The organism is Cohnella sp. (assembly GCF_041640265.1).
Classification (GTDB): Bacteria; Bacillota; Bacilli; order Paenibacillales; family Paenibacillaceae; genus Cohnella.
Genome location: NZ_JBEQAP010000005.1, coordinates 115,029 through 171,712, shown reverse-complemented (window position 1 = coordinate 171,712; position 56,684 = coordinate 115,029). Strand labels below are relative to the sequence as shown.

General features: G+C 49.6%; 58 protein-coding genes and 2 pseudogenes (2 of these 60 cut by a window edge). 15 read left to right on the top strand and 45 right to left on the bottom strand.

Annotation, left to right across the window (positions count from 1 at the left end):
* Nucleotides 1-406, top strand: partial view of a GNAT family N-acetyltransferase gene (locus ACESLK_RS06395; RefSeq protein ID WP_372663637.1) — the 3' portion only. 56 nt of this gene lie to the left of the window's left edge; the window shows 406 of its 462 coding nt (coding positions 57-462); its start codon lies off the left edge, out of view; the stop codon is at nt 404-406.
* Nucleotides 407-453: 47 nt separating this feature from the next.
* On the opposite strand, the gene ACESLK_RS06390 is transcribed toward ACESLK_RS06395, so the two are convergent.
* Entirely contained in the window at nt 454-2,709 is a 2,256-nt protein-coding gene (locus ACESLK_RS06390; RefSeq protein WP_372663635.1) for an alpha/beta hydrolase, read from the bottom strand.
* Nucleotides 2,710-2,726: 17 nt separating this feature from the next.
* Complete coding sequence (locus ACESLK_RS06385) at nt 2,727-3,851, bottom strand: DUF3900 domain-containing protein (protein ID WP_372663633.1); 1,125 nt, start codon at nt 3,849-3,851, stop codon at nt 2,727-2,729.
* 141 nt (nt 3,852-3,992) lie between these two features.
* Here ACESLK_RS06385 and ACESLK_RS06380 point away from each other — a divergent pair, with 141 nt between their 5' ends.
* Both ACESLK_RS06380 and ACESLK_RS06375 read left to right on the top strand, forming a co-directional pair.
* Nucleotides 3,993-4,565, top strand: coding sequence for a CBO0543 family protein (locus ACESLK_RS06380; RefSeq protein ID WP_372663631.1), 573 nt, complete (start codon nt 3,993-3,995; stop codon nt 4,563-4,565).
* A gap of 69 nt (nt 4,566-4,634) precedes the next feature.
* Complete coding sequence (locus ACESLK_RS06375) at nt 4,635-4,775, top strand: DUF4023 family protein (RefSeq protein WP_372663629.1); 141 nt, start codon at nt 4,635-4,637, stop codon at nt 4,773-4,775.
* Nucleotides 4,776-5,066: 291 nt separating this feature from the next.
* On the opposite strand, the gene ACESLK_RS06370 is transcribed toward ACESLK_RS06375, so the two are convergent.
* A complete protein-coding gene (locus ACESLK_RS06370; protein WP_372663627.1) occupies nt 5,067-5,222 on the bottom strand; it encodes a hypothetical protein in 156 nt (51 codons plus the stop codon).
* 260 nt (nt 5,223-5,482) lie between these two features.
* On the opposite strand from ACESLK_RS06370, the gene ACESLK_RS06365 reads away from it, so the two are divergent.
* Nucleotides 5,483-5,644: a hypothetical protein gene (locus ACESLK_RS06365; RefSeq protein ID WP_372663625.1), complete on the top strand. Its 162-nt coding sequence runs from the start codon at nt 5,483-5,485 to the stop codon at nt 5,642-5,644.
* Between the two features lie 39 nt (nt 5,645-5,683).
* The gene (locus tag ACESLK_RS06360) at nt 5,684-5,836 is read left to right on the top strand and encodes a hypothetical protein (protein WP_372663623.1); all 153 of its coding nucleotides are present in this window, start codon (nt 5,684-5,686) and stop codon (nt 5,834-5,836) included.
* Nucleotides 5,837-5,963: 127 nt separating this feature from the next.
* Here ACESLK_RS06360 and ACESLK_RS06355 read toward each other — a convergent pair whose 3' ends face one another.
* Nucleotides 5,964-6,308, bottom strand: coding sequence for a DUF3243 domain-containing protein (locus tag ACESLK_RS06355; RefSeq protein ID WP_372663621.1), 345 nt, complete (start codon nt 6,306-6,308; stop codon nt 5,964-5,966).
* A 360-nt stretch (nt 6,309-6,668) separates the two neighbouring features.
* Here ACESLK_RS06355 and ACESLK_RS06350 point away from each other — a divergent pair, with 360 nt between their 5' ends.
* Nucleotides 6,669-6,866, top strand: a complete 198-nt coding sequence (locus ACESLK_RS06350; RefSeq protein WP_372663619.1) for a hypothetical protein — start codon at nt 6,669-6,671, stop codon at nt 6,864-6,866.
* A 56-nt stretch (nt 6,867-6,922) separates the two neighbouring features.
* On the opposite strand, the gene ACESLK_RS06345 is transcribed toward ACESLK_RS06350, so the two are convergent.
* The 7 genes from ACESLK_RS06345 to ACESLK_RS06315 all read right to left on the bottom strand — a co-directional run bounded on the left by ACESLK_RS06345 (nt 6,923) and on the right by ACESLK_RS06315 (nt 15,219).
* Complete coding sequence (locus ACESLK_RS06345) at nt 6,923-9,208, bottom strand: ATP-dependent DNA helicase (protein WP_372663617.1); 2,286 nt, start codon at nt 9,206-9,208, stop codon at nt 6,923-6,925.
* Nucleotides 9,209-9,276: 68 nt separating this feature from the next.
* Complete coding sequence (locus tag ACESLK_RS06340; protein WP_372663615.1) at nt 9,277-10,578, bottom strand: 6-phospho-beta-glucosidase; 1,302 nt, start codon at nt 10,576-10,578, stop codon at nt 9,277-9,279.
* A 43-nt stretch (nt 10,579-10,621) separates the two neighbouring features.
* Nucleotides 10,622-11,596: an N-acetylglucosamine kinase gene (locus ACESLK_RS06335; RefSeq protein ID WP_372663613.1), complete on the bottom strand. Its 975-nt coding sequence runs from the start codon at nt 11,594-11,596 to the stop codon at nt 10,622-10,624.
* Between the two features lie 22 nt (nt 11,597-11,618).
* A complete protein-coding gene (locus tag ACESLK_RS06330; RefSeq protein WP_372663611.1) occupies nt 11,619-12,611 on the bottom strand; it encodes a LacI family DNA-binding transcriptional regulator in 993 nt (330 codons plus the stop codon).
* 551 nt (nt 12,612-13,162) lie between these two features.
* Nucleotides 13,163-14,038: a protease HtpX gene (htpX, locus tag ACESLK_RS06325; protein WP_372663609.1), complete on the bottom strand. Its 876-nt coding sequence runs from the start codon at nt 14,036-14,038 to the stop codon at nt 13,163-13,165.
* Nucleotides 14,039-14,072: 34 nt separating this feature from the next.
* A complete protein-coding gene (locus ACESLK_RS06320; RefSeq protein ID WP_372663606.1) occupies nt 14,073-14,531 on the bottom strand; it encodes a hypothetical protein in 459 nt (152 codons plus the stop codon).
* 70 nt (nt 14,532-14,601) lie between these two features.
* A complete protein-coding gene (locus tag ACESLK_RS06315) occupies nt 14,602-15,219 on the bottom strand; it encodes a TVP38/TMEM64 family protein (RefSeq protein ID WP_372663604.1) in 618 nt (205 codons plus the stop codon).
* Nucleotides 15,220-15,275: 56 nt separating this feature from the next.
* On the opposite strand from ACESLK_RS06315, the gene ACESLK_RS06310 reads away from it, so the two are divergent.
* Nucleotides 15,276-16,193 carry a hypothetical protein gene (locus ACESLK_RS06310; RefSeq protein WP_372663602.1) on the top strand — a complete coding sequence of 306 codons (918 nt, stop codon included), beginning with the start codon at nt 15,276-15,278 and terminating at the stop codon, nt 16,191-16,193.
* Nucleotides 16,194-16,243: 50 nt separating this feature from the next.
* Here the strand turns inward: ACESLK_RS06310 and ACESLK_RS06305 are convergent, their stop codons facing one another.
* From ACESLK_RS06305 to ACESLK_RS06285, 5 genes are read right to left on the bottom strand one after another with little or no spacing between them, the layout of a single operon-like run.
* Nucleotides 16,244-16,465: a hypothetical protein gene (locus tag ACESLK_RS06305; RefSeq protein WP_372663600.1), complete on the bottom strand. Its 222-nt coding sequence runs from the start codon at nt 16,463-16,465 to the stop codon at nt 16,244-16,246.
* Nucleotides 16,465-17,892 carry a dihydropyrimidinase gene (gene hydA, locus ACESLK_RS06300; RefSeq protein ID WP_372663598.1) on the bottom strand — a complete coding sequence of 476 codons (1,428 nt, stop codon included), beginning with the start codon at nt 17,890-17,892 and terminating at the stop codon, nt 16,465-16,467. Before hydA ends, ACESLK_RS06305 begins: the two co-directional genes overlap by 1 nt.
* A gap of 3 nt (nt 17,893-17,895) precedes the next feature.
* Nucleotides 17,896-19,185, bottom strand: coding sequence for an NAD-dependent dihydropyrimidine dehydrogenase subunit PreA (preA, locus tag ACESLK_RS06295; RefSeq protein ID WP_372663596.1), 1,290 nt, complete (start codon nt 19,183-19,185; stop codon nt 17,896-17,898).
* Between the two features lie 24 nt (nt 19,186-19,209).
* Nucleotides 19,210-20,592 (bottom strand): NAD(P)-dependent oxidoreductase, encoded by a 1,383-nt coding sequence (locus ACESLK_RS06290; RefSeq protein ID WP_372663594.1) that lies wholly within the window; start codon nt 20,590-20,592, stop codon nt 19,210-19,212.
* On the bottom strand, nt 20,579-21,865 hold the full coding sequence (locus ACESLK_RS06285) for a M20 family metallo-hydrolase (protein ID WP_372663592.1): 1,287 nt from the start codon (nt 21,863-21,865) through the stop codon (nt 20,579-20,581). Before ACESLK_RS06285 ends, ACESLK_RS06290 begins: the two co-directional genes overlap by 14 nt.
* Before the next feature lie 176 nt (nt 21,866-22,041).
* Here ACESLK_RS06285 and ACESLK_RS06280 point away from each other — a divergent pair, with 176 nt between their 5' ends.
* Together ACESLK_RS06280 and ACESLK_RS06275 are read left to right on the top strand one after the other, a co-directional pair.
* Entirely contained in the window at nt 22,042-22,335 is a 294-nt protein-coding gene (locus tag ACESLK_RS06280) for a PucR family transcriptional regulator ligand-binding domain-containing protein (protein WP_372663590.1), read from the top strand.
* Between the two features lie 81 nt (nt 22,336-22,416).
* Nucleotides 22,417-23,757 carry a PucR family transcriptional regulator gene (locus ACESLK_RS06275; protein WP_372663588.1) on the top strand — a complete coding sequence of 447 codons (1,341 nt, stop codon included), beginning with the start codon at nt 22,417-22,419 and terminating at the stop codon, nt 23,755-23,757.
* On the opposite strand, the gene ald is transcribed toward ACESLK_RS06275, so the two are convergent.
* From ald to ACESLK_RS06210, 13 genes are all read right to left on the bottom strand, one after another.
* On the bottom strand, nt 23,693-24,805 hold the full coding sequence (gene ald / locus ACESLK_RS06270) for an alanine dehydrogenase (RefSeq protein WP_372663586.1): 1,113 nt from the start codon (nt 24,803-24,805) through the stop codon (nt 23,693-23,695). The two genes, ACESLK_RS06275 and ald, sit on opposite strands and share 65 nt — an antisense overlap.
* Nucleotides 24,802-26,283 carry an aspartate aminotransferase family protein gene (locus ACESLK_RS06265; RefSeq protein WP_372663584.1) on the bottom strand — a complete coding sequence of 494 codons (1,482 nt, stop codon included), beginning with the start codon at nt 26,281-26,283 and terminating at the stop codon, nt 24,802-24,804. Before ACESLK_RS06265 ends, ald begins: the two co-directional genes overlap by 4 nt.
* Entirely contained in the window at nt 26,207-27,667 is a 1,461-nt protein-coding gene (locus ACESLK_RS06260) for a CoA-acylating methylmalonate-semialdehyde dehydrogenase (RefSeq protein WP_372663582.1), read from the bottom strand. The genes ACESLK_RS06265 and ACESLK_RS06260 overlap by 77 nt, the downstream gene beginning before the upstream one ends.
* Before the next feature lie 35 nt (nt 27,668-27,702).
* Nucleotides 27,703-28,584, bottom strand: coding sequence for a nitrilase-related carbon-nitrogen hydrolase (locus ACESLK_RS06255; RefSeq protein ID WP_372663580.1), 882 nt, complete (start codon nt 28,582-28,584; stop codon nt 27,703-27,705).
* A 77-nt stretch (nt 28,585-28,661) separates the two neighbouring features.
* On the bottom strand, nt 28,662-29,777 hold the full coding sequence (locus ACESLK_RS06250; RefSeq protein WP_372663578.1) for an ABC transporter substrate-binding protein: 1,116 nt from the start codon (nt 29,775-29,777) through the stop codon (nt 28,662-28,664).
* Nucleotides 29,778-29,817: 40 nt separating this feature from the next.
* Complete coding sequence (gene codA, locus ACESLK_RS06245) at nt 29,818-31,116, bottom strand: cytosine deaminase (protein ID WP_372663703.1); 1,299 nt, start codon at nt 31,114-31,116, stop codon at nt 29,818-29,820.
* A gap of 8 nt (nt 31,117-31,124) precedes the next feature.
* Nucleotides 31,125-32,219 carry an ABC transporter substrate-binding protein gene (locus ACESLK_RS06240; RefSeq protein ID WP_372663576.1) on the bottom strand — a complete coding sequence of 365 codons (1,095 nt, stop codon included), beginning with the start codon at nt 32,217-32,219 and terminating at the stop codon, nt 31,125-31,127.
* Nucleotides 32,220-32,236: 17 nt separating this feature from the next.
* Entirely contained in the window at nt 32,237-33,085 is an 849-nt protein-coding gene (locus ACESLK_RS06235) for an ABC transporter permease (RefSeq protein ID WP_372663574.1), read from the bottom strand.
* Nucleotides 33,085-33,897 carry an ABC transporter permease gene (locus ACESLK_RS06230; protein WP_372663572.1) on the bottom strand — a complete coding sequence of 271 codons (813 nt, stop codon included), beginning with the start codon at nt 33,895-33,897 and terminating at the stop codon, nt 33,085-33,087. Before ACESLK_RS06230 ends, ACESLK_RS06235 begins: the two co-directional genes overlap by 1 nt.
* A gap of 3 nt (nt 33,898-33,900) precedes the next feature.
* On the bottom strand, nt 33,901-34,680 hold the full coding sequence (locus ACESLK_RS06225; protein WP_372663570.1) for an ABC transporter ATP-binding protein: 780 nt from the start codon (nt 34,678-34,680) through the stop codon (nt 33,901-33,903).
* A 316-nt stretch (nt 34,681-34,996) separates the two neighbouring features.
* Nucleotides 34,997-35,812, bottom strand: a complete 816-nt coding sequence (locus ACESLK_RS06220) for a sugar phosphate isomerase/epimerase family protein (protein ID WP_372663568.1) — start codon at nt 35,810-35,812, stop codon at nt 34,997-34,999.
* A 38-nt stretch (nt 35,813-35,850) separates the two neighbouring features.
* Nucleotides 35,851-35,955, bottom strand: coding sequence for a MetS family NSS transporter small subunit (locus tag ACESLK_RS06215; RefSeq protein WP_372663566.1), 105 nt, complete (start codon nt 35,953-35,955; stop codon nt 35,851-35,853).
* Between the two features lie 2 nt (nt 35,956-35,957).
* Entirely contained in the window at nt 35,958-37,496 is a 1,539-nt protein-coding gene (locus ACESLK_RS06210) for a sodium-dependent transporter (protein WP_372663564.1), read from the bottom strand.
* A 262-nt stretch (nt 37,497-37,758) separates the two neighbouring features.
* Between ACESLK_RS06210 and ACESLK_RS06205 the strand changes: the two are divergent.
* The 3 genes and pseudogenes from ACESLK_RS06205 to ACESLK_RS06195 all read left to right on the top strand — a co-directional run bounded on the left by ACESLK_RS06205 (nt 37,759) and on the right by ACESLK_RS06195 (nt 39,458).
* Nucleotides 37,759-38,089, top strand: a pseudogene (locus ACESLK_RS06205) (winged helix-turn-helix transcriptional regulator).
* 202 nt (nt 38,090-38,291) lie between these two features.
* On the top strand, nt 38,292-38,909 hold the full coding sequence (locus tag ACESLK_RS06200; protein WP_372663562.1) for an MFS transporter: 618 nt from the start codon (nt 38,292-38,294) through the stop codon (nt 38,907-38,909).
* A complete protein-coding gene (locus ACESLK_RS06195) occupies nt 38,910-39,458 on the top strand; it encodes an MFS transporter (protein WP_372663701.1) in 549 nt (182 codons plus the stop codon).
* 10 nt (nt 39,459-39,468) lie between these two features.
* On the opposite strand, the gene ACESLK_RS06190 is transcribed toward ACESLK_RS06195, so the two are convergent.
* The 4 genes from ACESLK_RS06190 to ACESLK_RS06175 all read right to left on the bottom strand — a co-directional run bounded on the left by ACESLK_RS06190 (nt 39,469) and on the right by ACESLK_RS06175 (nt 42,378).
* Entirely contained in the window at nt 39,469-39,840 is a 372-nt protein-coding gene (locus ACESLK_RS06190) for an ArsR/SmtB family transcription factor (protein ID WP_372663560.1), read from the bottom strand.
* 365 nt (nt 39,841-40,205) lie between these two features.
* A complete protein-coding gene (locus ACESLK_RS06185) occupies nt 40,206-40,817 on the bottom strand; it encodes a flavin reductase family protein (protein WP_372663699.1) in 612 nt (203 codons plus the stop codon).
* A complete protein-coding gene (locus tag ACESLK_RS06180; RefSeq protein WP_372663558.1) occupies nt 40,814-41,431 on the bottom strand; it encodes an alpha/beta hydrolase in 618 nt (205 codons plus the stop codon). The genes ACESLK_RS06185 and ACESLK_RS06180 overlap by 4 nt, the downstream gene beginning before the upstream one ends.
* On the bottom strand, nt 41,428-42,378 hold the full coding sequence (locus ACESLK_RS06175; protein WP_372663556.1) for a ring-cleaving dioxygenase: 951 nt from the start codon (nt 42,376-42,378) through the stop codon (nt 41,428-41,430). The genes ACESLK_RS06180 and ACESLK_RS06175 overlap by 4 nt, the downstream gene beginning before the upstream one ends.
* Before the next feature lie 194 nt (nt 42,379-42,572).
* Here ACESLK_RS06175 and ACESLK_RS06170 point away from each other — a divergent pair, with 194 nt between their 5' ends.
* The 3 genes and pseudogenes from ACESLK_RS06170 to ACESLK_RS06160 form a co-directional block, all read left to right on the top strand.
* Nucleotides 42,573-42,878, top strand: coding sequence for a ferritin family protein (locus ACESLK_RS06170; protein ID WP_372663554.1), 306 nt, complete (start codon nt 42,573-42,575; stop codon nt 42,876-42,878).
* Nucleotides 42,879-42,892: 14 nt separating this feature from the next.
* On the top strand, nt 42,893-43,225 hold the full coding sequence (locus ACESLK_RS06165) for a spore coat protein (protein ID WP_372663552.1): 333 nt from the start codon (nt 42,893-42,895) through the stop codon (nt 43,223-43,225).
* A gap of 54 nt (nt 43,226-43,279) precedes the next feature.
* A pseudogene (locus ACESLK_RS06160) lies at nt 43,280-43,456 on the top strand (small acid-soluble spore protein H); the annotation flags it as partial.
* Nucleotides 43,457-43,657: 201 nt separating this feature from the next.
* Here the strand turns inward: ACESLK_RS06160 and abc-f are convergent.
* The 12 genes from abc-f to ACESLK_RS06100 all read right to left on the bottom strand — a co-directional run.
* Entirely contained in the window at nt 43,658-45,577 is a 1,920-nt protein-coding gene (gene abc-f, locus ACESLK_RS06155) for a ribosomal protection-like ABC-F family protein (RefSeq protein ID WP_372663550.1), read from the bottom strand.
* Nucleotides 45,578-45,671: 94 nt separating this feature from the next.
* Nucleotides 45,672-45,815 (bottom strand): hypothetical protein, encoded by a 144-nt coding sequence (locus ACESLK_RS06150; protein ID WP_372663548.1) that lies wholly within the window; start codon nt 45,813-45,815, stop codon nt 45,672-45,674.
* 64 nt (nt 45,816-45,879) lie between these two features.
* Complete coding sequence (locus tag ACESLK_RS06145; protein WP_372663546.1) at nt 45,880-46,776, bottom strand: DMT family transporter; 897 nt, start codon at nt 46,774-46,776, stop codon at nt 45,880-45,882.
* Nucleotides 46,777-46,782: 6 nt separating this feature from the next.
* A complete protein-coding gene (locus ACESLK_RS06140; RefSeq protein WP_372663544.1) occupies nt 46,783-47,379 on the bottom strand; it encodes an MSMEG_1061 family FMN-dependent PPOX-type flavoprotein in 597 nt (198 codons plus the stop codon).
* A gap of 1 nt (nt 47,380) precedes the next feature.
* Entirely contained in the window at nt 47,381-48,841 is a 1,461-nt protein-coding gene (locus ACESLK_RS06135) for a M14 family zinc carboxypeptidase (RefSeq protein WP_372663542.1), read from the bottom strand.
* An 83-nt stretch (nt 48,842-48,924) separates the two neighbouring features.
* Nucleotides 48,925-50,571, bottom strand: coding sequence for an ABC transporter substrate-binding protein (locus tag ACESLK_RS06130; protein ID WP_372663540.1), 1,647 nt, complete (start codon nt 50,569-50,571; stop codon nt 48,925-48,927).
* A gap of 91 nt (nt 50,572-50,662) precedes the next feature.
* On the bottom strand, nt 50,663-51,667 hold the full coding sequence (locus ACESLK_RS06125; protein WP_372663538.1) for an oligopeptide/dipeptide ABC transporter ATP-binding protein: 1,005 nt from the start codon (nt 51,665-51,667) through the stop codon (nt 50,663-50,665).
* Nucleotides 51,657-52,631: an ABC transporter ATP-binding protein gene (locus tag ACESLK_RS06120; RefSeq protein ID WP_372663536.1), complete on the bottom strand. Its 975-nt coding sequence runs from the start codon at nt 52,629-52,631 to the stop codon at nt 51,657-51,659. The genes ACESLK_RS06125 and ACESLK_RS06120 overlap by 11 nt, the downstream gene beginning before the upstream one ends.
* Before the next feature lie 12 nt (nt 52,632-52,643).
* Entirely contained in the window at nt 52,644-53,504 is an 861-nt protein-coding gene (locus tag ACESLK_RS06115; protein WP_372663534.1) for an ABC transporter permease, read from the bottom strand.
* 12 nt (nt 53,505-53,516) lie between these two features.
* Complete coding sequence (locus ACESLK_RS06110) at nt 53,517-54,521, bottom strand: ABC transporter permease (RefSeq protein WP_372663532.1); 1,005 nt, start codon at nt 54,519-54,521, stop codon at nt 53,517-53,519.
* 232 nt (nt 54,522-54,753) lie between these two features.
* Entirely contained in the window at nt 54,754-56,379 is a 1,626-nt protein-coding gene (locus ACESLK_RS06105; protein ID WP_372663530.1) for a M20/M25/M40 family metallo-hydrolase, read from the bottom strand.
* A 12-nt stretch (nt 56,380-56,391) separates the two neighbouring features.
* Nucleotides 56,392-56,684: the 3' end of a leucyl aminopeptidase family protein gene (locus ACESLK_RS06100; RefSeq protein WP_372663528.1), read on the bottom strand. Its footprint extends 1,153 nt past the window's final position; 293 of the gene's 1,446 nt are visible here — the last part of the coding sequence; its start codon lies beyond the right edge, outside the window; it ends in the stop codon at nt 56,392-56,394.

Below are 56,684 nucleotides of genomic sequence, written 5' to 3'. Positions count from 1 at the left end.
CTTATTATGTATCTCGGAAGCTGGCGTGGAGCCAACGCATAAGCATTATAATGATATCTTCCATATAGAGGAGCAATACATGCAAGATGGCGGAGAATTTCTAGTGGGAACTAATTACAAGGGAAATATCCTCGCCATGGGCGGACTGAAGAGGCTAGATCAGCATACCGCTGAGATCAAGCGACTCCGCGTTCACCCAAGCCACCAGAAGAAAGGCTATGGACAGTTACTCCTTGGCTTGCTTGAGAAACGCGCCGCGGAAATCGGCTTTAAACAAATTTACCTAGATGCATTATCCAACCAGCATGGAGCTCACAAGCTATTCATGAAAAACGGATATGCGGAAAAAGGCCCCACGGTCGTTGATGGATTTAATGTTATCGTATTCGAGAAGACTATAGATTGAGAAAAACGGTAGTCGTTGCATCTTCAGCAGCGATCTGCCGTTTTCATTCATTCCGGCATTATTCCCGCATCACCTATCATGATTTTCCCCGGACCGCCGGCAAAGTAGAACGTGAGCTTAGACCATTGCGATGGATTGAATCTGGAATTCTCGGCATGGAAGCTGCCCAAGGGCAGCTCATAGGTTTGAAATACAGTCTCGTCAGAATCCTTGTACTTCCCTTCGGACAAAACGGACTCCATCCCTGGCAGCCAAGTAAAGTCGGTTGCGGCTGGAGGCCCCTCCTCCATAAATGGTTTTAGCGGCAATCTTATAGCTGTCCCCGAGCGATCTTCTACCTCAATATCAATCCATAGCCCCGCATCTGCTTGCTCCTCCGTCTGTTCATGCTCTAAGTTCGCCATCGAGAAAACCATAATATCTTCTTGGCCAATGCCGGTAACGAGCGAGGGAGATAGATTAATCGTATAAGATCCGTTGTCGGCCCATTCTAAAACAACACCTTTATTACCTTTCCCCTTGCCCTCCCGGTCAAAGGCCTCGACATGTCTCCAGTCCGTTAAATCCACCGCTTCGGCTATAACGCCAGGAGAGAGATCAGCTCGATTCCCCCCCTCGAAATCAGCAATTCGACGATAGCTCCCGTTCTCATATTGGCTGAAATAACGTGTCGCCGGAAGAAAGTCTAGACCGGTTCGATAGTCGCGAAATAAACGGCCATATGACTCATAATCGTGAAATATAGTTTCCAGAAAAGCGGTTACGTACACTTTGGCTATCTGCCGTTGCTGTTTGGATTCAAGGACGGCCTTGGGACGAATGAACAATCCGGCCGGAAACGCCTGATCCGATTGTCCCCATTCCGTATTAAATTGGCTATGGTTGGCATCCTCTATATAGAGGGAAGCCTTAAACGCATTAGCATCCCCAGAAACCGCAGTTCTCCAATACTGCCGGTCACCATAGAAGTTGACTAAATCGGAATCCTTGGCTCCCTGCAGTGTAAGATAGGAAATACCCTTAAGCTGCGTTTGCTTTTTATCAACAGTTGTATCTGTAGGCGCTAGCGCGATAATGGCTTGGACGGCATAACTAACCGTCTCAGGTAACCCGTCATCTCCCTTGAAACAACGATCTCTATCCGCCGCCATCACCGCAGCTTGACCTCCTCGGGAATGCCCGAGTAAAGCAAGCTGCTGAAAATTAATTTTATCGTAAAAAAGCGATCCCTCTTGCTGCGCGAAATCCTGAATTTGCTGTATATGCTTCAGCAGGAGCCATGCGCGGACCTTCATATCCTCATCCGGAATGCCCGTCCATACCGAGTAATTAAGAAAGTTTTCGTCAATTGAAATCGCCGCAATTCCACGACTAGCCAGCAGCTCGCCCAAATAACCATAGCCCTCGTCCGAGAACTTCTCCATCAGATGATTGCCGTGCACCATCAGCACAAGTGGAAATGGACCTTCGCCCTCCGGCATCCATACCCTTCCATTAAGCGGAAGCTCGGTTTCATCGAAACCCCAGAACTTGCTGCGGAGCCATGGCCAATCGTTAATATACGTTGAGGCATCGACCGATTGGGATACGAAATCCGTCTGAGCGCCGTATTCATGGCGATGCCGATCCTGACCGCTTCCATAGGTGTAAGAGTTGAAGAGATACGATCCTGCAACGGACGGATCGGAAAGATTCGCCGCTAAGACGGCAACGTCTCCTTGATCGGATTGATTCACGCTAACAGTATCCGAATTCGATAGTCCGGAGATGGATAAGGAGGCCCCAGACCATGTATAAATAATGCTCAGGACAACCCCTCCAGCTAACACAACCGACATGATCTTCACGTATCTTCTTCCCCAATTACCCGCGATCAAACCTATCACAAGGCCGATAGCCAAAGCGAATAGGACCAATAGGACACAGAAAATAACCGAGCCGATCATGCCAAACTCGGAGAAATAAAAGATAAAATAAGCAAGCACGCCCACATAGAGTAAGCTGCCCGCTGTGAATCGAGGAATTCTTAACCCAACGATAGTTAATAGAGCAGCTGCGCCCCCAGAGAATAATGCCATGGCGATCGTATTCAGCGCTAGACCGGTTACAATGTCGAACAAGGTTCCGAACCCCGTAGGCATCCCCATCGCAGAGATGGCAACCGCCGAGCAACTCACCAACCACAGCGTAATAACAGCATATCTCCAAAGCCAAGTATCCAGAGCAAACGTGCCAGACAAACGTTGCCTGAGCCATATGGATAACCTTTCACTTTTGCTTAATTTAATATATTCAAGGTTCATAGATTTCGCCTCAGTATTCAGTTTTCCGGGTACTCATCGATTTCCGATCTGCGGCTGCCTTGCCCTACGCGACGCAATACATCCTCGAGCTCCTCCGGATGAAGAAGCTCAATCGGCGAAACACCCTTATCGAACTGGAAGGAATCGCCTTCGATTATCACAACATACCGCCCATTCAGGCGGGCAATATGAATGTTCTGTCCGTAGTCGGCCATCTGGCCCTTCACCGACACATCGTCCAGCTTAAATTTCAGTTCCAGCTCCGGCTGTACCTCCACAATCCGGGTCGCTGCCTCCATGACATGCTCATGGGTCCACTTCTCCTGAAGCTCCCGTTTCTCGCCAGCCGCCCATACATCGAACTGCTGCTTCTCCTGCAGCTTTGCTTCATGATGAACCGTCTCGGGCTCAGGAGCATCTGGAGGCGCCTGCCACTTCGTCTCCATGTACTCGTGCACCATCTCCATCACTTGGTCCGTTACGATCTCCGGCTTCGACTTCTCATAGGTAACATACTTAAGGAAGTCTTCGAAATAACGGGCATGGGAAGCCTGATGAATCTTAAGCTCCCACTCCTCAAGCATCCCCTCCTCCGGCATATGCGGATATTGAATGGACTTGATGTTTCGGGCGTTAATCGCCATATCCACATGAGAGATCAGGCTTTTCTCATCAGAAACCCGGGCGATCTTCGATTCGAAGTCACATTTGAGCAAGAACAGAAACGGCTCATCGTAAAGCTCATTCAGCTTGGCTAAAGCTAAGATGAAGGCTCCGCCTCTGACTCCATTGGTATCCATATAAATGCGCAGCAGATCATCGCTGAAGTTGTGGAATTCCTCCGGATTAGCCGCTGTTCTTAGACGCTGGAATAAGTTGTAGTTCGGATTGCTTGTCAGCTCGTGGCCTGGCTCTACGATAAACCGTCCGATTTTCGTAGGCACTTGCTCATAAGCCGGATTGATTTCCGCTTTACGCTTGGCTATCCGCTTAAATTCGGAGTCAAGAAACGACTTGAGCTCGCTGTCTTGGTATTCTTCGTGCGTTAGCGTTTGGTAATGCTTGTACTTCTTAGGCGAATCCGGATCTGTTCCTTCAGACTGTATGACGAAAAAGGATAAACATTGAATGGCGAATTTCATGTGCGGCTCCCCGTTGGCTTATATCAATTCTTTAGCCTAATCGAATATTATCAGGTATGTTATCGATCGACAACCTTTCGAATAATTGCTCGTTGTTTTACAAATTATAATCAAAAATTCATTTAAGGAGATATTAAAATTTTGAAAAACAATGCAACAATTGATAGGAAAATGGACGACGCATATAACCTTGTTGAAAAAGCAAATGAACACATGACTCGCATTTATATGGAGCACGTGCTTTTCACTTGGCAATGGTGGGTTGCATTATTTTTATGTATAGCACCATGGGTTCTTTGGATTATTTATAGAAAAAAGGAAAGCACATGGCGTTTAATGACATCGGGAATGTTTGTAATGCTCATTTCTTCATGGTTGGATTCCGTAGGATCTTCATTTGATTTCTGGCATTATCATTACGATGTTCTCCCAACAATACCTTCATATGAACCTTGGGATTTTACGCTAATGCCCGTAACTATAATGTTTCTTCTACAATTTAAGCCTAATGTTAGTCCATTCCTAAAGGCGGTTATTTTCGGAATCCTTTCTGCTTTTGTAGCGGAACCGTTCTTTACTTGGATTGGTTTATACCATACAGAGAACTGGAAATTCATTTATTCGTTACCCATTTATATCGTTATTTATTTAAGTGCACACTTTATTTGTACAAGAAAAGATTTTGACGACCTCAAGAAGGGTTGCCATTATTAAAAACCATCTATCTGGGAATAGTATGTACGCTATCACTCCATTAACAATAAAGGAGGCTGCTTTTCTAAGATGGACAGTACAGAAAACACGCATGAATTCGTAGAAAAAGTTCATGATACGCAGAAAAAGGCTAAGAGGAACAAGAAATTGCAGAACGAAGAACAACCTGGCACCAAGCTGCCTGGCAAGCAGCATAGCACCAACAAGTAAAGATACAGGTAACATGAGAAAGCAGGCCTCCTCATTCTATAAGGTGAGCAGCCTGCTTCTTTTTTCATGGACTTGAGTGAAATCCTATCGCCTTTCGTCGTATGCGGGGCGAGGTGACTGATAGATCTATTTATTTCTTAATTCGAATAGTGGCTGTAAGTGTGGGATTGGCGTTTCCAATAAAAGTTATAGCTGTTACTTTTTGTATGATAAAAGTGGTTTTTTTGGTTTTTTTCTTACTCATTGTCCTCACCTCCCTCGTAGAGTAATTCTGCGACGGATGATGCGCTTTTATCGACGGCCGGAAGGCAGGAAAATCGTAAGTCTAATTTTCGCCTTGGCTTTGCCTTTTGCAGCTCTTGCTATCACCGTTTGAATAATATTAAGGACATGGTAGCGTTTATTGCTGATTCGGCGCTGATAGACTTTCGTTCGGGTCCGTGTCACCATTAAAGCCCCCTTCCTATTCATTCCTACTAAAGGATATGCCAATCTATTGGACATGGTATCGGCTGAAGTTGATATTGCTAGAAAAAGGTAATTGCCTGACACTGTTGCAGCCTGCTTCTTTTTTCATGGACTCGATACTGCGCGCTAACTTAATTGGGAAGACCCGCCTTACCTTCCTCATAAGGTACGAACACCGCGACAACGAGATTAAGATGATCATATGATGCAGAAGAAATTAGGACAAGGAGGGTTCGAACGTGAATCGTACTCGAGTAAAATCCTATCGCCACCGCGTTGGCAAAAACCATTATCTTGTCATTAAAATCTTCCAACTTGCTAGCGCCCGCTCCAAACTTGGCAATTCACTTGCAAGCAACGCACTCAACATCAAAATTACGAAACAGCGCAAACGCCGCTAACCAGACACGCTCTTCGCCATAGGAAGGGGGTGACAAAACATGAAACGCAATAATTCCAATAACGTGAAGGAATGGAAAAAAGGTAAAATTAAAATCAAAGTCAAACAAAAAGCAACTGCATTCGTCTTCCAAGGAGGCAACGCGATCGCCATTAACGCATCCGATATCGGTGTCGTCCGCAATCGTCGCTAGTTACAATTCAATTAGAGGCTTTACAGCAGAAAGACCGCCCACCGGGCGGTCTTTCTGCTATTCCCGTGCTTCCCGTGCATAGGGGTCACACCATTCTAGATTGTTCGGGATTGGCAAGAAGCAAGCGCTAATGTCTAGTTTGTGCCATGCGGACAAGCATGTGCGCCAGCATGTGGCGCTCTTCTTCCGTACCGACCTTCCATATCTCCTGAAGCAGCTTCTCCTCGCTATTGCGGGGATCCTCATTGCTCGCCAAATAATCAGCTACCTTCTGAGCAATGACAGCCATCTGCTCTTCGCCCATGCCGATGCTTTGTGCGAGCTTAATCCTTCTTCTGAGGTACTCTTTGAACACCTCGAAATCGCCCAGTATTCGGTCCTTTTCTCCGGAATCTATACTCGATATTGCACGATCCACTTTGCTTGGATCAATATCACCGTCTTTGTCGACGACATGATTGTACTCGGACATATGAATTCCTCCTAGGCTGCGATTTGACATTTCACTCTCATTTTAACCATATCGCAGCCGATTGAACCCCACACCTTGACCACACACTCACTCTTTACACCTCTTTAGGACGGTATCCCCTTCGTTCAGGAGCATGACAATTCACTTGGAATCCAGCCCTTCTGAGTCAAAGGGATATCGTCGTTAAGGAGCACCAACCCACCCTTTCTGAGCCAAGGGGATATCGCCCGCGGAGAATGCCCAGCCCTTTTTAATCTGCGGCTCTTTTCAGAATTCTAATGTTTAACTCTTTGTCGATATGGGGTATTTAACTTTCAGCAACACAAAAATCTTAGGAATACACAGAGAGGGGACTTCCATATGGAATCCACAAAATCAAAAAAGAAATGGATTACACTTCTTCTAACAGCCACGATGAGTGTAGTTCTACTATTCGGTGCTACTGCATGCAGCAGCAAAGCTGAAGGAGATGGAGATGTTGTTGTAGGAGATGAGGCTCCGGATGCTACCGTTCCTGCAGCGGAGAGCGAAGCTCCAGCAAGTCCATCCGCTTCTTAATCAGGCAATAAACCCGCGAGCTTAGTGCCTCGGCACGGTTCGCGGGTTTTGCACATTCATGAGTCCAGCCATTCCTCTGGAAGCAGTCGTCGATACCTAAGTTCTGTATACCGATCGTCGACAAGTAAGAGTATCCCTCGATCTTGTTCCGATCTTATCAGCCTGCCGCCCGCCTGAAGTACTTTGTTTATTCCCGGATACACATATGCGTAATCAAACCCCTTGCGGCCGTCCTCGTCGAAGTAGCTTTTTATGAGATTGCGCTCCAGTCCGATCTGAGGCATTCCAACTCCCACAACGACAACCCCTTGCAGCCGATTCCCTGCTAGATCAATACTCTCCGAGAAGATTCCGCCCATTACTGCAAACCCAACCAAAGCGCGATCATTGTCCTTTGCGAAGGCGGCTAAGAAGCTCTCGCGGTCCTCTTCCGGCATATCGGGCGTTTGGATTAGCGTAAGGATTCCTTCATTTTCTGCTATAAACGCTTCGTATACGCTATTCATATATTCGTAAGAAGGGAAAAAGAAGAGATAATTTACCGGATTTTTCCTTACCGTTTCATGGAGCAGCTTCACAAGAGAATACTTGGTACGTTCACGGTCAACATATTTCGTAGAAATCGGCACAACGGACACCTCCCATTGCTCGTTGGCAAAAGGAGAGGGGAGAGTAACCGAATAATCCTCCTCACCGGCGCCCAGCATATCCATGTAATAGCTAAGCGGGGAAAGAGTTGCCGAGAAGAACACATGCGCCAGATAACCTTTGCCCATCTGTCTAAGCAGAGTAGAAGGATTCAAGCAGAATAGCTTCAGCCGGACTTCGCCCCTGGCAACCTCAGCGTAACTTACATAGCTCTCATTGTATAGCTTGCTGATCCTCAGAAAACTTATAGCAGCGAAGTAGGTTTCCAACAATGGCGTGTTACCCGAGTCCGAGCCTCCTCCTGCTGCAAGCTCCCTCTCCGCTTGGATAACGAAACCCTCCACCAAATCTACAAGCTCGATCGGTAATTCTTTTGTGACGATAGTCGGTTGTTCATCCGCCTGTTTCCTAAAGGCAATAAACCATTTGTTAATCGCTTTGGCTGCTCCATGCAGCTCTGGACGTTTCCCCTTGAACTCTCGCTCCAGCTCCATGAAGCTCCTCTTCTCCAGCTCGGCGGAGAACATCTCCCTTGCCCGATCGATAAGATTGTGCGCCTCGTCCACCAGCAGTACGGTTTGATTCCTATGTTCCCCTGATAACCGTTTCAAGGAAACACGCGGATCGAATACATAGTTATAATCGCAGATGACCGCATCAGCCGCATATGCCGCATCCAAGGAAAACTCGAACGGACAAACCGTGTGCTTGCGCGCATACAGCTCAATAACGGAGCGATTGATCAAGGTTTCATTCGTAAGCATATCTAGCAGCGCTTCATTGATGCGGTCGTAATATCCATCGGCATATATGCATTGTTCCTTGCGGCAATCGACTTGCTCTTGGAAGCAGATTTTGTCCTTTGCCGTTATCGTCACCGAGCGCAGCTGCAGTCCTTGAGACCTCATGAGAGCGAGCGCTTCTTCAGCCGCCGTTCTTGTAATCGTTCTGGCGGTCAAATAAAAGAAATGCTGGGCTTTCTCCTCTCCGATTGCCTTGATGGCCGGATAGAGTGTTGATATCGTTTTGCCAATCCCTGTGGGCGCCTTCGCAAACAGCTTCCGTCCCTCATCGATTGCCTTGAATACCGAACCCGCCAACCTCCTCTGTCCTTCGCGAAAAGCAGGAAATGGAAAGATCAGCCCTTCAATGCTCTCATCTCTTAAACGTTTATTGCGATGCAGCATCTGAGCATAAGGCGCATAGCTCTCTACAATCCCCCGTACGAAAAGCTCCAATTCCGCCAGGGTGACCTCTCGTTCAAATTTCTTCTGCTGCTCCGTATCCACATGAACATAGGTCAATCTGACCCGTAGTTGAGATATCTTATTCTCAATTGCATACATATACGCATAGAATTCGGCCTGCGCCCAATGTACGGGATGCATTTCCTCCGTTAGGCTTTCTATGTCCTTCGTGGTGGATTTGATCTCATCGACGAGGATCCCGCCGTCCTCGGTGACTAATAACCCATCGCATCTTCCGTCTATGACAAATAGGAGATCTCCGTAAGGGATCTCCGCGCTTAAATAAATTTCCTTCTGATCCTGCTCGCCGTACTGCTTCTGTATTTTCTGATGGGCCTTCGTGCCTTCCACTAGCGTGCTCATCGTCCGAAATCCGGAATCCAAGCTTCCGCTGCGGAACACGTGCTCTACAAGGCTTCTTACGGAAAGAATAACCAAATTCGGCATGGAACGTGATCTCCTAATAAAAGAACATTTGTTCCTCTATTGTATCACACTTGAGAGAGAGACATCTCTTAGTTGAAAAATGCAGGCAAATACAGCTTGTTCTTCTCCAGCATCTCTTCCAACAGAGCTTTGGCCACCTTAACTGATGGCACTAAGGGATGACTCGCCATCGCTTGCAGCGCAATCCCTCTATCCCCCGTAATTGCCGCTTCTATCGTCAGTCTCTCATAGGTTTTGACCGCGTGGATAAGGCCTTTGGCCTGCTCGGGCACATTCGAGACAGGAAGGGCAATCGGACCGTTGCCCGTGACGACACAATTGACCTCAATTGAAGCATCCTTAGGCAGGAAGTCCAAGATATTCCCGTTGCGGACATTTAACGTCTGGATATCGCGCCTATCGTTATACAGCGAGATCATAAGATTAACCGCCGCCTCGGAATAATATGCTCCGCCGCGTTGCTCCAGCTGCTTCGGCTTCTCTTGCAGATTGGGGTCCTTGTACAGCTCGAACAATTCGTCCTCCACGCGTTTGACGACTTCGGCGCGGGTACCATTAGCCTTTAAGGATGCCAGCTGCTCGCCCAGCATGGCAGCGGTCATGTAAAAGTATTTTAAGTAGTAAGAAGGAAGACCGCCTAATGAGCGCAAGAAGTCCGCATCCCACTCCGTTGCCGGAACGTTCTTACCGGAATACTCCTCCCGTTTGTCCAGAAGCTCCGCTAATTTATCCTCTCCTTCTATTACTATCCGCGTCACCCAATGAAGATGGTTTAACCCTACGAACTCGGTGTAGATACGATTAGTCGGAGTGTCATACTTTTTGCTCAGCCATTTGTGCAAGCCGATCGGAGCATTGCAAAGACCGATGCTCTTAACCTTGGAATACCGATTAATCGCCTCGGTAACCATTCCAGCCGGATTCGTGAAGTTTAGCAGCCATGCGTTCGGGCTTAATTCCTCGATATCCTTGCAGATGTCCAGCAGCACCGGAATCGTCCGGAGAGCCTTCATCATCCCGCCCGGCCCAGTAGTCTCCTGGCCGATTACCCCGTGCTGATTCGGGATATGCTCATCCCATTTACGGGCTTCCAGCAAGCCTACACGCATTTGCGTTGAGACGAAATCGGCCCCTTCAATCGCTTGGCGACGATCCAAAGTCAGATAAACCTCGATGGGAAGACCGGATTTGGCAACCATTCGCTTAGCCAAAGCTCCTACCGTTTCCAGCTTATGCTTCCCCGCTTCTATATCGACAAGCCAGAGCTCTCTGATCGGCAGCTGCCCGTAATTCTGAATAAAGCCTTCCACAATTTCCGGTGTATAAGAAGAGCCTCCGCCGATAACGGCTATTTTCAAACCTTGTGTCATAATGTTCATCTCCTTGGCGTTTCATCTCGCTAGCTCTATTAGATTAAATCAATTCATAATCCGATACGGCACGAAGCTGGTCATAAATGCGCTGCGGTAACTTAATTCCGCTTTTTTCAACCGCTAGCCATACAGCACCGACTACGGGCTCCACTTGCAGCTTCACGATTGCAGCTTGAGGAGCGGCTTCTATTACCGCCTGGCGAATATAAGCATGGATGAAGTCACCCTCTCCGCGAGTGACAATACTTCCAGCCAGCACGACATCGAAGCTATCGCTTTCCATCCCGAGCCTCTTGATAACCGCTTGCGCGGATTTACCCATCTCTTCACCCTGTACTCGCAAGATGCTTGTTGCGACGGGATCCCCTTGCAGGGCAGCTTCAAACAGCAGCTTCGCCGTATGCAGCGGCGGAGTCTTCTCATGGTCCAAGTAATCGTCGAACATAGCCTGCACGCTATCGTAGCCCAACTCCCTAAGGAGAAGCTCTGTTAGGAGCGTTGGACGCTCGCGCCCATCCCAAGCACGAATGACTGCGCGGAACGCTTCAATGCATAGGGATCCTCCGCCGCCGAAGTCTCCATATGGATAGGAGAAGCCGCCGCATTGGTAGAATTGACCTTGAGGGCTGACCCCCGCGCTGTTCGTTCCCGTCCCGCAGATCAAGACAACGCCATAGGGACGGTTGGTTCCCGCCCGAAGAGCAATCATCGTATCGCAGTTGATATCATATCGGGGGAATCCCAGCTCGGCGATCATCGGGCGTATAATCTTATAATCCGTCTCCCGGTCCGCCCCCGCCAAGCCGAAAAACGCGAATGAGATCTCTTCACGCGTTAACCCCGCCTGACCCAAGGCCATCCCGACCGACTCACGAATATTCTGGCGCGCCTCTTCATAACCCGACTGGTGATTCCCTTTTCCGCTGTTCCCTTTACCTACAATCGTTCCCTGTTCATTGACGATGAGGGTGTAGGTTTTGCTGCCCCCGCCATCTACGCCAAGATAATATTTCAAGGTATCCCCTCCCTATGTCCTCTTATGTTATGCGTGCCGTCGATTCTCTAATGATGAGCTCTGCTTCTAGCTTTATGGTTACGTTGCTTTTAGAAGAGCCGTCAATGGCGGCCAATAGATGCTCCACGGCAGCTCTACCGATTTGTTCTGCAGGCTGGCGAACCGTAGTCAGCCTTGGTCGGAATTCAGAAGCGAACAGCTGGTCATCGAAGCCGATAATCGACACATCGCGAGGAATTCGTATTCCTTCATTCTTCAAGGCATCCATGACGCCAAGCGCAATATAATCATCCGCCGCGAAAATCGCTGGAGGAATTTTCCCCGATTTGATCCACCCTTGGGCAATCTCGTAACCCGACGAAATTTCGAATGTTCCGCGTTCTATGCTATACGGCTGGAGTCCCGCTTCCTCTAACGCAAATAAATACCCTCGCACCCGTTCCTTGCTGCTGAGGAAAGGATCAGGTCCGCTAATATGCGCAATCTCCCTATGGCCAAGCTCCAGCAGGTGCCTCGTCGCCTCATAACCGCCTTTGAAGTTATCAACGATAATAGACGTCGCGGAAGAGTTGTCCTGCTGATTATCGACCATGACAAAAGGAATTTGCCTCTTCTCGAGCTCCAACACATACTCATCCTCTTGAACGGGCGAGAGTAGAATAACCCCGTCGACGCGGTCCTGCTGGAACAAGGAGCGATGGAAGCTGTCTTCGAACCCCCTAGAAATCGCCAGCGCTAGAAAATACCCTTGCTCCGCCAACCGATCATTAATCTCTTTGACGACCGCATCGAAGAAAGAGTCATGCAGGGTCGTCAAGGTTAAGCCGATAATACCCGTCTTCCCGCGCGCCAAGCTTCGAGCCGAAGCATTCGGATGATAGTCCAGCTCCTTCATCGCCTGCAGCACTTTCTCCCTATTATTAGCGCGCACTGATGATGAATTATTGAGAACTCTAGAAACCGTCACCACAGATAAACCTGATTTTTTGGCTACATCAAAGATACTTACTTTCATCGATTAACCTCCTTTTCTTCTCTTAGGTGATCCATCCTTAAAAGTTTAAGCGCTTTAACTTAAAGCGAAAAAATAAAACTATTCGTTATGAATAGGTCAAAATGTATAGTTAGATGCCGTTAATCTAATTCACCGGCGCGAAAGTTAAAGCGTTTAAACTTCATAAGTCTATTATATTACGGCTATGTACTGCTGGCAATCCAAAATAACCCAATACTCGGTAAGGAAATGACTATCCACGATATGAGTGAATTTTACCGTACCTGGAATAGGGAACAAGCCAATGGAAAAGGAAAAGTCTTTTCCTCATTACTCCTTCTCGACCCTTTTATGACAATATCCCCTTTGCTCAGTTTAAGAATAAATCGAACAGGTCGATCCTGAGTCGAAGGGATATCGTCATTAAGGCTCGGATTATGCGTGATCACAGCTCATGCAAACCGGCTTTCGTCGTCCCATATTATTGTCGCGTAATTATATGCTTACCTAATTGGTGAAAAAGACACCCCGGAAATCAGGGTGCCTTGGATTCATAAATATTAATTTCTTATTTAGCTAGCCTGCAAACGGCGAATTCTCTCTTCGATGTCCGGGTGCGTGGAGAATAGCTTCATCCGTTTTCTGCCGCTGATCTTGAAGGTGGCAATCGCGCCCTGATCATCTGCAACCCTGCCCGAATACCTCTGCAGACTCTGAAGGGCATGAATCATCTTATCCTTGCCTGCAAGATGAGCTCCGCCGCTATCGGCATGGAATTCACGGTATCTGGAGAATGCGAGTACGACTAAGCTTCCGAGAATAGAGAACGCGATCTGGAAGATGATTACCGCTATGATGTGGACAACAGGCGCCAATTCTTCCTTAACGAGTCGCGACACTGCCCACGCGGCTAAGCGTGAGAGGAATACAACGAAGGTATTCACAACCCCTTGCAGCAAGGTCATCGTAACCATATCTCCGTTGGCAATGTGCGCAACCTCATGACCGATAATTCCTTCAACCGCACGCGCATCCATACGCTCGAGCATACCGGAAGATACGGCGACCAACGATCTTTTCTTCGAAGGGCCTGTTGCGAAAGCATTAACTTCATCCGATGGATAGATCCCAACCTCAGGCATATGCATGAGACCTGCGGCCCGCGATAGGCGATGAACCATGTCAACGATTTCTCTTTGCCCTTGAGAGAGATGACCGTTAGGATTGAGTACTTGTACACCCATCATTTTCTTTGCTATCCATCGAGACATCGCCAGCGAGATGAATGCGCCGGTAAAACCAACAATAGCGCTAAAGATTAACAACGAGCCCAGATCGACTCCGCCCCGGTCGTTGATATACGAGCCAACTCCGAAGACGGATAAGATGATCCCGATCGTTACCATGACCAAAATATTCGTTAAGATGAACAATAAAATTCTTTTCATATCATTCTCCCCCATGATTTTAATCGATTAAGGATTATTGACGCTTAAATCCTTCTTCCTTTAAATACGTGTTAGCTTCCCGATGCGTTTCAAAAGCCGCCTCTAGATTTAAGCCTGAGAAAATATACCACATGTCATCCTCGTATTTCACTATAAGCGTCGCTGCATCTGGTCCAACCCATGCTTCCTCTTGCCCTTCTGTGAATGGTTCTTCACCCATTAAGGAACGAATAGACTCTCCAACTAGCTTCCGCAGCTCATCCGCGCCATATTCGCGAATATTCACGTAGCCCTTCTCATCCGTCTGAGGACCTTCATCCATTAAGCCTGCAAAAATAAAGCCATTCCCATTACGGTGGAAGTGAAAACCGACTAACTTCTTCTCATAGGCGCTTTGCTCATAATGAAAATTAACTCGTCCCATAGAAACATCTTTACGCTCTAATTCAGGGAACGATTCCATAATCGATAACTTTTCTTCGAAACTTAGCATAGGTGCCATCCGCCTTACGGTATATTTGTTGCTTGTGATTATAACATAATTAAACAGGCTTTTTCAGGTTTCAAACTTCCGCCTCGGCAGAGCTGGCATCCTTGGTAAACCGAGCTTCAATCTGCTTGCTGATCCAAAGAGATAATCCCACGAAAAATACGACATACAAGAGCTCTAGTGGGTTCTCAATGAATCGAGTCAGATCATGACCAATGAAGGACACCGATAACACCATAATCGCTTTACCACAAACAATAGCTATCAAGAAGGATCGAAACCGCATTCTTGCAACAGCCGCCGCCATATTGATCACAACGAATGGACCAACGGGAAAAAGACTAAGCAAGAATACATAACTGAACGCATTCCGCCGAACCCACAACAAGCTCTTCTGCACCTTCGGCTTCTGAGCCCATCGTGCTAAATAAGGGTGACCGGCAGCTCGGCGCACGACGAGGAATGTCACTAGACAGCCGCTCACGATCCCAATCCAAGAGTACAGAAAGCCGAGCCACAAACCATATACTGCCGCATTCACCCCGACGATGAGAATCGTTGGCAACGGGGGAATGAAAGACTTCATAAACGTGAGAGCAATGCCGGGAATCGGGCCGAAAGCCCGGTATTGCTCCAGCAAATCCTTCAGGTTCTCTTCTGTCAGGTTAGACAGAATATCCGTGATGTCCATGCTTCCGTAAACACCTGTTTCCACTTTTCATTGATGTACGTATTATACCATTTGTTATGCGCATACTTCATAATGAGTTTCAAAGGTCGGGAGCGGTGATCCACTTGCTGTATATCATCACGTTAACGGTTATCTCCATTTGGATGGTTGCGGTGGTACGCAAGAAGCAGCTTTCGTGGCATTCCATTGTTCTCTCATACGCAATCGCTGTGTTTAGCGCAGATATGCTGGAGGTTCTTTTTAACCTGCTGCTTAATTTGTATAAGTTTCCGACACATTTGGTAAGGAATCCAATCGCTGAAAATGAACTCGGTATTATTTTCGCGGATACGCTGATTCTACCTTTTACGCTTATCGTATTCGTCTATTATGCCCGAAAAGGACGCCCTTGGAGAAAGTCACTTCTCTTTGCGTTAGCTTTTATTATCATGGAATGGATTTACTTAAGAATGGGATATATGAAATACATTCATTGGAGCTTGGCTTATTCTTCAGCATTCTATTTGGTTGGGTTCCGTATCGGAGCCTGCTTGGCGCCTCGTATCGCAAGTTACGATCCGCCTATCTCCTATCGGGTGCGTTTGCTTTGTTTCTCCCATACGATAATCATGTGGGTCGGCGCTTTATTCGCATCGCCTTTACTCACACTGTACCAATACAGGCCAGGTATCTTTAAAGACACCATGGCGGATTGCCGTTTTACAGACCTGGTCTCCGGAGATGTCCTAACTGTTCTTTGCGTTCTATTCATTCCAACAATACCCAACCGTTTCAAGCCGCTGGTTTTTACCTTGATTGCATGTGTCGGCGTGTCTTTCGCCATGTACTCTTACTATCAAGGATGGTTGGTCTATCATCATTGGAATCATTTCCTTATGGTACTGAGGTATTTTGTCCCTTTAGCCCTAATCATGCTCTATGATCGTTGGGAATTTTCTTACGGGAAAGCCCGAAAAAATGGCTTCGCAAAATAAAAAAAAGCGCAGACCCCCTTTCTTGCAAGTGTTCTGCGCTCTTTTTGCCGTTAGGCTTCTTTTTGCTGAGCAAAGATGAGATAAGATACATACTTCCGCGCATCGGCGGTTAACAATAATAATTCGGCTTCATCCGGATCATCCGGCGGTTGTTTCTTGAACCTGATTTCCATGCCATCCAGCACTTCATTAATGCCGACAATCGTGAATCCGGCAATCAAATAAGCATCGACCGCTTGCTTCTCTGCGTAATATTCCTCATAAGCAGACATCAGTACGCCCCTCCGATCGGCAGCTTCTTGACCGGAGGTTTATCCGATTGCCCGAACCGCCCGCGGTGTAAGTATTGGCCATATCCAGGTTTGCCGACGAACGCTCGGTCGCGAATGACAAATTCACCGCGGCTCAGAACCGATATGGGCTCGCCCATTACCTGCATGCCTTCAAATGCGTTATAATCCACCTTCATATGATGGGTTGCGGCGGATATCGTTCGCTCGACCGCCGGATCGAAGATCACGATATCGGCGTCGCTGCCGATCGCGATCGTCCCTTTGCGGGGAAACAAGCCGAACAATTTCGCGCTTGCCGTCGAGATAATGTCCACGAATTTGTTGATGGAAAGCTTCCCCTTATGAACGCCTTCCGAATAAAGAATACTGAAACGGTCCTCGATCATAGGGCCGCCGTTCGGAATTTTGGAGAAGTCCGAAATCCCCAATTCCTTCTGCCCCTTGAAGTCGAAGGAGCACTGGTCCGAGCCTACAGTCTGAAGCTGCCCGTTACACAAGGAATCCCAAAGAACATCCTGATTCCACTTCTCCCTCAGGGGCGGCGACCATACGTATTTGGCGCCCTCGAAGTCCGGCTTCTCAAGGTACGACTGGTCGAGCATTAAGTATTGCGGACAAGTTTCACCGTATACCCGCAGTCCTTTGTTACGGGCTTCCGCAATTTTCCTGACCGCCTCGGCGCAGGTCACATGAACGACATAAAGCTGGGAATCGGCCAGTTCCGTTAGATCAGCGGCTCTACCCGTTGCCTCGCCTTCCAATACCGGCGGTCGCGTAAGAGCATGGTAGATTGGCTCCGTATGACCGTCTTCCAAAGCTTTGCGGACCAGATAATCGATGACATCTCCATTCTCCGCATGGACCATAACAAGCGCTCCTTGCTCTTTGGCCATCAGCAACGTTTTGAACAGGGTACCGTCGTCCGCTTGAAGAACGTTCTTATAGGCCATGAACACCTTTAACGAAGTTATGCCTTCCTCATCCATAATTTGAGGCAGCTCGTGCAACACCTCATCCGTCACTTCCGACACCATCAGATGGAAGCCGTAATCGATTACCGCAAGGCTCTCGGATTTAGCATGCCAAGTCGCCACCGCCTGAGAGAGAGGAGCGCCTTTGGACGTCAGGCAGAAGTCGATGACGGTTGTCGTGCCGCCGAAAGCGGCCGCTATCGTGCCGGATTCGAAATCATCCTTGGTTACTGTTCCTCCGAAGGGCATATCCAAATGCGTATGCGGATCGATTCCCCCCGGAAAGACGTAACAGCCCGAAGCGTCGACAATCTCCGCGCCATCGGCATCCAAATCCACGCCGATCATAACAATGATTCCGTCATCAATTAGAATATCGCCGAAGTACGTATCCGCCGCCGTAACGATCGTCCCGTTTTTGATGATTTTCCGCATTGCTTATACCGCCTCCATCTCCGAGGATTGTTCATTCATCCGAGTTAACGCCCGCTGCCTGTCGTTCCATGTCATCGGCGCATGCACGCCCTGGATTTCAACCATGTCGATTACGCCATCCACCGGACAGACAATTGCGCACAGGTTACAGCCGACGCAATCCTCTTCCCGAACCTTGAGATAGGCTTTCCCCTCGGCATCCGTTAAACGTTCAATGCACTGATGAGAAGTATCCTCGCAGGCGATATGGCACTTATTGCAGTTGATGCAGGTTTCCGTATTGATTCGTGCCACAACTTGGTAATTCAGATCCAATTCTCCCCAAGTGGAGTATTTAGGAACTGTCTTTCCGACGATATCCATGACGGAGGGAATGTTCTTGTCGTCCAGATAGTTGTTCAGCCCATCAATCATTTCCTCCACGATCCGGAAACCGTGGTGCATCGCCGCCGTGCAAATCTGGACGTTGGACGCGCCCATCAGCATGAATTCGACCGTATCCTGCCATGTGGATATTCCTCCGATTCCCGATATCGGAACGCCGACCTTAGGATCCTTCGCGCACTCCGCGACCATGCTTAAAGCGATGGGCTTAACGGCAGGTCCGCAGTAGCCGCCATGCGCTCCTTTGCCTCCGACATGGGGAATCGTATTCCAGGAGTGGATATCTACGCCCGCTAGACTGTTAATGGTGTTGATTAAGCTGATGGCATCCGCTCCGCCCATGACGGCATGGCGCGCCACGACCGTAATATCCGTAATATTAGGTGTGAGCTTAACGATAACCGGCGTCTGAGCCGCTTCTTTGGCCCACATCGTCTGCATCTCTACAAGATCGGGCTGCTGCCCGGAAGCTGAACCCATCCCACGTTCCGCCATCCCGTGCGGGCAGCCGAAATTAAGCTCCAAGCCATCGACACCGACCGCTTCTACTCGTTTAACAATCTCGTGCCATTTCTCCCGCTTCGGCTCTACCATTAGTGATACGACGAGAGCGTGCTTCGGAAATCTTCTCTTCGTTTCGTAGATCTCCTTCAGGTTCACTTCAAGCGGCCGATCCGTGATGAGTTCAATGTTATTAAAGCCCGCCACCCGTTGTCCGTTGAAATGAACGGCGGCGAACCGGGACGATGTATTGATGATCGGATCGCCCAGCGTCTTCCATACCGCTCCGCCCCAACCCGCCTCGAATGCCCGCTGCACCTGGTAGCCCGTATTCGTCGGGGGTGCGGATGCCAGCCAGAAGGGATTGGGAGATTCGATTCCCGCAAGATTGATACGCAAATCTGCCATGAGCATAACCTCCGTCTCTCCAAATTAGATCGCTGCCGTGTTTTGCTTTTCCGCAAAAAACCTGCTGATCGCATAAGCCGTCTGCTTGCCCTGTTCGGCGGCCGAGACGACCATCGCCTCTCCTTGGCCTGCACCGAAAACGATATCTCCAGCCGCATAGATTTGAGGATTGGAGGTTCTTCGAGTCGCTTCGTCAATGAGGACGACTCCCTGGTTGTGCTCTAATCCAAGGAGCTCAATGAGACCCAGGTGACGCTTCTGTCCAATCGCCAAAATAACGGCATCTACCGGGTATAGAAACTCGGAGCCTTCCACGACTGTCGGAGTTCTCCTTCCGTCCTTGCCCGTTACATCCGACAACTCCATTCGCACGCATTCCAGATGCGTTACCCGGCCGAAGCTGTCGCCGATCATGCGCTTGGGCGCGGTCAGCCAACTGAACTCTACGCCTTCTTGCTTGGCAAACTCGTATTCGAAATCATAAGCCGTCATCTCTTCCTTCGTGCGCCGATAGATCATCTTGACGTTGCTTGCACCCAATCTTACCGAACAGGTAGCGGCATCGATCGCCGTATTCCCAGCCCCGATTACGGCGACTTGGGCGCCTTGTATAGCAAATGGAGGAACGTCCGTTTTCGTCCCTTCGACATACTCAATGGCATCGTATACTCCTTCAAGCTCCTCGCCGTCGATGCCGAGGCTGGGCACGCTGCTCATGCCCGCGGCCAGTACAATCGCATCGTACTGTTCGGCCAGCTGCGCCGCGGAAATATCAACCCCGACTCGTACGCCCGTACGAATTTCTACGCCAAGCTTCTCGACTTGCCGGACCTCCCAGAGGGATACGGGCTGCGGAAGCCGAAAGGAGACAATACCGTAAGTGTCGAGGCCGCCCGCCATAGATTTGGCTTCGAAGATGACGACGGCAAACCCTTCTCGGGCTAACTCCCTCGCTGCCGAAAGCCCAGCCGGACCTCCGCCGATAACCGCAACCTTCCTCCCGTTAGAAGGACCCGCCTTAAACAACGTTTGCCCGCTTTCCATCGCCCAATCCGTTGCATAGCGCTGCAGCAGGCCGATCTTAATCGGCTCGGACTCGTCATTTAATACGCATGCCCCTTCGCAGAGCTCCTCCGTCGGACAAACGCGAGCGCAGCTCGCCCCTACGGGATTCGCTTCCATGATGGCGGTGGCGGATCCTTTCAGATTATCCGTGGCGATTCGCTTAATGAAGGATGGAATATTAATGCTTGTCGGACAGGCCTTAATACAAGGTGCATCGTAGCAATACAGACAGCGGTTCGACTCTTCCATCGCCGCCTTGCGGGTTAACCCCGGCACATTTTCCGCAAAATTGCTCGCAAAAGCTTCCGGCGACAGCCGTGTTAACCGATTAAGCTGGTTCATCTCGCTCATCCCTCCCGCGTATGGGCATTCCGTATCCGCACATCCGCAATGTCGTTAGATACAGCAGCTCTGTACCTGCCGCTATGTCTTCCTTGCTCGCAAACTCCTTCGGATTATGGCTGATCCCATCCTTACAACGGACGAAGATCATACCATAGTCGCAATAGTAAGACATGGCGAGAGAATCATGGAACGGGCCGCTCATCAGCGCAGGCAGAGCAAGCTCCATCTCGCCCGCCGCCTCGCGAATCGTATCGAGAATTCGATCGGCGCAATAGCGAGGCTCGCTATTCGTATCCTCGCGTATTTCTATACGCAGCCCATGCTCTTGCACGACTTCATCAATAAGGGTTCGCAGCCGCTCTTCCAGCTTGTTTCTGCGTGGCAAATCGATATCCCGCAGGTCTATCGTAAATTGGACGTGCTCCGGAATGATGTTGCGAGAGTCGGGAAATACCCGCAGGGAGCCGACCGTCCCTACTGTCGGCGCTCCAGGTTCGCTTGACGCCAGTGCTTGCAGACCTACGACAATCTTAGAGGCTCCTACCAACGCGTCTTTGCGCAGACCCATCGGAACCGATCCCGCATGGCCGGCAAAGCCGTACAAATCTACCGTCCACCACAAGGGACCCGATATTCCCGTTACGATACCGACCGGACTGCCTAACGACTCCAGCACCGGCCCCTGCTCGATATGAAGCTCAAGAAAAGCGCCAACCTGCCCCGGCGCATAACGGGACTCTTCAAACCGCTCTGGATCTCCTCCGAATGCGAGCAGCGCTTCCCTCCGTGTCACGCCGTTTTTATCGGTCCTCTCAAGCTCACCCTCTTCGAGCCGGCCGAGTATTCCCCTTACGCCGAACAGCCCTTTATTAAAGCGGCAGCCTTCTTCATCGCAGAACGCAGCGACTTCAATCGAAACGGCGGGAACAATTTGCTGCTCTGCGAGCTTCTGAACGACCTCAATAGCACCTATGACGCCTACGATCCCATCAAATCTCCCCGCATAAGGCTGGGTATCAATATGAGAGCCGAGCATGACTGCGGGCGCTTCCGGATTTGTTCCTGCCAATCTGCCGATCAGATTCCCGAAGCCATCGAGCCTGACCGACATCCCCGCTTCCTCCATCCAGCCCTTCACCACTTCGGCCGCTTCGCGATCCTCCGGCGAGAGGGCCAATCGACAAACGCCCGTATCGCTTATCCGTCCGATCTCGGCAAGCTGTTCAATTCGCTGTTGGACTCTATTTGCATCAATCGTAAAATCGCGCATATAACTCCCTCCAACAACCTTTTTATAAATCTATGTTACTAAAATTAACATATAAACGGAATATTCTGAAAAATCATTGTGCAAATAGCCAAAAATACGATAGCATTCTTGTATACTTATGAAATAAATTCATAATAAGTTATGTTATCTGACATACACGAAAGCGGGGAACCCCAATGGATATAGATCTTATTCTTACGGTTAGTGAAGCGTTAAGTCGACCGCTGTTCCAGAACGCACAGCTGGTTGCGGGCGAGAAGGGTTTAAACCGCCAAATCCGCTGGGTGCATATCCTTGAGATCACCCATTTCGAGAAGCTGATCCATGGTCAGGAGATGATTCTAACGACGGGGCTCGGCTTTAATCTGGACGCCGTATCTTCCGTTGCATTCATGGAAAAGCTGATTCGGCAGAACGCCTCCTGCTTGTGCATCGAGATCGGCCCTTACTTCGAGCAAGTGTCCGATTAATTAATTGAACTCGCCGATCAAGCAGGCTTTCCGCTCATTTTATTTCCGCACACCGTTCGTTACGTCGATATCACGCAGGATTTGCATTCCTTAATCATTAATCGTCATCATAAGATGCTGCAAGAGCTCGAAAGCATCTCCCGGGAATTCTATCGCTTGACCCTGCATGCCCAAGGCACATCAAACGTATTGAGACTGCTGCACAAAAGCTCGCAAAACCAAATCGTTTACCGTCCGCTTCAAGGCAACCCGCTTTTCTTCCCATCTTTACCTCCGGACCAACAGGCAGCTATGCTGCAATTTCTTGGCGAACGCGAGGAGGAGTTATCCGGCCCTAAAACGAATTCCGCTCCCGATCTCTACGAATATGGAAACTCCACGCTAGTATCGAAACCGGTTGGCGCTTTGGAGCAAACCTGGGCTTATTTAATCATGTCATGCCCGCGGAAGCCGCAAGAATACGAGTATTTGCTCATGGAATCCGCCTCTTTGTCCATCGCGCAGGAGCTTCTGCGAACCCGTTATATGGAGGAAAGAAAACTTTTCTCGGAAAATCTTTGGGTTGATGAGCTTATAAGCGGACGGCTCGAGGAGCAGCAGATCAAAGCCCTGATCGGTCCCGATTTCAAAGGACTCAACGAGCTGAACTACCGCGTCTGCCTCATTGAAATCGAAAATTTGTACGAGACGAACGCTATTCCTTCCGAGAACGAACGGGAATCGTTCCGCCTGCATCTGTCGCTGATTTTACGTGCCGCCTTCGAGAAACATGGTTTTCGTCCGCTCATTACCTTGAAGAACAATCGGCTAGCCGTCATTGCGTTAGATCTGAAGTCGAAGATACCAACCAAGATAAGGCTTCAGCAAGCGCTTGAAACCCTTCAGGACATCGGACCGGACGAGCGGCTGAAGGATTTGAAGCTATTAATCGGAGTGGGAAGATCCCACTTGCAGCTCAAGAAAGCTTATGCGAGTTATCAAGAAGCAGTACAAGCACTGTCACTGTATTCTTGCTACGACAAAACGGTTCTGTTCTACGAAGAGCTTGGCGTATTCCAGCTTCTGCTTAGCTTAAATGACGGTAAGACGCTGCAAACCTTCATCCGCCATTATCTAGGCCCGTTGATCGATCATGATTTATCCAAAGGGAGCGAGCTGCTGCTCACGCTTAAAGTGTATCTCGATCATGACGGCTCCAAGCAGATTGCAGCGCAGAAGCTGTTCATCGTGCGGCAATCCCTTTACTACCGGTTGGAAAAGATGGCGGAGCTGTTAGGCGAAGACTTCTTGTCGGTGGAAAATCGGATTTCCATCCAAGTCGCCCTGCGGGCTTACCAATTGCTCAATCCCGAGAAGCTTACAGAACAGAATAAACATCCGTCTGTGCATACCCTTGCTCTTCGGCAACCGCTCGATAGGTGACCCGGCCGGCCGCAACATTGATGCCTCTCGCTAAGGAGGGATTGTCCAAAGCCGCCTGCCGGCAACCCTTGTTGGCGATTTGCAAGCCGTAGGCAGCCGTAACATTGTTTAACGCGATTGTCGACGTGCGCGCGACGGCGCCCGGCATGTTCGCTACCGCGTAATGAATAACCCCGTGCTTCTCGTAGGTCGGCACATCATGGGTCGTAATCCGGTCGATTGTCTCTATCGACCCCCCCTGATCAATGGCGACATCGACAATGACCGATCCCGGACGCATGGCCATCACCATCTCCTCCGTCACTAACCGAGGAGCGCGTGCACCGGGCACCAATACGGCTCCAATAAGCAAATCCGCTTTGCCAACCGCCTCCTTTATCGTTGCCTCGTTAGACACGACGGTTTTAAGCCGTCCGTTAAATCCGTCATCAAGCGCCCGCAAGCGGTCTAGGTTGATATCCAGCAGAGTGACGTCCGCCCCGAGCCCAATCGCCATCTTGGCCGCATTCACTCCGACGATCCCGCCGCCGATAATGGTTACCTTCGCCGGCTCTACCCCCGGAACCCCGCCCAGCAGAATACCCTTGCCGCCGCTGGCGCTTTCCAGGAAACGGGCGCCCAGCTGGATGGACATCCTCCCCGCAACCTCGCTCATGGGGGTCAGGAGAGGTAAACTTCCGTTGTCCAACTGAATGGTTTCATAGGCTATCGCCGTTACACCGCACTCTACCAATGCACGGGTCAGCTCAGGCAGCGGCGCCAGATGAAGAAAAGTGTAGAGAATCAATCCGGAGCGGAAAAATCCATATTCCTCCTGCAGCGGCTCTTTAACTTTAACGACAAGGTCCGCCGCCCACGCTTCTCCAGCCGCCAATACAATACTTGCGCCGGCATCCCTATACTCGGCATTGTCAAAGCCGCTCCCTTTGCCGGCACCCGCCTCCACCAGAACCTCATGGCCCGCTTTTATGCAGCTTTTCACAGCAGCAGGTGTCATCGCGACACGCCGCTCGTTATTTTTGATTTCACACGGAACTCCTATAATCATACCGGCATCCCATCCCCAATCTCGTTCATGACAGCCGTGAACGTAGACAAAATAAATGCTAAGTCCTCATCCGTAGAGGACAGAGGGGGAGAGAAGGTTAACACGTTATTAAACCCCGCTGCCGTATCGCCATTCTTACCAATGATGAGACCACGCGCTTTACATTGCCCGATGATTTTTTTGACCGCGTCCACGGAGGCGGGCTCCTTCGTTGCTTTGTTCGTTACCAGCTCCACCCCGAGCAGAAAACCGAAGCTGCGAATGTCCCCGACAAGCGGATGATCAAGCAGCTGCTTCATTCCTTCTTCAAGGCGCTGGCCTAATATCCGCGAACGCTCCACAAGGCCTTCCCGCTCCATAATTTCCAGGTTTTTTAGAGCAAGCGCGCAAGCCGACGGATTACCTCCGAACGTGTTCACATGACGGAAAAAGCCGTAGTCTTCTTCATCCTTAAACCGGTCATAGATGTCCTTGCGAACCGCCGTAGCGGATAAAGGGAGGTATCCGCTGGTCAGCCCCTTTGCCATCGTGACGATATCCGGCTTCAGCTTGAAATTCTGATAACCGAATTTAAAGCCCGAGCGCCCAAATCCGCAGATAACCTCGTCAATGATCAGAAGCACGCCGTGTTTATTGCAAATCTCCTGAACCCGATCGAGGTAAACTTGATGGGGAACAATGACGCCGCCCCCCGAAATGACAGGCTCCATAATGACCCCGGCAACGGACTCCACCCCTTCCCAAATGATCGTATCCTCAATGGCTTGGGCACAATACAGATTAAATTGTTCAACGGTCTGGCCAGCTGGCCTACGGTAGCTGTCAGGCGGACATACATGCAGAAATCCCGCGCTCAGAGGCTCATACTTGTACTTTCTCTGAGATTGCCCCGTGGCAGACAGCGCGCCCATCGAGCTTCCGTGATACGCACGGTACCTCGAGATGAATTTATAACGGCTGCTTTCGCCGATTTGCTGCTGGTACTGCCTAGCCATCTTGAAAGCTGCCTCATTCGCCTCCGAACCGCTATTGGAGAAGAAGATGACATAATCCCCTTCCAGCCACTCGCTGAGCTTCTCCGCCAATCGGATGGCAGGCGTATGGCTTTGCGTCAATGGATAATACGCCAAAGCCATCATCTGCTCGTAAGCCGCATCGGCAAGCTCCTTCCTTCCATAACCGACATTCACGCAATACAAGCCCGACATGGCATCCAAGTAGCGCTCCCCGTTTGAATCCACAATCCAGGAGCCTTCTCCTCCTGTTACGATCAGGGGCTGGCTGTTCGCATGATAGGAAACCATGCTGTGCCAGACGTATTGCCGGTCTTTCGCTAGCAGCTCTGCCGTATCTAGATTTCTATCAAACAATGCGATCAACTCCTTATCCGTGGCTAAACCGCTAATAACGGGCTGTAACCATCTTTTTGCGGGTATAGAATTCAACTCCGTCACGCCCGTTTGCGTGCAAATCCCCATAGAACGATTTCTTGTAGCCCGAAAAAGGGAAAAAGGCCATAGGAGCAGGTACTCCGAGGTTCACTCCCAGCATTCCCGCATCCATCTCCTCGCGAAATTCTCGAATCGCCTTCGCGCTGTCCGTATAAATGCATGCTCCGTTAGCAAACTCCGATTGGTTGGAGATCGATATGGCTTCCGCCAGATTTTCCGCCCTAATAATCGACAGCACCGGAGCAAATATTTCATCCTGCCATATTTTCATTCCCGGCTCGACCTGGTCGAAGAGCGTCGGTCCGATGAAGAAGCCTTCGCCGCTCGTCTCCGGATCCTTCCTGCCATCGCGAGCGAGTAAAGCGCCTTCTTGTTCACCGCTTTCGATATAACCCAAAGCCCGTTCTTTGTTTGCAAGCCTGATAACCGGACCCAGAAATACATTCTTATCCATGCCGTTGCCAATCTTCATTTCATTCGCCGCTTGGACAAGCCCGCCAACCAACTCATCCGCAATTTCTCCCACCGCCACGACAACCGAGCAGGCCATGCATCTTTCACCGGCCGATCCAAATGCTGCGGAAATGATGTTTTTCACGGCATTGCCAAGATCCGCATCCGGCATGACGATAGAATGATTTTTGGCTCCGGCAAGCGCCTGTACCCGTTTGCCATTATTCGTCCCCTTCTTATACACGTATTCCGCCACGGGCTGTGAGCCTACAAAGGAAATTGCCTTGATGCCGTTGCTGTCGAGCATGGCGTTAACCACCTCGTGCGCGCCGTGAACGACATTAAGCACGCCCGGCGGAAATCCCGCTTCCTCGAACAGCTCCACTAGCCTGTTCACCAATAATGGAGTTCGCTCCGAAGGCTTCAGCACAAAGGTGTTGCCGCAGGCAACCGCCAGCGGAAACATCCAGCAAGGGACCATCATCGGGAAGTTAAACGGGGTAATTCCCCCAATGACGCCGATCGGATAGCGGTACATGCCCGACTCGACTCCGGTCGCGATATCGGGCAGCTGGGTTCCCATCATTAAAGTCGGAGCTCCCGCCGCAAACTCCACACACTCGATTCCTCGCTGGACTTCCCCGTAAGCTTCCTCGTAGCTTTTACCGTTCTCTCGCGTAATGATCATCGCCAGCCCTTTCCAGTTGTCGATGAGCAGCTGCTGATAACGGAACAAGTAACGGGCGCGCCGAGGAACGGCGACTCTTCTCCAATCGGAGTAAGCTCGATTGCCCGCCTCTACGGCACAATCCAGCTGCTCCCGACCCGACAAAGGCACATAAGCCAATACTTCGCCTGTCGCAGGATTAAGAACTTCTTCAAAGACGGAAGCCCCTGAATCGACCCACTCACCGCAAATATAATTTTTCAACTGCTTGGCGCTTGTTATTGCCTCCATTTATTCAATCGCCCCCATCTCGCTTTTATCCAAGGCTATAGCCGAGTGAGCTCGTCATAGGTTTCAGGCCGCCGGTCCCGATAGAACTGCCAGCTTTCGCGCACCTCGCGAATAAGCGACTTATTCATTTCTCCAATGATCACTTCATCCCGATCACGCCCTCCTATAGCGACAAAGCTGCCGCGCGGATCAACCAGATACGACTGACCGTAAAACTCTCCCATATTCCAAGGAGCTTCGAAGCCCACGCGGTTGATTGCCGCAACATAATACCCGTTAGCTACCGCATGGGCAGGCTGCTCCAGCTTCCACAAGTATTCGGACGTTCCCGATACCGTCGCGGAAGGGTTAAACACGATTTCTGCACCGTTTAGGCCGAGCACTCGTGCTCCTTCCGGGAAATGACGGTCATAGCAAATGTATACGCCGACTTTGGCATAAGCGGTATGGAATACGGGATATCCAAGATTGCCCGGCTTGAAATAATACTTCTCCCAAAATCCGCAGCCGTTATTTCCAGCTCCGACATGCGGAATATGATGCTTCCGATATTTACCCAGATAAGCCCCGTCCGCATCGATGACCGCCGCGGTATTGTAATAAGAAGCAATACCCTCCCGTTCATATACCGGTAAAACAATGACGATGCCAAGCTCCTTAGCCAACTCCTGAAAAAGCTTCGTTGTGGGACCGCCCGGCACTTCCTCTGCCGCTTCGTACCATTTCGTCGTTTGCTCCGCGCAAAAATAAGGGCCGTAGAATATTTCCTGCAGCGACACGATTTGAGCACCCCTGCTTTTCGCTTCGCGCACAAGCTTCAGATGTTTGGCGATCGCTTGCGATTTGTGAAACTCAACCGACTCGTCTCCGTGTACGTCATGACTGGCTTGGATAAGCCCAATCGTTACCGTGTCCATACCCTGCAGCCTCCCGTTGAAGGAAAGGATGGCTTCCTCTTATCTGAAGCCATCCCTTTCCTTTTTCTTCTCTCTTTCTATTTCATGGCCATTTCCACGATTTCATTCGTATAAGCTTGCGTAAGATCCGCTTCTTTTTTAATGACACCGAATTTGAACGCGATTTCGGCCGTTTGCTTAAACATGGCATCGTCGATGTAGCCCATCTTCGAGGCGTCGAAGCCCTCGGGGAGGATCAGCTTAGCCACTTCCTCCATCATCTTCAGCTGATGCTCTCTGGATGTGCTGCCTTCCTCCGTTTCTTTCATAACACTGTCTACGGCAGCAGCCGGATCAGCGATGGCGTCCTTCCAGCCCTTCAAGGAAGCACGAACAAACTTCGCTGCCGTTTCTTTGTTGGCTGCCAGCCACTCTCTGTTAGCGAACAGATTGTCTTCCAGCATGGCGACGCCTTCGGCATTCATATCGATGACGTTCAGGTCCGCCGCCGGAATACCCTGCTCAAGCACAACCTGATATTCGTTGTACGTCATCGCGGAAGCCGCATCGATTTCCCCGGTCAGGAATTGATCCATCGTAAAGCCCTGCTTGGTGAAATTCAGGTCTTTGTTCGGGTCGAGCTTATATTTATCGAATAAGGCGAGAATTTCGAATTCATTGCCGCCCATCCAGTTACCGATTTTCTTGCCTTTCATGTCGGCCGGTGCGGCAATTCCCGCAGCTTTCTTAGAAACGAGCACCAATCCGCTTCGCTGAAAAATTTGCGATATTTCTACTAACGGCAGCCCCTGCTCCTGATGTGCCAGCAAGCTCGCTACCCAGTCGACGCCGATATCCGCCGCTCCGCTCGCAACCTGCTGCTCTGGAACGATATCCGGTCCTCCGGGCAGAATCTCGACATCCAACCCTTCTGCTTCGTAATACCCTTTGTCCATCGCGACAAAGTAACCCGCAAATTGTGCCTGTGGAACCCACTTCAGCTGCAGCTTGACCTTAACCGGCTCGGCGGTTGCCGACTCCGATGGCGATTCGCTCGCCGATGCGCTTGAAGCTGGTGCAGACGATGATTCGCTAGGCGAAGCCGACGCGGGCGCGTTATTGTTATTACTTCCGCATGCAGCCAAAATTGTCACGATGATCGAAATAAAAACCGCCAAACCCGCACCCTTTTTAATCCACTGTCTGTTCTTCATTGATATTCTCCCCTTCATGTTCCAAAATGGATTGTTTCGATCAAAGCCGAGGGTTGTCGTATACGATCGACTCCGCTGTTTCTCCAATATGGAGCTGCGCCTTTGCCGGATGTGTAGATGCAATTAATTTCCCCCGGTAAACCACGTACCGTGTTACGGGCATCCGTCGTATAAGCTCCATGGGATCTTTACCGTCGACCACAATAAAATCGGCCGATTTTCCTTCCTCAATTCCATATCTCTCCTGGAGATGCAAGGTCCTTGCTCCTCCCTCCGTCACCATATGAACGCCGAGCGGAATTTCTTCGCGCCCTGTCATATGCCCTACATGCAAAGCCATGTTGGCCACTTGGAGCATGTTGCCGTTCCCCAGGGGATACCACGGATCCGAGAAGCAGTCCGTCCCCAGACTCACATTAAGTCCCGCTTCAATCAGTTCCTTGATCCGCGTCATCCCCCGGCGTTTCGGATAGGTGTCGAACCTGCCCTGCAGATGAGTATTAACCAACGGATTGGCAACAAAGTTCATTCCGGAAAGCTTCAGGAGTCTCATTAGCTTGGAAACATAAGCGTTACTATAAGAGTGCATCGCTGTCGTATGACTGGCCGTGACCCTTTCCCTCATCCCCGTTCTATAAGCTAAGGCAGCCAGCGCCTCCACAAATCGGGAATGCTCATCATCAATCTCGTCACAATGCACATCGATCAATTTGTTATGCTTTTGAGCTAACTCAAACAGAATATTCAGGGAATTCAGCCCATCCTCCCGCGTGTATTCAAAGTGAGGAATGGCCCCTGCGACGTCAGCTCCGAGCTTCAACGCCTCTTCGAGCAGCTCTGCGCCTCTGGGATAAGAACAAATTCCTTGTTGCGGAAAGGCTACAATCTGTATGTTCACCCAGGAGCGAACCTCTTCCTTAAGCCTTAGGAGAGCCTTGAGAGCGGTCAATTGGGGATCGCATATATCTGCATGAGTCCGGACATGGAGCACGCCTTGGCTGGCCAGCCATTTCAGAGCCACTGTCGCCCTCTCCCGAACATCCTCTTCCGTTAGAAGCGCTTGGCGCTCCATCCAGATTTGAATGCCTTCGAATAAGGTCCCGCTCTCATTCCAGCGCGGCTCTCCCGCCGTTAATACCGAATCCAGATGGATATGTGACTCCACATAGGGAGGAAGAACAAGCAACCCTTCCGCATCGATCACGGTTTCGAACCGATCTCGCGGAATAAGGGGAGCAGAACATTCGTCCTCAGCTTGAATGGCCGCGATCTTTCCTTTATTCACGGCAATCTGGCAAAGCTCCGCACGCCCTGACAACCGCGCATGCCGGACCAACAGCTCCATACTCACATTCCCTCGACAGCTTTTTGAATGATCTCATTCGTATAAGCAGAGGACACATCTGCAGCTTTCTTAATGACGCCGAATTTCAGAGCAATATCTGCCGTCAAAGTAAATCGGTCCTTGTTCGTAAAGCCAATTTGATCGGCCGGGAACCCTTCGGGTTGAACCAGCTTGCCTACCTCTTTCATCATGGTCAGCTGATGTTCACGCGATGAGCTTCCATCTTCCACGACATCCATGACAATGTCCGCAGCTCCTTCTTGATCTTCTATGGCATCCTTCCATCCCTTTAAGGTTGCGCGGATGAACTTGACGGCCGTCTCTTCATTGTCCGATAACCACTCTTTGCTTACGAAAAGGTTGTCATGCAGCATGCCTACCCCTAATTCGTCCAAATTAAAGACGTTCAGGTCCTCCGGCTTAATGCCGCTATTCAATACGACGTGGTACTCGTTATAAATCATTGCTGTAGCCACATCCAAATCCCCGTTCAAGAACTGGTCCATCGTAAAGCCTTGCTTGATAAACTCCAAATCCTTCATCGGGTCAAGGCCATATTTGGAGAAGAGCGCCTGAACCTCATATTCATTCCCGCCCATCCAGTTCCCGACTTTTTTACCTGCAAAGTCTTCCGGACTGTCAATTCCCGAATCCTTCTTAGAAAGAAGAACCATGCTGGTATCCTGGAAAATTTGTCCGACTTGAATTAAAGGCACCTCTTGTTCGATATGGGACAATAAGCTCCCTACTAGGTTGACGCCGAATTGAGCTGTTCCATTGGCCACCTGCTGCTCCGGAACGATATCCGGCCCGCCGGGGATGATTTCCACATCAAGTCCTTCTTTTTCATAGAAGCCCTTTGCTTTGGCCACGTAAAAACCGGCAAATTCCGCCTGCGGCACCCAACTCAGCTGAATTTTAACTTGAATCGGCTGCGAAGAAGCGGATGAGGGTTGGTCTGTTCCCGCAGGAGATGCGGCACTATCCGCTCCCGCATTATCGGATCTCCCGCCGCATCCGGATAAGATAAGCAACAGAAAACTCACCATTCCCATGACCGCCAGTCCCTTTTTAACCGTGTATCGTTGCCTTTTCATTCTCCTGCCTCCTTGGATTAAGTCCTTTGTGATGGATGCCATTTAATGAACACCTTCTCCAGCCGTTCCACGATTAAATAGAACAGGACGCCGGCAAGGGCAGCCATGACGATGCATGACCAGCCCAAAGGCATTTTGGCCACTTTGATGGAATTAGAAAGCAGGTACCCCAGACCGCGGGAGGATACGAAAAATTCACCTACAATGGCCCCAATCATACTTGCCGTCGTGTTGATTTTGAGAGCGGTAAAGACATAAGGCAGGCTGTTCGGAATTCTTAAGTAAAGGAATACTTCACGTTTCTTGGCCGCATAAGAATGCATAAGTTCCAGCGATAACGGATCGACCATTCTCATTCCCTTATGGGCATTGATGGCCATAGCAGCCATCGTCGCCGCCATTACAATCGCCGCTCTGGAGCCCATTCCATCACCGAACCACAGGTTCATGATCGGCGCCAAAGCTACAATCGGCACCGCGTTCAAGGATGCGGCAAGCAGAAGACTTCCCGAACCCCATCTTGGCCAAGCTGTTGCAACTAGAGCAATGAGGAACCCAGCCGCCGACCCCGCCAACATTCCCCATACCGCTTCCGTAAGCGTATATCGGGTATAGGACAGAAGTAGCTCACGATTTTCCTTCATCGCTTCTGCAATGGCCGATGGAAGCGGCAACTGATAAATCTTCAAGTCGAGCATCCGGTGGAACAGCTGCTTCTCCCATGCCAGGAGGAACAATACACCCGCTAAGAGAGGCAACGCTATTCGGATAACCCATCCCGCTTGTTGCCGCCAGCGTACCTTTCTTTTGTTGATCTCTGGGGCAGCTAACATTACCGGACTTTCCCTTGCCAAATTCCGTTCCATCACCGGTCACCCCCTTTAGCGCGAAATTCCGGCTGCCAAGGTGCCGCAAGCCTCTCGATTGCGCTCATAAGCAAGTAACTGATGATCCCGAGCAGAGCTCCCACGAGTACCGTGGACCAGAACATGTAAGTATTAGAGGGTCCATAATACAAATTACGCAGCATAATAACTCCAATTCCATGCTGCGCACCCATCAACTCAACCAATATTGCTCCTGTCACCGCGAGAGGCGCGGCAATCTTCAGTCCGCTGAATAATCCAGGCAGCGACGCGGGAAGACGTAACTTCCAATAGACGGTCCAAGGTTTAGCAGCATACGAGTACATAAGTTCCAATGCGGAAATCTCTACGCTTCTCAAACCCCTTAGCATGTTTATCGATACGGGGAAGAAGGTAATATACCCGGCAATCAGAATTCGTGCCAGCTGCTCATCACGAACGATTCCATACAGAATGGGTGCGAGACCGAGGATTGGAATCATTTGGGAAGCGACAGCGTAAGGAAAAGTAAGACGCTCCACCCATTTGGATACACTCATCAGAACTGCCAATAAAACTCCTCCAGCCGCACCCAGCAGAAACCCTAAGCCCGCATTGCCGAAGGTCACACCGCCCTCGCGCGCCAACGTGCTTCCATAATGGGCGAAGGTGCTAAGCACTTCATGTACATAGGGCAGCTTAGACTGAGCTAGCGGAACTTCTCGCACATTCAATAAATACCAAGAGATGGTCTCCCATAGGACAAACAATCCAAGCCCCCAAACGGCTGTCGGTAAAAGTCGGCCCTGCCGAAGGATTCTGTATCCTTTCATCCGCTACACTCCTTCAAAGCTGCCGCGAATTTGCGCAATGAGTCCGAAAAACTCCGGACTGTTTCTCATTTCCTTGGTGCGCGGCCTCGGGAGCGGTATGTCTACGATAGAGGATAATCTTCCCGGGTGAGGCGAGAGTACGAATACCCTGTCAGATAAGAATATCGACTCCGAAATGCTGTGTGTGACGAAAACAACGGTATTCTTCACTTGGCTCCAGATCGACAGCAGCTCTTCGTTTAAACGTTCTCTCGTGAATTCATCGAGTGCAGAGAACGGTTCATCCATCAGCAGAATTTCGGGTTCCATCGATAATGCCCGCGCGATGGCGACACGCTGCTGCATACCTCCGCTTAACTGCCAAGGATACTTGTCGCCGAATCCTTGCAGGCCGACTAATCCAAGCAGCTCCGCAGCCTTCTTCTCGCGTTCAGCCTTCTTGACTCCCATCATCTCCAGAGGAAGCATAATATTGGCTTCAACCTTTCTCCAGTCGTATAAGACAGGGTTTTGAAATACTATGCCGTATTTCTGGGCCAGCCTCGCTTCTTTGGCCGTCTTGCCCGCCACCTTGATCGAACCGCTTGTAGGCTGAATCAAATCCGCCATTAACCGAAGCAGCGTCGTCTTCCCGCAACCGGAAGGTCCCAGAAGAGAAACGAACTCCCCCTTGGCAATGTCCATGCTAACATTCTGCAGGGCAACGACTTCGGCAGCATTCGACGGATATCGCATGCCGATTTCTGCCAACTCAATTTCGGGAAATCTCGTTGTCATAGCCATTTCCATCCCCCTTAATATACAACTCGTTGCAGGAAAGTCGTGTTAATTTATATTACGTGAAAGGAAATCATTAGGTTTTTATTGCGTTAATGTTATGTTTATATACATCATAGTCCTTGAAAGACTTCGTTTCATTAGACAAAGAGTAAAACGGAAATGGGTTTTTCGTGTCATTCTGTCTATGTAAACCAACACCGTTGTTAGGTTATGTTACATCGAATGAGTTTCAATTGGAGGGGTTGAACTCAGCATAAAAAAATAGACCCCTTAGCCAAGAGGTCCATCTGAATTTCCGCCAAACCATCGAGCAAACGTACTATCTCAAATCCTCCAAGAATCCCTTGGCAGCCATAATCTGCCCTTCGCCAGCCTCTTCCATAATAAGCGGTATGTCCGGGCAATATTTCTTGATCAGCTGCGTATATAACTTGTAATTCATCTGGCCGGTACCGGCAGCACCTACAAGGAGCTGTCCATCTAGTGACAAGAACCGGTCCTTCGCATGTCCCGCAATAACACGATCCCCAAGCAGGCGGAAAGCTTCCTCAATTACTTCATCCTGCCTAACAAAGTTAGTCGGGGTAAGAAGGTTGCCGGGATCCATCACCACGCCGATACGGGCTGAAGGAACCTCCTCCAGCATTCGATTCAGAGCTGCAGACGTATCGATGAGATGGCCGCCCGCCGCCTCCAGACCGACGTATACTCCCCACTTCTCCGCTTCCTCCGCCAATTCCTCAATCGTACTCCTCAACACGTTCCACTCTTCGTCGGAATACACCCCATGCCAGGGGGAGCCGGTTTCGGCAGCGACTATCGAGGAGCCGAAGTCCCTCGCATGGCGAAGCAGCTCCTTGAATCTCTCTATGTTCAATCGTCGCTGCTCGACATCTCGATCGAACAGATGTAAGTAGCAGCCAAGCACCGAAATAGATACTCCCCGCTTATCGAAAGCTTCTCCAATGGTTCCAGCTAATCCGGTGCTTAAGCAACCCGGCTTAGTGAAGTCGTACCCGCTAATAGCCTTCCATAAGGCAAGCTGTACATGACGAATGCCATGATCAGCCACCTTGGAAGCTAGCTGATCATAGGGTAATTGACCGAGCAAGTGAGCCAAAATCCCGATCTGCATCCCATCAACCTCCCGAATAAACTCTTAATCTATAGGGGTTATGTTTTTTTACTTTTCTTAACTGCTATAGTAATCGTAAGAGCGAGTCCGCCCCATAACAAGACCGCCCCGAACAGAAACATGCCGATCGCCGCTCCGCTCATGCTCAGAATCCCTCCTGTTTAATATCTGTTTTCCATTTGAACATGTATGCAAGCGGGAACGCGATCAACAACGTTGCGCCAACCAAAATCCATCCAAATGTAAGCAGCGCATGAAACGGGTATCCCTCGTATGCTTTCGTGAATTCTAACTGAAAATTTTTGAAGGACATGAAAAGCAATACGAGCGGAGTCACGCCCATAATCATGACGTTCCACCAGGTGCCTACACGGAATTCGGATACCAGATTATTCTCTTCCCGAATGCGCGTTATGTTAGCGAACCAGCCGACAAGGATCACTTCAAACAGACCGGCAATAACGATTCCGAAGTTATTAATGAAATGGTCTACGATATCCAGCAGCACGATACCGGCACCGGTTGTATAAACGATACTCACGAACGCGCAAACGCCGACCACCCCATTCACGGCCGCCTTTCGGCTTAATCGGAATTTATCCATCAGGGATGCTATCAATACTTCAACGATGGAGATCAACGATGTATAACCGGCAATGACGAGCGACAAGAAAAAGAGCGCTCCGAACGCACCGTTAAATGCGGGGAAAGCGTTAATGATTTTCGGAAATACAACAAAAGCGAGACCTACCCCTGAGGCGGCCACGTCCTTCACTTCGCTGCCTGAGGATACTGCCATAAAGCCGATCGCTGCGAATACGCCGATTGCGGCAAGAAATTCGAATCCGCAGTTGCTGAAAGCCATTATAAAGCCGCTGTTGTTGACGTCCTGTTTCTTGTCGATATAACTGCTATAGGTGACCATAATAGCAAACGCGATCGAAAGACTGAAGAATATTTGCCCATACGCGGCTATCCATACGCTATACCATTCCGGATTTGTGCCGCCTAGAAAACCCGGCAAAATTTTGCCGAAATCGGGGGTGAACAGGTGATCTAAACCTACAGCCGCCCCCGGCAGCGTTACTGCACGGATGACAATCATAATCATGAGAACAAACAGGAGCGGCATGAAAATTTTGCTTATTCGTTCAATCCCCTTCTTTACGCCGCGAATCAGCACATAATAGGTTCCTGCCCAGACCGCGACTAAGGGGAGCAGAATGTGCCACTGTATGCCTCCTAAATTCCAACCCGACGCCGTTACGGCATCATCGGGGATACCCAAATATGTACCGAATAAGAAAGCTTTCGTATCTTCTCCCCAATTTAAGTTGAACGAGTAGAAGAAATAGCTGACCGCCCACGCAACAATCGCTACATAGTAGGTTGTGATAACGAAACAAATCAGTACCTGCCACCAGCCGAGCCATTCAAACTTGCGGGATAGCTTGCTCAACGATAAAGGAGCGGACCCTCTGCCTGTCCGTCCGATTCCAAACTCCAGCAAGAGGATCGGAATTCCTGCCGTTAATAATGCGAAGAAATAAGGGATTAAGAATGCCCCTCCGCCATTTTCGTATACTACGTACGGGAACCTCCAGATATTTCCTAAACCGACCGCCGAGCCGACTGCAGCCAATATGAAACCTGCTCTGGTGCCCCACTGTTCACGTCGTTCCATTAACTGTCCTCCTTTTCCATATTTATGAAAGCGCTTAAATTCCTATTATCACATGATATTTATGCGCTTGGCAATGGTAATTTATACACTTGCATTCAGTAAAAAAGTCTTGCGCATACTCCTCAATAACCTTGCTAGACTTGAAAAAAGAAGTAACAGTTGCATGGCTAGAAGGCATTCTTGGATTGACATGCGTAAAAGCGCAGGATCATAATAGAGGAATAAAAAGGTAATTCCTTAGGCAAGGAGGAGTGGCCGATCAATCCAGCCAGAACAACAACTGCAAAGAGAAAGCCGGCTCCAGCACTGCGAAGTGCTGCAAATTCTAGGTGCCAAATGGGCTTTCCTCGTTCTTGAAGAACTGCTTAACGGACCGCAGCGGTTCAATCGACTTCAGCGGAATATTTCCATCGTCAAGACCCAATCCCTTACCGATACGCTCCGCCATCTGGAGAAGAACGGTCTCGTGTTACGCAAGGTCATTGACGGAGAAGGGCACAGATTTTCAAGCGGCTTTGAAGGAAATGGACAAATGGGTACAGAAGTGGGGCAATCCGATGCAGACAATTGAATCCACTGGCAAAACATCATAAACAAATAGTGCAATATCACTAAAACCGCTAGGTGAAATCAATCCCTAAGCGGTTTTTTGTCTTGGATATACGAGATTTTACACTTACTTAAAGTTAGTTGATCCAGATAGATGGATGATGTCCAAACACTTTGCGTTCTTACTTTATGAAAGTTACTTGATTATAATCCAGTTAATACACGAGAGAAAGGGATTGATAACCTATGAATCGTATTGTCATTTACATTTTAACGATAGCTGTCTTCTTCACAGCTACTTCTGAACTGGTCGTGGCAGGCATTCTGAATGTGTTAGCCAACCAGATGCATGTCTCTGTCGCTCTTGCTGGTCAGCTTATTACCGTCTATTCGCTCGCGTTCGCAATTGGAACTCCGGTTGTCGTGACGCTGACAGCGAGAATGGGACGGAAAAAGCTGCTGCTTCTCGCTATGCTTGTCTTCATCATCGGCAATCTCGTCTCGTTCGCCAGCTCCAGCTTTACCCTGCTGATCGTCTCTCGAATCATACTGGGTGTGAGCTCCGGCGTCTTGCTGGTAGCCGCCTTCAGCGCGGCTGCCAAGATGGTCCCGCCTGAGAAAATCGGCAGCACAATCGGCACGATCATTCTTGGCTTCAGCAGTGCCATGATTCTTGGGGTACCGATCGGAATTGCGCTTACCGATATGTTCAGCTGGCAGATGATCTTCCTTTTCCTAGCTTCCGGCAGTCTCATCATCCTGATCGGCATGGCGTTCATGCTGCCGGAGATCGAAGGGGACGCCCCCGTTCCGTTCAGCCGACATTTCACCGTACTTGCGAATCCGGTTATTCTGTTCGCATGACTGCTTGTCCTGTTCAGAGAAGCCGGCAATTCCGTCATGTTCACGTATTTAACTTCCTTTCTAGACACGATCCTGCACCGAAGCGCTTCCGACATTGGGATCATCATGCTGACACTCGGAATTGCCGGGGCAATCGGCTCCCGTATTGGCGGCTCAGCTGTCGATAAATGGGGAAGTGTGCGGATGATGATCACCAGCATGATTGTTCATGTCGTTACGCTCGCCCTGCTGCCCGTGGCTATCCAATCATTCCCGCTTGCCATTGCACTCTTATCCCTATGGATCATGTCCATGTTCATTATGGGTCCCGCTACACAGACCTACTTCATTGAGAAAGCACCGCAGTCGTCCAATCTCATCATAAGCCTGAACGTTTCCGTGACGCAGGTCGGTCTAGCGACCGGTGCGGGCGTTGGGGGCATGGCTGTCACATTAAACGGGACTGTCTTGTACAATCCGTGGGTGGCGAGCGCCGCACTGCTTATAGCTTTCACTGCAGCAGTTGTCTCCTTCCAGAAGAACAGAAGGATGCAGGCCGTTACAGCTTAAAGGCATGCTGTCAAGGGAATATCCTAGGCCTGACGTCGACTATTTCGAGTGGAGCGATGGCCAGCTCTTCTTCCGCAGAATGGCCTTCGACATACCTCTTGAGAGCGACCATCTTGTTCTCCCAGTAATGCTCATAGAAGGCTAACCAGCGCTTCATCTCTATTAAAGGATCTGCATCGAGCCGATACCTTGTTTCTCGACCTACTTTCCTTGCTTCGGCTAAAATGCGCAGATGCTTGGATACCGCAGTACGGGTCATCGGGAAATGGCTGCTGATAACCGTAACCGGCATCTCCTGATCCACCAGCAATCGGAGGAGTCCGCGCCGTGTTGGATCTGCAATTGCTTGGAACACATCATGCTTTGGTAATGGCGCCGCCATATCAGGCCTCGACATAGGAACCGAGTGACTTTGCAAGTCCGCCCCATCCCTGGCTCCCGTTCGCGTACAAGCGCATGCGTTTCTCCGAATTCCGTTACCTTATCCGCATCCCAGCATTGGTGCGGCACCCTTTATGACGATATCCCCTTTGCTCAGGAGCTGAAGTACATCTCGAACAGGTATGTCCCTGAGCCAAAGGGATATCGACAATAAGACTCGGATTATGCTTGTTCATGCTGCAAACGCAGCTTTATTCCCAAGTAACCGGGTCATTTTCGAGAAATAAAGTGATAATTTTTTTAAAAAAAGCGCCCGCAAATGGTCATAACCAATTCCGGGCGCCTGCTTCTGCATGGCTGTCATATTCAATTAGGACGATCAATCTCAAAAATTTCACCTAGCTTGGAGTAGCTGCTCCCGGCAAGTCGGCTCACCGGCTTAAGCAATACGGGATCAATATGACCGTTCTCATACAAGGCTTCATCTATATGAAAGCAGACAATTCGTCCGATCAATAAGTCGCAGGCCGGAGAATCTTCCGCTCCCCCTAGGGGTATGGCATGCTCAAGGACACATTCCATACGTATTCTAGCCTCGGCTATCCCAGGTATACCAATCTTCTCACTCGCGATTGGCGTTAATCCAGCGAGGGCGACCTCGCTCTCCTCGGGGGGCAGGCTGGCTGCCGTCTCGTTAATTTGCCTAATGTATGACTCATCGGAGATATGAACAACGAAGGCTCCGTTCTCTACCGCATTCCTTGAGGTATCTTTTCGCTGACCATTTTTCCGTTGCACGGATATCGAAATCAACGGCGGATTAGCGGCAACGATATTAAAGTAGCTATAAGGAGCGGCATTAAGAACTCCACCCGGCGATAGTGTCGTTACGAAAGCGATGGGTCTTGGAATAATACTCCCGATTAGAAGCTTATAGTTATCCCTCTCGTTTTGGCTTGCCGGGTCGATGGAGATCATGACAGCACCTTGAAATGTGTATCGTACCAAACTGCCGCAGCTTCCACTTCGGAAGCGGTTAACCGATGGCCGAATTTCTCCCAATGAACAGACACATTCGCACCCGCATCTTTTAATAGCGAAATAAGATCCTCTGTTTCCTGAGGTACGCAGATCGGATCATTGTCACCTGCCGCAATAAAGATCCGCACCCCTGATAGATCCTGCAGCTTGATCCCCCGCCTTGGCACCATCGGATGATGCAGAATAGCTCCCTTGAGCGAGCCCTGATAGTGAAATAGGAGACTTCCAGCAATGTTTGCACCATTAGAGTATCCGATCGCGACGAGATTATAACGGTCAAATCCGTATTTCTCCGCGGCTTGATCGAGGAAATCGCTCAACTCCTTTGTACGGAAGATTAGATCCTCTTCATCGAACACCCCTTCAGCCAATCTACGGAAGTATCGAGGCATGCCATTCTCGAGGACATTACCTCGGATGCTAAGCACAGATGACTCCGGAGATATTCGATCCGCAAGGGGCAGAAGGTCGTTCTCTGTTCCTCCCGTTCCATGGAGCAGCACTAGCACCGGTGCATTCTTATTCGTTCCTTGCTTGAAAATATGCTTCATGATTGATCAGCCTCCAAGACTCTGACTTGAATGGGTGGTAATCCTGCTATGATCTGAGTGCGATTCGCTTCAAACCACTCCGGCAGCATCAGCTTCTCCCCCATCGTATCCGCAGGCTCATCTCGCGCGAACCCCGGAGGATCTGTCGCAATCTCAAACAGTATACCGCCTTCCTCTCGGAAATATATCGCATTAAAGTATTGGCGGTCAATGATTGGAGTTGGCTGCAATCCGCTTTCCTCTACTGCTTTTCTCCAATTGGCATGATCCTCATCGTCCTTAGCTCTCCATGCAATATGATGAACAGTACCAGCTCCACCCACTCCAAACGGCATAGCTGTTAAGTTGACATCAATTAAATTGCCCAAATCTCCAGTTGCTTGAAACCGAGCATATCCCCCGTCTTCTCCTACCTTCTCAAGACCCATCACTTGCTCAAGCACGTTAGATGTTTTCTCAGGCGCGGCACTGTAAAGAATAGCCCCTCCAAAGCCTTTAACCGCTTTGTCTACCGGTATTCCGCCGAAAGTCCACCCGCTTCGAGGTCCTGCCTCACGTTCAACAATCTCAAGCAACAAACCATCCGGATCCGCCAATTGAATATATTGCTCGTTAAACCGTGTTGCAGCTGTATATGAAAGCCCTAATTTATTCAATCGCTCCTTCCAGAAATCAAGAGAGCCCACGGGAATGATATATGTGGTCACACCTACCTGCCCAGCCCCAATACGGCCTTTACGTGAGTTTACCCATGGGAAGAAGGTAATAATTGTACCGGGACTTCCTCCTTCGTTGCCAAAGTAAAGATGATAAACCTCAGGTGCATCGAAATTGATTGTTTTTTTCACGAGCCTAAGCCCAAGCACTCCAGAGTAAAAATCGACGGTTTCCTGGGCATTTCTTACGAATGCTGTTATGTGGTGTATTCCTGCTGTTTGTTGTTTCATTTGGATCAATCTCCTTTTTATTAATTTTTCGTAATTATTATGGTTTATTTAATATCTTAAATTTAAGATACTTTAATTTAAGCTAAATGTCAACAAATAATATTCCCAATTAATTTCTGCTTCCTACCACGAGATATTCAGCCCTTCTTTGTACACTCTATAATGTACCGACTTTACGACAAAGGAGCTCCTTTATGACAAGTACAATGACTCAGCCTGCTCAGCAGACCCAAGTACCTATTCCTGTTCCGCCACGCGTCATTACGACGAAAGATCTTCTTTATCTTAAAGATGCGTTATCTTGGGAATTAGATGCCTTTAAGAAGTTTCATTTTTTTGCTGGTCAAGCTGTGAATCCCCAAATTAAGCAAGCTCTCGATAAAGCGGGGCAAATGCATCAGCAGCATTACCAAAAGCTGCTTACCCATCTGCAAGTAGACAACAATACAGCTATGGCCAATTTACCTAAGCCGCAGCAGACACAACAAAATTTACAGTAAGGGAGTCTTCGATGGTGCCTAATCAAAATCAAATCGCCAATCCGCAATCCGCGCAATTGCCGCAAGTCAAAGGACCGGAAATGAATGATCGGGATTTCGTTAACGATGGCCTCAGTACGTGCAAATACTTGACCGACAGTCTTAATATCGCTGTACGAGAGGCTAGCCACGAACAACTTCATGCCGATTTACAGCTGATTCTGAACGAGACGCACAATAGCTGCCGCGACCTTTATAACCTGATGTTCCAGAACGGCTGGTATAAGCTCGAAGCCGAAGAGCAGCAGAAGCTTCAGCAAGCACAGCAGCAATTCAGCGGGTACTCCTCGCAGTTTCCTTATCATTAAAGAACGAGAAGGCCTTCTCCTATGTGGATGGGCCTTCTCCTGGAGGTCATTGAAATGAACAAGCAAAGGGCTCAAGAAATTACCGTCTCCCCCGTTATGGCGGATGTAACCTATAATGGGGCTTCCATTTATATCCAACATGTGGATTTAGACAATGAAACAGCTAGAATATACCCTCTAGACCAACCGGAGAATGAACAAGAGGTTCCTATACACAATTTGCAGGAAAATGGTCCAGAACAAGATATCGAGGGTGTCGCTCGATTTTGTCCGCTCCCTTGATCTATAGAATAAGTAACGGCGAAATGTACTTTTAATAAACAAAGGCGAATTTTCATTCGGTTTGAATGGAAATTCGCCTTTGTTTTAAGGTTTTCTTCATGTCTTCTACTTCAACAGTCGGTTTGGTCGAACGATTATCCGAACAAAGAGTCAGCCTTCATTTCGCATCCAAAGCTCATACAGTTGGTCCAAATGGGATTGGACAGCCTCTCTGACTGCCCACACTTCTGCAAGATTACTACCGCCGGGATTAGAAATCAGTTCTTGTAGGGACATATCCAATGCGAGCAGCTTCTCCTCTTCTTCGGCAATCGCCAGCTCCAGTTGATCCCGGCTGTTTTTCAGCGTTTTCTTGGAACGTTCCGGTTTCTTTGGCTGAGGAGAAGCGCCCGCCGAGAAGGTCTCTTTACCCGATGGATTATTGCCCTTTTGGGAACGAAACTCCCGGCTCTTTTCCTTATAAGCATCAAAATCGCCTAAAAAGACCGTGATTTTGCCCTGATTCAACTCCCAAATCTTCTGGGAAAGCCGATTAATCAAATACCTGTCATGGGTTACGGCCAATAGGGTGCCCGGGAATTCCTCCAACGCTTCCTCCAGCGCTTCTCTGGAGGCGATATCCATGTGGTTCGTCGGTTCATCCAGAATGAGCAAGTTGGGTTTCCGTAACACAAGTACCGCCAGCCTTAAACGCGTCCATTCACCTCCGGACAGCTGACTCACGGACTTGAACACATCCGCGCCATAGAACAAATAAGCGGCTAAACGGGAACGGGCTTCCCCTTCTTCGAGACCCGCTTCCTTCCTAAAGTACTCTAGCACTGTTTTCTTAGGTTCATCCGGGTATTCCTGCTGTGCCAAGTAACCCACACTCACCCGTGAACCGAGACTCAGGTCCCCTTCGTCTATTTGCTCTTCTCCGAGGATGAGCTTCAATAGGGTCGTTTTACCGGATCCATTGCCTCCGACCATCATGACCTTTTCTCCGTATTCCAACAAACCTGCGGCTTTATCGAGCACCGTGAAACCTCCGTACTTCTTGCTTACGCCGTCGAACTCCACGACTCTTCGTCCTGACCGGCCGGTGGGGTTCAAATCAAATTCGGCTCCCTTGAGATCAACAGCAGGCCGCTTGAGCTTCTCCATTCTATCCAACGCTTTCTGCATGGAGGCCGCTCTTCTGAAGAACTTCTCGTTCCCTCCGACGCGTCCCCACTCTATCAGCTGCTTGATGGTCTCTTTCATCTTCTTGATTTTTTTCTGCTGCTCTTGAAAATCGGCGAATTCCTGCAGCATCCGCGCTTCTTTCTCTACGACGTATTTGGTGTAATTCGTATGATAGGCGGTGGACTCCCCGTCCTCCAGCTCAATGATTTTCGTTACGACGAGGTCGAGAAAATAACGATCATGCGACACGATCAGGCAGGCCCCCGCATACTTGTTCAAATAATCTTCCAGCCATTCGACCCCGGCCAAATCAAGATGATTGGTCGGTTCGTCCAGAAGCAGCACGTCAAGCTTATAAATAAGCTGAGAAGCCAAGCCTACCTTTGTCTTCTCTCCACCGGACAACGAGGCATACGTTCTTCCGTAACGCTCGCGCTCAATTTGCAGGCCACTCGCCACCTGGTCTATTCTCGCATCCAGTTCGTAGCCGCCTTCACGCTCAAACCGTTCCTGAAGCTCCGAATATTGTTTAAGCAAAGCGTCCAGCCGCTGCGGAGGATTAGCCATTTCCGGTTCGGACATGGCTATCTCAAGCTCGGTCATCTCTGTGCGGCAGGCAAGTAAATCGCGATACCCCGCGGCTAACACCTCGTATACAGTTCCTTGCGCCAACTCCGCCGGTATTTGCTCGAGATACCCGATTTGCGCATCCTTCCGCACTGTCAGTTGACCTTGATCCGGTTTGTCCAGCTTGGCAATCAGCTTAAGCAATGTTGATTTGCCGCTTCCGTTGCGGCCAACCAACCCGATCTTCTCCCCCTGGTGAATTTCCAAGGTAACATCCTCAAGAATAAGCTGTGCACCGTGATATTTTTTAACATTTTGACAATTGATCATTAACATAAAATGGATCCTCCTATTTGAAGACCCTACCGCGTGAAAATAAGAAAAGGACGCAGGGAAAATTCCCTACGCCCTTAGGCTTTAACCGTACTGGTTAAGGTAGGAGTCTTTTCGTGAGTTGTGACGCCGTATGGGAATAAATGGACAGACCTTTCCCGCCATTCACAACGCCATGAACGATGCCAGCCATCTCTATGGGCAGCCGGCTAATTTGGCTATTCAACAACTCTCGATTCATCCTACCTTCACCTCCTTAAATTCGTTAACTTGAGGATAACATACCAGATATTGGGCTTGCAACTTCAACCGGATCGTAAATCATTGACTTCAGGTCGATTAAGAGATGCAAACAAAATACCCGTGCATATAAATAGTGCGCCGATTATGCTAGACCAAGCAACAGACTCGCCCAACTGAAGCCAGCCGAACAGCAAACCCAGAACCGGAACCATCATAAGCGCAATGGAAGCCAGCGACGCTTCAATTCGATTAACAATATGGAACCATGCCACGAAAGCAATTGCCGAGGAGAATACTCCGGTAAACAGCAGAGAACTAACTCCAGGCAGCGTCCATCGGACGCTGTCAATGGGCTCTGTCAGCCCGGCGATCCCAAGCAATATGACTCCTCCGAGCAACATTTGCCAGGACGTCATCACGATGATGTCGTGACCCGTAAAATATTTTTTGCTCATGACGGTGGCGCATGCCCAGCACACAGCGGAACCGACGATAAGCAATTGCCCTAGCAGCTCCGAATCCATTGCCGGATGAAGCAGCTGCGGCCCAATAATGAAAAGAAGCCCGGTTACTCCCGAGCTCAGACCGATCGTTTTCATGACAGTTAAGCTTTCCCGGAGGACGAATCGCGCCAGAACGCATACGACGATCGGCATGAAAAACACCAGAATCGACGCTTTCCCCGAGCTGACAAATTGCATCCCGTAGGTCAGCAGCCCGAAATAACCAACCGACATGAAGAGACTCATAACCGCGATTTTTCCCCATTCCTTTCGAGCGGGGATCCACCTTTTGCGGAATAGAAGCTGAAGCGCGAATAAAGGCAGCGCTCCGATGATGAGGCGCAGCGCAGCATAAAAAAACGGCGGAATATCGACCAAGCCTATTTTGATTACCGACCATGTATAACCCCAAATGACTGTAACCAGTATAATGAGAAGAACTATTCGCCAGGACATGTGCGGTTACTCGCCCTTCTTGTAGCCGTTAATAAGCAAATGAGCCTTGAACATCTCGATGATGGATGGCTGCTCTTCCTTGGTCGGCCAATTGTCCGGATTCCACAGGCCAGCCTGCTTGAATGCGCGCGGACAGTGGATGAAGCATTCCTCTACCTCGACGACAACTGCAAGTCCGGTGGTCTTGCCGTTCCATTGTTGGCTTGCTATAAACTCCTTATTGCGGGTAATGATGCTTCGTCCGTTTATCCGCAATACTTCGTCCATGCCCGGTATGATGAAAATCATGCCGATTTGCGGGTTTTCAATGATATTCAGCATGGAATCGATTCGACGGTTTCCCGGGCGGTCCGGAAAAACGATCCTCTGCTTATCCAACACCTTCACGAATCCGGGGCCATCCCCTCGCGGAGAGACGTCCGCCTTGCCAGTCGCAGCGGAAGTAGCCAGTAAAAACAGCGGCGACATCGACAAAAAATTTTCGATATGGGGATCGATTTGGGAAACCGTCTTTTTTATTACGGACTCGTGAGGGTCTTCCATCATGGCCCGCAGATTTTCCGCGTTAGTTACGGTGTCTTGCTTCCATAAAGCATCCGTCAATTTAAGTCCTCCTCATTTCAACCTCAATGGCATCGGCTGTAAGATCCGCGGTTGGGATATGAGAGCCGGCGGCTTGTCGCTGACCGCTTATATGGGCGGCTACGATGAGCCCGCTTTCCACCTGCACGCTGACAAGTTTCCGAATCGGAATAACGGAGTAATGAAGCTCCTCCTCTAACTCCTCGCAGAGCCGGACCAGCATGGCCGCGCCATTCCGACGCGCCTGCTCCAGCCTCTCTATCGCGACCGCATCGCCCGAGCTTTCAAACCGCTTCAGTTCAAATTCGCAGGAGCGTACTGCAAGTCCTAACGCCAGGCCATTGTAGAATTTGGCAGTAAGTAAATTATCGAAGACATGGGCTACCTTGGCCGGTTTGTTAAACGAAGTTTGGCTATCCGCCCAGCTTTTCTTGGCCTCTCCGATCTCTCCTACCATACGCAGCGATTGGTCTACTAGCTTGATAAACGGATTATTGCCATCACGGTTGATATAGGGGCGAGCCTCTTCCAGCATGGACTCCAGCTCCGCGAAAAAGATGTTGCACATGTCCACGTTCTGATAGATAGCCTCCCGGCGCGTTATGTCCGCCTCGCTGAGATCCTGCACGCGGGCATCGAAAAAATAGGGGAGCTCCGTCAACAGCGTCACGCAGTCCGGATTGACCGAAGAAGCGTAATCCCCGCTTGACGTGCCGCAGCTATAAGCAGCGGGCGGCCTGCCGGTATTTTGTTCCGTGTAGTCGTATTCCTGCCTTGCACTCATCGTCTGGAATACGGCGGGAGCGAACTCGGTTAGATATGGCGCTTCCGGCTCTCCGAGATTCAATGCGACCTCCTGCCTAGACGCGGAACGGTGCAGCGCGTCGTACAGCTCGGGCATGTCTTTGGAAATGTACCAGTAAGCGCCGCCAAAACCGGCGTTGTGAAGGGAATACATGAATGCGGGAGACGTTTCATCCATGATGTTCATCAACGCTTTCGTTTCCGGCAAAGAGTCGTGGAAGTGCAATTCCTTGTAATCGATCGGGAAGGTCCACTCCACCTGCTCGTAGCCGATAGGCCTGTAGTAATGTTTCATATAGTTATAAATACTGTATGGTCCTTTAAACCAACCCTCGTTTAGGCGAACCCCATCCGGATCGATGCATTTGATAATGTACCACGTGAATCCGAGCTCATCTCTCAGCGCCTTGTTTTCCGCCAGCTCACGAGAGAAAAATTCCATCGTCATAGCCCCGATCGGCTCGTTCGGATGCGGACAAGCAAAGCAAAGCGCATTCAGGGGTCCGTTGCCGATCTTCAAGCCCAGTATCGGATGGCCTTGGCGGGAGACGCCCGCTTCGAATAAAACAACAACATTTGGATATTGGTCGGCAAGCTTGCGCGAGCTTTCGTCCATCTCCTCTACGGTCAGGAAAGCCCCGTAATCTGGAATCTTGTCGACGATTTGCTTAATATCCATCCTATTGATCTCCTTATTAAACGGGGGATTGTATGATGCATACAATCCCCCGCCGGTTAATTACATTTTACAGTCAATGTTGTTTATTTATCCAGCCATACGTAGCTATATTCGGAGAACGATGTTTGATCTATCACTTCTTTGGAAAACGGATCTCCCTTAACGTAGGCTTGAATCGTTTCGTATCCTACATATTCGGTAATCGGAAAAATAGGCACGTCTTCCGACAGAATACGCTGCACCTCGACATACTTGGCCACACGTTCCTCTTGCTTCACGAGCTCCGAACCTTCTTTCAAAAGCTGGTCCAGCTTAGGATTGCTGTAGCCCATCCCATTGAGCGGAGCACCGGTAGAGACCCGCGTGGTGACAGCTCCGACATCGGGACCTTGGTAACCGCCTGACAAGTAAAGCTGGAAATTCCGATCTGTCAATATTTTCGCCTCCCAGGAAGCGTAATCCGACACATTAATCGTTAGATTAATACCCGCTTTCTTGAGCTGATCCTTCATTACCGCTGCAATATCCTCAAAAGCGGTATATTGGAAAGTATCAAGCGTTATATCGAGATAATTGCCGTCTTTATCCGGATTATAACCCGCCTGTTCCAATAATTCCTTCGCTTTGCCCGGATTGTATCCAGGAACGGCGAAATCGTCGCTAACCGCCCAAGCAAACACGGGCGACAAGAAATGTTTGGATTTCAGACCTTGTCCTTTCAATGCTTTGACGATAATCTCATCGCTGTCCAGCGCGTAAGCAAGCGCCTTCCGCACCTCCGGTTTATTGAACGGCTCCTTATCAAAATTATAGGCGACATAGGTGCGCGAAGGAAATAAGGAGGTCTTTACATTCAGCTTCGGATCGGCCTGCATTTTCTCGACTTCGGCAGCCGGAGGATCTACAAGTATATCAATCTCGCCGTTGTATAAGGACTGCACCATCGTGTTAGAATCGGGAATAATCGAATAAATCAGCTTGTCTACATACGGAACCTTCCCATAAAAATCTGCATTTTTCTCAAGGGTCAAGTTTACGCCCGTCTTATACTCCGTGTACTTGAACGGACCGGTGCCGATCATCTGCGTATCGGTGCCCGCTGCCCATTCGGCTTTGCTGTAAATATGCTCAGGAAGTATAAAAGTGCCATACCAAGCCAGATAACCAAGGAAGGAAGCATTGGGCTTGGCGATCTTGATGACGACGGTATTGTTATCCGGCGTCGTAATTTCGGTGATATCGCTTAGGCTGCTGACCGCTGTGCCGTTGTTCTTCTTAATGGCTTCCAAGGTGAATTTCACATCGGATGAGGAGAACGGCGAACCGTCGTGCCACTTGACATTCTCATTAAGATGGAACGTATAGACGAGACCGTCATCCGAAATCTCCCAGCTTTTCGCCAAATCGGGGATGATCTGTTGATCGTTGTTGAGCTTCGCTAGTCTGCCGAACACGTTTTGGGCAACCGAATACAACAGATCGGCTGCCGCGGCATTCGGATTAAAGGAACCGGGATCACCCGATAATCCGACCAGCAAAGTTCCGCCTTCCTTAGCTTCCCCTGTCGCCGCTTGACTTTCCGCAGCTTCAGTTTCCTTGGCTCCGCTGTCAGCACTATTGGAAGCTTCAACTTTCTCTCCGCTTGCGCCGTTATCGGAATTTCCCGTGCAGCCCGCCAAAATCCCAATACAAAGTGCCAGAACCATCAGCCATGCCCTTCTTCTCCTCATACTTGCACTCTCCCTCTTATTAAATACTATTTTTAGACGAGTAGTCAGGCAGAATCACCATCCTCCCCCGGATCTAACGCGAAGAGAAACTTTACGATTGTGTATAAGGGCAATTGACCAAATGGCCCATGCCAACATCGGTGATACCCGGATATTCCGTTTTGCAGGAATCGCGCTTTTGATAGCAGCGGGAATAGAAATAACAGCCAGGCCCTGTGTTGATTGAAGTGGGCGGTTCTCCTTCGATGCGGATAATTTCCCTTTTATTAACAGAATCTACTAGCGGGGAATTAGATATAAGTGCTCTCGTATACGGATGCCGAGGATTGTGCATGACTTCATCGGTAGGCCCGACCTCCACGAAACGGCCGAGATACATCACCGCAACCCTATCGGATACGTAACGAGTCGAAATAATGTCATGGCTGATAAATAACATAGCGGTATTATGCTGCCGGCATAAGTCGACAAGCATGTTGATAATATCTGCCCGTACGGACACGTCAAGCATGGATACGGGTTCATCGGCAACGATAAACTTCGGGTTCAGCATCATGGAACGCAGGATGGAAATGCGCTGCAGCTGTCCCCCGGACAGCTCATGAGGATGCCGGTATAAAAATTCCGTTGCGGGAATGAGCCCGGCTTGTTCCATCCACTCCACGCAAATCGCCAGGCGTTCTTCGTAACTGCCGCCGATTTTGTGAAGCTTCAATGTTTCCGTTAAAACTTTAGAAATCGTATAGCGCGGATCGAACGTATCGAACGGATTTTGAAAGATCATCTGTGCCGTTCGCCTGAAGGCTAAGGGGCTGCGTTTATACATCTCCTGCAGCGGAACCCCTGAGAAGCTGATGCTTCCGGAGGTCGCTTCCTCAAGGTTGACAAGCAGCTTGCCCAAAGTCGATTTGCCGCAGCCGCTTTCGCCGATTACGCCTAATATCTCTCCTTTCTTAAGTGATAAGCTGATGCCGTCCACTGACTTAATGTCCTGCCTTCTTGAAGCTTTGCCTTCAGCGGGAACTAGCTTTTTTCTTTGCGAATAATATTTGATCAAGTTATCGACAGATATCACTTTTTGTTCATCAGTGGACATATTTGCCGCCTCCTGCAAGATTACATGCTACCCTCCGGTTGCCTTGCAGTATGATATCAACGGGCTTCATCTCCCTGCAGACCTCCTCTGCGTGCTCACAGCGCTCTGCATAGATACAACCCTTAAGCGGAGCGCTGAGATCGGGTAAAGAACCCGGGATGCCGCGTATATTCCGCTTCTCCCCCGTAAAAGACGGAATAGACTTCAAAAGTCCTTGCGTGTACGGATGCACAGGATTCGCCAGAACATCCTTCACAAGCCCAGTCTCCAGTATTTGTCCAGCATACATGACGGCCACCTTGTTACAGGAGGAAGCGACCACCGACATGTCGTGCGTAATCATAATCCGGGTAATGCCAAGCTTGCGTTCCAACTCGACCATCTCTTCCAAAATCTGCCCCTGTGTAACGACGTCAAGCGCAGTCGTTGCCTCATCCAATAGGAGCAGCTTGGGATTGTGCATTAAACTTAGGGCAATTGCCACCCGCTGCATCATCCCCCCGGACAATTCATACGGATATAAATCATAGACCCGCTCCGGCAAGTTAACCATTATCAGTAGAGAGATGATCTTACTTTTCACATCCCGTTTGGAAAGAGAACGTTCGTGGATTCGCATGACATCCGACATTTGCGCTCCGATTTTGTGCAAGGGGCTGAGGGAATTCATCGATTTCTGAAACACGACAGCCAATTCCTTCCAGCGAAGCTTTGCCAGCTTCTCGTCTGTAAGCTTTAGCAAATCTGTTCCGTTAAAGCGGATTTCACCCGAAACCTCGGTAATGTGCTGAGGCAGCAGCCTAAGGATGGCCATTGCCAGAGTGGATTTGCCGGAACCGGATTCGCCTACAATCCCGAGGGCATCGCGTTCTTCTATGGCGAAGGATACGTTGTTGACGGCATTAACGCGCTTCGTCTTCGTTTTATACGTCACACTCAAGTTATTTACTTCCACAATGGGCATCCTATCCGCCTCCTAGTTGTTATCGCGAAGCTTAGGGCTTAGAACGCGGTTGAGCCCATCGCCGATCAGATAGAATGCCAGCACCGTAAACACAATAGTTAATCCAGAGAATGTGGAAATCCACCATCCGGAAGTTAAATACGTTCGACCGTTGAATACAATCTGTCCCCAACTGATTACATTGGGATCCCCAAGCCCAAGGAAGCTGAGGCTCGCTTCGGTGAGGATAGCGCCCGATATATTCATGGTCGTATTGGCTATTATCGGGAAAATGCCGTTCGGAATAATATGCTTAAACAAGATTTGCGCTCTGCTTTCCCCAACGGCAATGGAGCTGAGCACGAATGTTCGCTCGCGCAAGGACATCGCTTGAGCCCGCATCAGCCTTGCATTGCCAACCCAGCTTGTCAGGCCGATAATTAGCATGACGTTCATCATGCTGCTGCCAAATAGGGCGACGACGAGCAGAATAAGGAAAAAGGTCGGCATGATGAGAAAAATATTGTTCACTTCGGTCAGGACCTTGTCCGACATACCGCGGTAAAATCCGGCAATGCCGCCGAGCAATGTGCCGATAATTCCCGAGATGAGCGCAGCCACTACACCAATCAGAAGCGATGTGCGAGCTCCGTACACGATCATGCTGTATACGTCGCGCCCCAAACCGTCCGTGCCAAGCCAATGAGCCGGGCCGGGAGCGGCAGCCAAATCATCGCCAAGTATGTAGGGATCGTGCGTGGCGAGAAGAGGGGCGAGCAAAGCGACAAGCAGCAGCGCCGTCAACAGCGCGACACCGACTTTGAGCTGATAAGCGCCGCTCAGAATTTGCAGGAATCGTTTGAACGCGAATTGGCTTGCCCGAATGTACACCATGAATTCCCCTCCCTACTTGTACCGGATTCGCGGATCAATAATCGCATACACTAGATCAACGACGATCATGTTGACCGCTACCGAAATTGACAGAAAGAGATAAATCCCCATCAGAAGCGGATAATCGCGGCTTCCGATCGCTTTCAGCATAAAACTGCCCATCCCCGGCCACGAGAAAACAATTTCAATAATCGCCACTCCCGTGAATATATAGGCAAGCGTAATTCCGAACACCGTAACCGTAGGCAATATCGCGTTCTTGAATACATATTTATTGAAAATACGATTTTCCTTCATCCCCGTCGCCCGCAGTGTGGTGACAAAATCCTCGGACATGACCTGGATGACGGAAGAACGGGCAATCCGGAAAAAATATGGCGTACTGAGCAAGGTTAGCGTCAGACCCGGCAATATCAAATGCTTCAGTACGTCCATATAATGAGCGAAGCCGGCATAGTCCGCCCTGAGATCAACCATCCCCGCCGTCGGCAATAGCTTCAGCCATGACGCGAAGATCAGGATAAGCATCATACCCAGCCAAAACCCCGGCATGGAATCGAAAAGATAAGAAACACCGTTAAGAGCTGCATCCAGCTTGGAGCCGGCACGCCGCGCACAGTAAATACCGAGCGCTGTGCCGATAACCAGTGACAGTACCGCAGTCGTGAGAGAAAGGAGCAGCGTCGGTCCGATCCGTTCCGCGATCAGGTCAACGACCGGACGGTTGTTTGAAATCGACTGTCCCAAATCGCCTTGGACCAAATTTTTGAGGTAAGCGAACAGCTGCACGAGCAAGGGCTGATCCAAACCATATTTCGCACGCAGCGCCGCCTCCATCTCCGGAGAAGGATTATCCTTACCCGACAATATATTGACCGGATCGCCGGGGGCGAGATGTATAAGTATAAAGCTGAGAATAATAGCTACGATTATTGTTAGCGCTCCGGTTAACATTCTTCTTCCAATATACCTGCCCAAAGTCATTCCCCCAATCTTCTGACGGTTAACCCCGTTCATTCAATTCCTTTACTTTTCCGAATAGTGGAAAGACTTTCCGAAACTGTCGTAAAAATAAAGAGCCTTGCTGCTGCCAGAGAATAAACCAATTTATACACTAACACGATATTTTTCTAACTTCATCATAAGAGATAACCGTATTTGCGTCAACTTTTATTACATCAAAAAAATATAATTTTAAATCGACTCCAACTCATTAAACTGAATGCGGTTTCATTCGAATGGAACTACCTTATTCATTCTTATTATGATAGAAAACCTTACATATACATTCGAAGAGCAATTCAGGCAAAATACGCAGCGAATAATCGCTATCCAACCGCTCCGTCCATTTGTGCGGATCCATGCCTAAAGGACCCATATTCATGACGGGCACCACGAAACGTTCCATCTCCTTGAACGGAATGGAATAACCCTTCTCCCAAAGAGGCATGTTGCCTACTAATCGGCCATTGGATCCCGATGCATCAGGTTTTCCGACATAACTGAGATCGGTGATCCCGGCATGATAATCGTTGGCCTTAAGCTCAATATCAAACCGCTGCTCTGCATAGTCCGCTATTTCGTCCGATAGTCTCTCGATCAAGAAATGATTTCTGGAGCTGATTGACGGATAATAAGGGGGAGCAAAAAAAAGGACGATCATCGGAGCCATTTGCTTGCACAATAAGGCCAGCGCATCGACTGTTACAGAGGTAGCCTGGCGGTAGTCCGCACCCTTCAATGCAATCAGAGCGTCTGCAACGACGCCGTCAGCCTTCTCTTGGCCAAACGTCTCGCAGGCATACATGTACAGCTCCTCATAAGTCAGAACGCGGACGTTGACTTCTGCGGTCTCCATGCCAGGAAAACCCTTTGCCTTCTCACCATAATGTGCTTCAATCTTCCTCGCGGCGCGATTGGCAGCCGCCAGAAGAGGCTCCATGACCTGATCAGCCGTTTTTTCCTTAAGCATAAGATTAAACATCGTAACCGCACGGTAAGGAATCGTCACCGAATAAGCCGTGATTAAGCTGTTTTGAATTAAATTCGTCGGAGGCGGTGTAACCAAGCCGTCGATTCTCTCGCTGAACGACGTGTCGAGTTCCATTTCACAAGTCATTTGGGCTGCCATATAATTTCCGTTCAAGCCCTCGAAAGGAAATGCGACATGCGTTTCACCGCCATAACACAGAAATCCGGGCAGCAATTTACCGATCGATCCTTTTTCCAAATAACGCAAGCGCTCCCCGGACTGCGGGATGTACATCGGTTCGGAGTTCAGAAGAATGGAATATTGAAGCCCATACCGCTCGGAAATGTCCAACAAGGCAGGCACCGCCGCGCGCATACCGGTAGAATTGACCTCTTCATCCGGCACTGTAACGAACAGTACGTTCCCGTCAAATTCGCCGCAGCAGGCTCGTTCGATCATCGACATATGCAGGGCTAGACCGCATTTCATGTCCATGACCCCCCGCCCGAACAACCACTCCCCGCTCCCGGCATCAAGCCTTACCCGCTCCGGCAGAATGGCCGGGTTGGCACGAAACAGCTCCGTCAGCTTTTTCACGTCAAAGGCGTATGGCTGCCATTCTCCGTAACAATCTGTTTCGACAACGTCGAAATGGCTGAGCAAAATAACCGTATCGCTTGAAACCTTGCCGCTTTTTACCAAGGCGGTAACAACAGAGCGGCCGTCGCCGGTCGGATGCTGCTGCAAGTGTTCAGGATGCTCTTGAAAATAAACCAGTGAGCCCAGCATTTCCGTCAAATCATCTGAAAACCGCTTTTCCGCTTCCGACTCGCTGATGCTCGGAATACTTATCAAATCGCAAAGTAAATCTGTCAATTGCTCCTTAGTCGACCACTTCTTCATGCTGCACCTCTCCTATTTCGTCATTTGAGCTTTCGTTAGTGAAGCCACGTAGTCCGCCAGCAGGCGAGCACCGAAACCGGTTGCCCCTTCCGCGGCGTACCCTTTCGCAACCGTTGCCTCCGCTGTGCCAGCCATATCGATATGCGCCCATTTCACCGATTTGTCGACAAACCGATGCAAGAACAACGCCGCCGTTATCGCACTGCCGTAGGGCATATTTGACACATTATTAACGTCGGCATAAGCGCTTCTCAGCCAATCCTCATACTCCTCCACCAGAGGCATTTCCCAGACGCGTTCGCCGT

Bases quoted from the DNA above. Each gene is read 5' to 3' on its own strand.
- ACESLK_RS06390 (WP_372663635.1), bottom strand. From the start codon at position 2,709: ATGAACCTTGAATATATTAAATTAAGCAAAAGTGAAAGGTTATCCATA.
- ACESLK_RS06385 (WP_372663633.1), bottom strand. From the start codon at position 3,851: ATGAAATTCGCCATTCAATGTTTATCCTTTTTCGTCATACAGTCTGAA.
- ACESLK_RS06375 (WP_372663629.1), top strand. From the start codon at position 4,635: ATGGACAGTACAGAAAACACGCATGAATTCGTAGAAAAAGTTCATGAT.
- ACESLK_RS06360 (WP_372663623.1), top strand. From the start codon at position 5,684: ATGAAACGCAATAATTCCAATAACGTGAAGGAATGGAAAAAAGGTAAA.
- ACESLK_RS06355 (WP_372663621.1), bottom strand. From the start codon at position 6,308: ATGTCCGAGTACAATCATGTCGTCGACAAAGACGGTGATATTGATCCA.
- ACESLK_RS06350 (WP_372663619.1), top strand. From the start codon at position 6,669: ATGGAATCCACAAAATCAAAAAAGAAATGGATTACACTTCTTCTAACA.
- ACESLK_RS06345 (WP_372663617.1), bottom strand. From the start codon at position 9,208: ATGCCGAATTTGGTTATTCTTTCCGTAAGAAGCCTTGTAGAGCACGTG.
- ACESLK_RS06340 (WP_372663615.1), bottom strand. From the start codon at position 10,578: ATGACACAAGGTTTGAAAATAGCCGTTATCGGCGGAGGCTCTTCTTAT.
- ACESLK_RS06330 (WP_372663611.1), bottom strand. From the start codon at position 12,611: ATGAAAGTAAGTATCTTTGATGTAGCCAAAAAATCAGGTTTATCTGTG.
- htpX (WP_372663609.1), bottom strand. From the start codon at position 14,038: ATGAAAAGAATTTTATTGTTCATCTTAACGAATATTTTGGTCATGGTA.
- ACESLK_RS06320 (WP_372663606.1), bottom strand. From the start codon at position 14,531: ATGCTAAGTTTCGAAGAAAAGTTATCGATTATGGAATCGTTCCCTGAA.
- ACESLK_RS06315 (WP_372663604.1), bottom strand. From the start codon at position 15,219: ATGGACATCACGGATATTCTGTCTAACCTGACAGAAGAGAACCTGAAG.
- ACESLK_RS06310 (WP_372663602.1), top strand. From the start codon at position 15,276: ATGCGCATACTTCATAATGAGTTTCAAAGGTCGGGAGCGGTGATCCAC.
- ACESLK_RS06305 (WP_372663600.1), bottom strand. From the start codon at position 16,465: ATGTCTGCTTATGAGGAATATTACGCAGAGAAGCAAGCGGTCGATGCT.
- hydA (WP_372663598.1), bottom strand. From the start codon at position 17,892: ATGCGGAAAATCATCAAAAACGGGACGATCGTTACGGCGGCGGATACG.
- preA (WP_372663596.1), bottom strand. From the start codon at position 19,185: ATGGCAGATTTGCGTATCAATCTTGCGGGAATCGAATCTCCCAATCCC.
- ACESLK_RS06290 (WP_372663594.1), bottom strand. From the start codon at position 20,592: ATGAACCAGCTTAATCGGTTAACACGGCTGTCGCCGGAAGCTTTTGCG.
- ACESLK_RS06285 (WP_372663592.1), bottom strand. From the start codon at position 21,865: ATGCGCGATTTTACGATTGATGCAAATAGAGTCCAACAGCGAATTGAA.
- ACESLK_RS06280 (WP_372663590.1), top strand. From the start codon at position 22,042: ATGGATATAGATCTTATTCTTACGGTTAGTGAAGCGTTAAGTCGACCG.
- ald (WP_372663586.1), bottom strand. From the start codon at position 24,805: ATGATTATAGGAGTTCCGTGTGAAATCAAAAATAACGAGCGGCGTGTC.
- ACESLK_RS06265 (WP_372663584.1), bottom strand. From the start codon at position 26,283: ATGGGGATTTGCACGCAAACGGGCGTGACGGAGTTGAATTCTATACCC.
- ACESLK_RS06260 (WP_372663582.1), bottom strand. From the start codon at position 27,667: ATGGAGGCAATAACAAGCGCCAAGCAGTTGAAAAATTATATTTGCGGT.
- ACESLK_RS06255 (WP_372663580.1), bottom strand. From the start codon at position 28,584: ATGGACACGGTAACGATTGGGCTTATCCAAGCCAGTCATGACGTACAC.
- ACESLK_RS06250 (WP_372663578.1), bottom strand. From the start codon at position 29,777: ATGAAGAACAGACAGTGGATTAAAAAGGGTGCGGGTTTGGCGGTTTTT.
- ACESLK_RS06240 (WP_372663576.1), bottom strand. From the start codon at position 32,219: ATGAAAAGGCAACGATACACGGTTAAAAAGGGACTGGCGGTCATGGGA.
- ACESLK_RS06235 (WP_372663574.1), bottom strand. From the start codon at position 33,085: ATGGAACGGAATTTGGCAAGGGAAAGTCCGGTAATGTTAGCTGCCCCA.
- ACESLK_RS06230 (WP_372663572.1), bottom strand. From the start codon at position 33,897: ATGAAAGGATACAGAATCCTTCGGCAGGGCCGACTTTTACCGACAGCC.
- ACESLK_RS06225 (WP_372663570.1), bottom strand. From the start codon at position 34,680: ATGGCTATGACAACGAGATTTCCCGAAATTGAGTTGGCAGAAATCGGC.
- ACESLK_RS06220 (WP_372663568.1), bottom strand. From the start codon at position 35,812: ATGCAGATCGGGATTTTGGCTCACTTGCTCGGTCAATTACCCTATGAT.
- ACESLK_RS06215 (WP_372663566.1), bottom strand. From the start codon at position 35,955: ATGAGCGGAGCGGCGATCGGCATGTTTCTGTTCGGGGCGGTCTTGTTA.
- ACESLK_RS06210 (WP_372663564.1), bottom strand. From the start codon at position 37,496: ATGGAACGACGTGAACAGTGGGGCACCAGAGCAGGTTTCATATTGGCT.
- ACESLK_RS06200 (WP_372663562.1), top strand. From the start codon at position 38,292: ATGAATCGTATTGTCATTTACATTTTAACGATAGCTGTCTTCTTCACA.
- ACESLK_RS06190 (WP_372663560.1), bottom strand. From the start codon at position 39,840: ATGGCGGCGCCATTACCAAAGCATGATGTGTTCCAAGCAATTGCAGAT.
- ACESLK_RS06185 (WP_372663699.1), bottom strand. From the start codon at position 40,817: ATGATCTCCATCGACCCGGCAAGCCAAAACGAGAGGGATAACTATAAG.
- ACESLK_RS06180 (WP_372663558.1), bottom strand. From the start codon at position 41,431: ATGAAGCATATTTTCAAGCAAGGAACGAATAAGAATGCACCGGTGCTA.
- ACESLK_RS06175 (WP_372663556.1), bottom strand. From the start codon at position 42,378: ATGAAACAACAAACAGCAGGAATACACCACATAACAGCATTCGTAAGA.
- ACESLK_RS06170 (WP_372663554.1), top strand. From the start codon at position 42,573: ATGACAAGTACAATGACTCAGCCTGCTCAGCAGACCCAAGTACCTATT.
- abc-f (WP_372663550.1), bottom strand. From the start codon at position 45,577: ATGTTAATGATCAATTGTCAAAATGTTAAAAAATATCACGGTGCACAG.
- ACESLK_RS06150 (WP_372663548.1), bottom strand. From the start codon at position 45,815: ATGAATCGAGAGTTGTTGAATAGCCAAATTAGCCGGCTGCCCATAGAG.
- ACESLK_RS06145 (WP_372663546.1), bottom strand. From the start codon at position 46,776: ATGTCCTGGCGAATAGTTCTTCTCATTATACTGGTTACAGTCATTTGG.
- ACESLK_RS06135 (WP_372663542.1), bottom strand. From the start codon at position 48,841: ATGGATATTAAGCAAATCGTCGACAAGATTCCAGATTACGGGGCTTTC.
- ACESLK_RS06130 (WP_372663540.1), bottom strand. From the start codon at position 50,571: ATGAGGAGAAGAAGGGCATGGCTGATGGTTCTGGCACTTTGTATTGGG.
- ACESLK_RS06125 (WP_372663538.1), bottom strand. From the start codon at position 51,667: ATGTCCACTGATGAACAAAAAGTGATATCTGTCGATAACTTGATCAAA.
- ACESLK_RS06120 (WP_372663536.1), bottom strand. From the start codon at position 52,631: ATGCCCATTGTGGAAGTAAATAACTTGAGTGTGACGTATAAAACGAAG.
- ACESLK_RS06115 (WP_372663534.1), bottom strand. From the start codon at position 53,504: ATGGTGTACATTCGGGCAAGCCAATTCGCGTTCAAACGATTCCTGCAA.
- ACESLK_RS06110 (WP_372663532.1), bottom strand. From the start codon at position 54,521: ATGAACGGGGTTAACCGTCAGAAGATTGGGGGAATGACTTTGGGCAGG.
- ACESLK_RS06105 (WP_372663530.1), bottom strand. From the start codon at position 56,379: ATGAAGAAGTGGTCGACTAAGGAGCAATTGACAGATTTACTTTGCGAT.